Source organism: Novosphingobium guangzhouense (genome assembly GCF_002896965.1).
Classification (GTDB): Bacteria; Pseudomonadota; Alphaproteobacteria; order Sphingomonadales; family Sphingomonadaceae; genus Novosphingobium; species Novosphingobium guangzhouense.
The window spans coordinates 55,092-110,923 of sequence record NZ_LYMM01000003.1 but is presented as its reverse complement, the minus strand read 5'-3'; the positions used below and the strand labels follow the sequence as shown (position 1 = coordinate 110,923).

Genomic DNA, 55,832 nt, shown 5'->3' with positions numbered 1-55,832 from the left:
TGCTGCTCGCAATCGACGCCGGTAACACCAATGTCGTCTTCGCGTTGCTCGAAGGCCGGACGATAAGAGGGCGTTGGCGCATTGCCACCGACCCGCGCCGTACCGGTGACGAATATGCTGTCTGGCTGATGCAGCTTCTGGCCATCAGGGGCGTGGAGCCTGCGCAGGTCACCCAGATCATAATCTCGACTGTGGTGCCAAGAGCATTGCATAACCTTGAGATTCTGGCGCGACACTATTTCGATATCGAGCCCCTGATCGCCGGACAGGGCAAGGCCGATTATGCGATCGATATCGACGTGGAGCAGCCGAGTTCGCTAGGTGCGGACCGTGCGGTCAATGCCGTTGCGGCCCATGACAAGCACACCGGGGATCTCATCGTCGTTGATTTCGGGACGGCGACCACGTTCGACGTCATCGACTTCAACGGTGCCTACAAGGGCGGCATTATTGCGCCGGGCATAAATCTGTCGCTGGACGCCCTTGTGGGTAATACCGCGAAGCTTCCGCGCATTGCCATCGCCGCGCCGAAATCTGACAGCGTCGTCGGGCGGAACACCGAAGACCAGATGCTGATCGGCGTTTTTTGGGGCTACGTTGCAATGATGGAGGGCCTGATCGCGCGGATTCGTGCGGAAATTGGACGTCCCGCCAAGGTTATTGCAACGGGAGGGCTCGCGGTGCTGTTCGATGAGGCTACCAATATCTTCGACGCCGTCGATGCCGATCTGACGATCGACGGACTTGCAATCATTGCCGAAAGGGCAGCTTCTAAGTGATTCCCGGTAAGGAACTTCTGTTTTGTGCGCTCGGCGGTTCGGGCGAGATTGGCATGAACGTCAACCTGTACGGCTGTCAGGGCAAATGGCTGATGGTCGACCTGGGGATGACGTTCTCTGGTAACGAATATCCAGGGGTCGACCTTGTGTTCGCCGACCTTGAGTTTATCGAGAACGAGCGGGCGAACCTGCTTGGCATCGTGCTGACCCACGCGCACGAGGACCATATCGGTGCTGTGCCTTATTTTGCAGAGGAACTGGGCGTTCCGCTCTACGCAACGCCATTCACTGCAAAGCTGGTGGCCGCCAAGCTCGAAGAGGCCGGGATTCTGGACGACGTTGAACTGCACGTCGTGGACGACCTGGAGAACTTCCAGCTCGGGCCTTTCGGCATCCGTTATGTGCCGCTGGCGCATTCGATCGCCGAAGGCAATGCGCTGCTGATCGAAACGCCTTACGGGCGGATATTCCACACCGGGGACTGGAAACTCGACGACGAACCCCAGATCGGCACACCGGCTACTGCGGCTGAATTGACTGCCATCGGCGATGAAGGCGTGCTGGCGCTGGTCTGCGATTCCACCAATGTTTTCAATCCGGAGCCGTCAGGCTCGGAAGGGGATGTCTATCGCGGCCTGCTGGATGAAGTGAAGAAGCATAAGGGCCGCCGGGTTCTGGTGACGACTTTCGCGTCGAACGTAGCCCGTCTGCAAACGCTGGGCGACGTTGCGAAGAAGACCGGGCGACAACTTTGCGTCGCCGGACGTTCGCTGGATCGGATCATTCAGACCGGGCAATCTTGCGGTTACCTCAAGGATCTGCCCGAGCTTGTCGATCCGGATACCGCGATGGACCTGCCGCGTGGGGACGTGCTGATCGTGGCTACCGGCGGGCAGGGGGAGCCACGCGCGGCGCTGGCGCGGATTTCGGAGGGCAATCATCCGGTGAAGCTGGACAAGGGTGATGTCGTGCTGTTTTCCAGCCGCCAGATCCCCGGTAACGAGATACAGATTGGCCGCATCCAGAACCGCCTTGCCGAACAGGGCGTGGTCGTCGTTACGGATCGCCAGAGCCCCATTCACGTATCGGGCCATCCCGGCCGTCCGGAACTTGAAGCACTCTATTCCTGGATACGCCCGCAGATTCTGCTGCCCGTCCATGGCGAAATCCGCCATATGAAGGAGCAGGCGCGGCTCGGCATTGCCTCAGGTGTGCCCAAGGCGATCTTCCAGAAAAACGGCGATCTCGTCCGCCTTGCGCCCGATCATCCGGGCAAGTTCGGTGAGGTTCGTTCGGGCCGCCTTGTGCTGGACGGTGACATCATCGCTCCCGCCGATGGGGAGGCGATCATCATGCGACGGCGCATTGCCTTCAATGGTGTGGTGTCCGTGGCCGCGGATCGCAAGGGCCATGTCGAGGTGTCGGCCATCGGTTTGCCGCTGGATGAGGACTATGCGGATTTCGTAGAGGAAGCGAAGCGCGATGTCGCCGATGCGCTGAACCGGGCGAAAAAGGCGGATCGCGAATCGCGCTCTGAAGTGGCGCGGCTTGCCGCAAGGCGCGCCGCGACGCGCTGGTCGGGCAAGAAGCCTCAGGTTCAGGTGCTGCTGCTGGAGGACTGACGCAATGGCAATGAACTGGACCTCGATGGTGGCGATTTACGCGCTGTTCTGGGTGTTGAGCGCCTTCGTGGTTCTGCCGATCGGTTTGCGCACGCCCGATGAGGTCGAAGGCCATGTTGTCGAAAAGGGGCACGCGACCAGTGCACCGGTCAATTTTCGGCCGCGGCTCGTAGCTGTTCGTGCAAGCATTCTGGCCTTGGCGCTGTTCGGCCTGTTCTACGTCAATTACGTGGAGCAATGGATCACGGTGGCCGACATCAATATTCTTGGCAAACCGCCGGTTGATGATCTGGGCTACTGAAGCCGCATATTGAACAGCGGGTTTTGGCTTTGGGCGCTTTTGGCGCTAAAGGGCAAGCCATGGACCCGCTGGATACGACAGAGCCGCGCCTTTGCGTGGCTGCGCTTTACTGCTTCACCCGTTTTGACAGCCCGGCGTTGCTGAAGGCGCCGCTGGAGGCGTTGTGCCGCACGCATGGTATCCGCGGCACGCTGCTGCTGGCGGGAGAGGGGATCAACGGTACTATCGCAGGCGTGCCTGACGGAATTGACGCCGTTCTGGCCTATATCCGCCAAATTCCCGGTTGCGCCGATGTCGATGTGAAGTTTTCCGATGCGGCCGAAATGCCGTTCCATCGGATGAAAGTGCGCCTCAAGCGTGAGATTGTGACGATGGGGGAGCCGGATATCGATCCGCTGGCCAGTGTTGGCACTTACGTCGATCCGCAGGACTGGAACGCTCTGATTTCCGATCCCGGAACGATCGTGATCGACACTCGCAACGACTATGAAGTCGCTGTCGGGACGTTCGCCGGCGCAATCGATCCTGAAACGCAGACTTTCCGGGATTTTCCGGGATGGTTTCGCGCGGAGCGGGAGCGCTTGCTGGGTGCCGGCGCGCAGCCTCGCGTCGCCATGTTCTGCACTGGCGGCATCCGCTGTGAAAAATCGACTGCGTTTCTCAAGCAGGAAGGGGTCGATGAGGTCTATCACCTCAAGGGCGGGATTCTGAAGTACCTGGAGACGGTGCCGCAGGAAGAAAGCCTTTGGGAAGGCGAATGCTTCGTCTTCGACCAGCGCGTGACCATCGGGCATGGGCTTGTTCAAGGCAGTTTCGAACTGTGCCATGCCTGCCGTCGTCCGGTGAGCGAGGATGATCGCGCGTCCCCGTTCTACGAAGAAGGGGTGAGCTGCCCCGGTTGTCATGCTGAACGGACGGATGAACAGCGGGCAGCGTATCGGGAGCGTCAGCGGCAGGAGCAACTGGCTGCAGCACGCGGCGAAGCGCATGTCGGTGCGATCTATCGCCAGATCGACCGCACCGAAAGTTGAGGGCTAAGACCGAACGGGTTAGCCGCGAAGACGCTCGATGCCCTGTGCCAGCGCCACGTAAAGCTTGCCCATGTCTGATGACAGCAGGGTAACGCCCAGCGCATTGCCATCGCGCGTCGACAGGACCTGCCGCAAGATACCTTCGAAATCGTGGATGTAGCGGCTCACGTTTGCGCGAAACGCGTCGTCGCGCTCGAAGATCTGCTGTATCGCTTTCACTTCCCCGGCATCGAGCAGGCGCACCGCTCGGCGGGTAAAAATCCCTCGATCACCACGCAGATAGGCGGCCCAGGCGCTATCGGCGATTTCACCTGACAGCACGGTGGCGATATCTATCGCATTGGAATTAAGCGATTCGGTGATGAACGCCGCGCGCCGGGCAAAATCGTTGTCGACTTGCTCTTCTGCTTGCGCGCGCGCCTGCGTCACGCGGCCTTCCAGATTGCCGACCAGATCGTCGACTTTGGCGATCTGTTCACGCAATTGCGTGGTGGCTTCGCGCGTGACGCCGGAGGCGTGGGCGACTGCCTGCTCAAGCTGACCAGAGATTTCCGCCACTTTGCCGCGCATTGCCTTGTCGATGGCCGCTGCGCTTTCATCGCCAAGCGTATCCGCGATGCGGGTGATGCGTTCCGCGCTGTCTTCCTCGATGGCGGACACGGTTTCGTCCAGCGTTGTGCCCAAGGCAGCGAGCGCGCCGATCAGCGCGCCGCCGGCCTTGTCCGCGGCGGTTTGCGTGGCCGCGTCGATTTCGCCGAGAGTATCCTGCAAGCGGCTCAGAAGAGCCGCATGGTCGGCGCCGCGTGAGGCGATCTGCGATTGCGCCTGCGAAAGTCCGGCCAGAAGGGCATCAAGGTCACGGCCGGAGACGCCGATTTCCGCTGCCACATCCTCACCACCCTGAACTGCTTCACGAAGCTGCGTGAGCACGCCGCCGAGGGCGTCCTGGATACGACGCAAGCGATCTTCGGAAACCTCCAGAGCTTCAGGAAGGGCGCTGCCGGTCTGGCGCGCGCTTGCCTGGATGAGTTCGAGGAGGCGCACACTATCGTCGGTAAGCTTTTCGACTTCACCATCGGTAACGGCCAGCGTTGCCCGCGCTGCCGTGAGGCGATCGGTAAGCGCGGCAAGGCTGGATGCGATGCGTTCTTCCGCCTCGGCGGTCTGGCCGGCGATGGTTTCGAGGCGGGCTTCGAAACGTCCGAGCTCTGCCGTTACCGCCGCGGACCGTTCAGCCAGTGCTGCGGCCTGAATACGGTGTCGTTCAAGGCGTTCCGCAATAGAGGCATCGAGTTCGCCGAGCATGTGGTCGATGCGTGCAATCGCATGCCGCTCCTGTTCGACCTGCCGCGACTGGCGATCCTGCGCTTCCATCGCAAGCCGTTCGGCGCGCAGCCCGATCGACTCATCGACGTGGCGAGCTTCGGAACTGATGGCTTCCAGGCGGTCGTTAAGCGCCTCGATGGCACCCTGCTGTGCCTCCATGATGGCAGTGCCGGCGCTGGCCTGTTCTTCGGAAAGATCGGCAAGCGAGGCGCGCAGATGTTCGATCGCGCGTTCTTCTGCATGGCGCAGGGCGCGCGAAACCACATCGCTCTCGTCACGAAGGGCAACAAGGCGGGCACGAAGCGACGTGAGGCTTTCCGCCTCCTGGCGGTCCAACTGCTGGCGGCCTTCGTCAATCTCGTCGGTCAGCGCCTTTGCGCGCGCGCGGATTGCGGCCAGGGCGTCCGCCTCATGCTTGTCCAGCCGGGTGCGGAAATCCTCACCACGTTCGTCCAGAGCGATAAAGCGCCCTGCGACGGCCTGTTCAAGCTGCTCACACCGCGCATTGAAGCCGTCCAGCGTATCGTTGACCTGATCGCGCAACATGGAGACTTGCCGCGTGCTGGCCGACCCGAACTCGTTCAGACGATTGAAGCCATTGATCATGTCTTCCAACTGCGCGTGCGCGGAACGCCCGGCATTGGCGATGTTATTCGTTACGTCCTTTGCCGAACTGGCGATGACCGGCAACTGGCCGCGTAGTTTCTCCATGTTGTCGAGTGCAGCGGTGCTTACCGAACTGATGGAATCGATCCGGGAACCGTTGTCCTGAACAAGTTCCTGCAGACGCTCTGCATTTTGCGAGAGACGCTCCGTCGCGATGCGGCCCAGCGTTTCGAGATCGCGTGACTGTGAGGCGAGGAATTCACGGGCCAGGCTCAGTTCGCGATTCACCGTGGTCAGTCGGTGCTCAAGAATAGCGGATTCAGCCGAGAGCGAACGGGCTATGCGGCCAAATCGCCGACTTTCACGGGCGCTGTGGCGCATGACGACCAGCCATACCACTCCGACCAGCAGGACCGGCACGCTCCATTGCATGATGAGGGCAGGGACTTCGGAGAAAGGTATGCCGCTTTGTAGAATCGCAAGGCGTGCGAAAACGAAGACTGCGGTCCACGCGAGTACCACGGCCCCGGCAAAAACGACTGCCCCCCATTCCGGGCGGGAAGGGCGTTCGTCTTCGATTTCCAAGGGGGCAGGCGCTACCCACGCCTGATCCCAGGCTTCGGCAGCGTCAGCCTCAGACGCCGTCTCGACGGCGAGTTCCGGTGCCTGCGTTTCCGGTTTCTCGCCGGTGCCTGCGCCGAATGCGATGATCCTGTTTTCCCCAACCATTCCGTCAGAATACCACGTCGATCGCACTGATAAACCCCGGTTGGGCACTTGTAAGATTAAGCTGGGGAAATGGCGGACTAGCGGACGATCCAGGTGACGCGGATGGCATTGAACGCGGGGCCGATGAGTTCGACCGGTGCCATGTCAGCGGAGTTTTCCGGAATCCGATGCTCTGCTTTGGCTTGGCACATGGCGCGGACCTGCCTACATCCATCGCGGTGCTGGAGTTTCGAATTTGCGTATAGCATTGTTGGCCATGACGGAGGCTGCGGCGTCGGGGCAGCCGTTTCCGCGTGCTTTTCTGCGCGTGGCTGGCGCAAGCGTTGCGCAGCATCAGCTTGGAATGGCTCTGGCGCTCGAATGCCAGCGGGTCATTTGCATGGCCCGTGATACTTCTCCTGAATTGATCTCGCTTCAGCACGATGCCGAGGACGCCGGGCTGCAGTTTGCGATAGCGACGGGCGCCGGGCAGCTGGCAGGTCTGGTCACCGCCGGCGACGAACTCGTCGTCATATCCGAAGGGTTATTCTCCGATCCAACAGCGGCCGCAGCTCTACTTGAAGGTCGGGCGCCGGTTGTGCTGGTTCAACCGGTTGAGGGCGCGCTGGCAGCAGGCTTTGAACGGATCGATATCAATCGCGCCACGGCGGGACTGATGCGTGTGCCGGGCGCGCTGGTCGAGCGTCTGCATGAATTGCCTATGGACGTTGACGCCGTTTCGGCACTTACGCGCATCGCGCTTCAGTCGGGCATCGCCATGCGCGAAGTTCCCGCGACGACGCGCGCGGGATCGGGCTGGCGCATGGTGCGAAGCGAGGCCGAGGCCTATGCGCTGGAAGATGAGTGGATGCGCACGCGTTTCGCGCAGAGCGATGCCCGTACACCCGGGCGAACAGTGGCGCGGTTCGCGGTGCTCAGTTTCGGCTCATCCCTTCTGCATGCGGGTAATGCGAGCAACGTCGTTTCGGTCGCCGTGCTGGTGGCACTTGGCATCGCTGCGGGCGCCGGTTGGCTTGGGTTCCTGTGGTGTGCATTTGCATTGCTCGCCATCGCCTGGCTGCTTGTCGAGGCGAGCCGCCTGTTGCGGGCGGCCGAGCGCCATGCCCTGGGGCAGGTTTCGCCAGCCATTCCGCGTGCCGATGCGTTGGTCTGGTTGGTGGACGTTGTGTTTGCAGCACTTATCCTGCTGGACACGCCGCGTTTTCCGGGCGAACCTGTACTTGCGTGGCTCTGTACGCCTGCGATCCTCATGATGCTGCTGGTACTTTTGCCACGCATCGCTGCAGGCCGTTTCGCCCCCCTGTTTGCAGATCGCGCGCTGTTGGGGCTGGTACTGGCATTCGCTTCGGGATTTGGGCAGGTGCTTCTTGCAGTAAGGTTGCTTTCTGCCGGGATAGTCGTCGCGGCATTGGTTCTGCCGCGTCGGCGCGACGGATAACCTCGGATTAACCAGATGCCGGTTAGACGGGTCATATGATCGATCAGGCAGCTCTTCCGGCAGATTTGCAAGGCGCCGAAGCCGCGATCCGGCGTGACCTTGCACGTTCGGGCGCCGCAGCCGCTTCGACACTGCCGGTATTGCGCTATCTCGTTGCTGCTGAACCGGATAATTCGTTTGCCGAGGAAGTCCTTGCACGGGTGAAAGGCATTCTCAGGGATGTCGCGGCACAAGTGCTGGATGCGTTGATAGGGAGTATAGACCGGCGTGCTCACGCGCACGAGGAGGTGGCGGTCTTGAGCCGAGCCTTCCTTGATGACACGATTGTGTTGGCACATGCCCATGCCGTTGCGCTGGAATGGCAACTGACCGAGCGGTTGAGTACCCATCTGGGGCTCGACCCCGTCGTCTCGCCTTTTGTGCGGGCGCGGGTCGCCGCAGGTGATGCATTGATGCGTGAGTTCCTGACTGCGCAGGCACGCTGGGTCGATCGGCAACGACGCATGGCTCTTCCGTTGGTGGAGGTGCCTGCCCCTGTTCTTGATGCCGTGTTGGCCATCGTTCGCGCGCTGGTCGAAGCCGAACCTGCCCTTTCAAATCGCGTGGCAGCCGTCGAAGCCGAAGTTCGGCTCCGTCATGATGAAATTTCCAACCGGCTGATGGTGGCAGAGCGGGTCGTCGCCGACGACGCCTTTGAAGCAACAGCGCCGGTAAGTGCGTGCGGCGTAACGCTGTTTCTGACGGCATTTGCCGCGCGTTCCGGCCAACCGCGCGACGGGCTGGTCGCAGCGATGCAGCCGGGCCAGCAGACGCGGCTTGCATTGCTGCTGCTGGCTGCGGGAACTCCTGCGGCTCTTGTGGACGCGCAGATCCGTGAGATCCATGGCCGGACCGGGATGCCGGCTGTATTGGCCGGCATCGATGCAATGCGCGCGGCCGCCATTCTTGCTCAACCTGGCCGTGCAAAATGACAGTGGACGAAGGAACCATTGTTGCCCGCGCGATCTCCGACGGACAGGATCGTTTGCTAAGCGCTGATGAGCCCTTGGCCGCGTTGCAGTTGCGTTGCGGCGGGGATATCCCGGGTATGATCGCGGTGCCGGAATTGCTTGATCTTGTCGGAAGGGCGCGCCGAGCATGCGTCCGTATGACGCAGGCTATCAGCGCACAGGATGGAAACGATGCGATAACATTCTGGGTTGAGGCCGATCCTGAAGGCGAGGGCTGCGCGATCGTGGTGCGCAGCTGGCAGACGGCCGCTCTCATTTCCGAGGACGGTGCTGTTGCGGAAGAGCGCCGGGTAGCGATTGACAGGCAGATTGCCGAGCTGACGGCGTGGCTGGACAGTGGGCAGCGCCTGATTGCCGCGAATACCGATTGCTCTGAACTTGCGCCATTGGCCGATGCGATGGCCCAGGGCGTGGGGCGTTGCTGGACTGATTTTCTTCAGCCCGAGAATGTAACACACCAGCAGCCGCTCCATTGGCGCTTGCTGGACGGGGGGCCGGTTGTCTTTGCGGGGAGTAGCCGCCCATGGCGCGTTTCGCTGATTCCGCAAATTCGTCCAGGGTTTGAGCCGTCCGGCTTCGAATTGCTGCTGCTGTCGGATCAGGCTCCGTCGGACTGCGTTGCGATTCCACAAGCTGCAGCACCGGTTCCTCCACGGGGACTTGTCGGCCAGGATCTTGCGCCCGTGCTCAAGCAGCCGATTGCACGCATCGTCGCCAACGCCGAGACGATCCGTACCCGGTTGGCAGGCCCATTGCCTGATGCCTACGCGGAATATGCTGGCGAGATCGCGGGAGCCGGAAAGCTGCTCCTGGATTTGCTGGATGACATGGCCGATCTTGAGGTGGTCGAGGCAGATAGCTTTTCGACAACTGCCGACTACATCGACTTGTCAGACGTGGCGCGTCAGGCAGCAGGTATCCTGGGCGTCCGCGCGCGAGAGAAGGGCATCTCGATCACGACGCCCGCTCCTGCAGACAGTGCCCCGGCGCTGGCGGAATTTCGCAGGGTCCTGCAGGTTCTGCTGAACCTTATCGGAAACGCTATCCGCTATTCGCCCGAAGGCACCAGCGTTGATGTGCGAGTGGATGTGAATGGTGATCGGGCCCGAGCCATCGTCGCTGATGAAGGTCCGGGGCTCAGCCTTGAGGAGCAGGGCAGGGTATTCGAAAAATTCGAACGTCTGGGGCGCAGCGGGGACGGCGGTTCCGGGCTGGGGCTGTATATATCGCGGCGTCTTGCGCGCGCGATGAATGGGGAGCTTTCGATCGAGAGCGCACCGGGCCAAGGGGCCCGGTTCATTCTGGAAGTGCCGCTCGACCCTGAGGGCTGAATCTCAGCACCTGCGGCCCAGCCAGACGATGATTGCCCCCACTGCTGCGAATACCGCGCCGCGCACAGCCCAGGCGCGTTCGCCGATCATGGCGCTGCCGGCGGGCCATTTCAGTATGCCGGTGCCTTGCAGGGCCACGAATACGCCCGCTGCTATCGCAAGCAGGCCAACGATCATCGCCAATGTTCGAACGAAAATCATGCTCGCGTGCCCCTTTGTGAGACGCGAACGTGCGCGTTGGATGCGGCCGGATTATGGCGAAATGGTCCAAATGGGTCGCCATTTTCCTTAAGTAAAGGAACAAAAAAGGGCCCTCGCGGAAACGAGGACCCTTCTTTTGAGTAGCCGCGAACCTCGCGAAGACAGCTTAACGCTTGTCGAGCGGCACGTAGTCGCGCTGCGTCGGGCCGGTGTAGAGCTGGCGCGGGCGGCCGATCTTCTGGCCGGGATCCGAGATCATTTCGTTCCACTGCGCGACCCAGCCCACCGTGCGGGCAAGGGCGAAGAGCACGGTGAACATCGTGGTCGGGAAGCCGATCGCCGACAGGATGATGCCCGAATAGAAGTCCACGTTCGGGAACAGCTTCTTTTCTGCGAAGTACGGATCGCTGAGCGCGATCTCTTCGAGACGCAGCGCGGTTTCGAACAGCGGGTCATTGACCTTGAGCGCATCGAACACCTCACGCACGGTCGACTGCATAACGGTCGCGCGCGGGTCGTAGTTCTTGTAGACGCGGTGGCCGAAGCCCATCAGGCGGAACGGATCGTTCTTGTCCTTCGCGCGGTCGATGTAGTGCTGGATGCGATCGGGGGTGCCGATTTCCTTCAGCATGTTGAGCGCGGCTTCGTTCGCGCCGCCGTGGGCAGGGCCCCAGAGGCAGGCGATGCCGGCCGCAATACACGCGAACGGGTTGGCGCCCGAAGAACCGGCGAGGCGCACGGTCGAGGTCGAAGCGTTCTGCTCATGGTCGGCATGGAGGATGAAGATGCGGTCCATCGCCTTTTCGACGGCAGGGATCACTTCGTATTCTTCAGCCGGCACGCCGAAGGTCATGCGCAGGAAGTTGCCGGTGTAGCTCAGCTTGTTGTCGGGATAGACGAAGGGCTGGCCGACCGAATACTTGTACGCCATTGCCGCGATGGTCGGCATCTTGGCGATCAGACGGTGCGAGCTGATCTTGCGATGCTCGGGGTCGGAGATGTCGGTCGAATCGTGGTAGAACGCCGAAAGCGCGCCGACAACGCCGCACATGATGGCCATCGGGTGCGCGTCACGGCGAAAACCGCGGTAGAAGGTGGCCAGCTGCTCGTGCAGCATGGTGTGGCGCGTGATGGTGTTCTCGAACGAGGTCAGTTCGTCCTTGCTGGGCAGTTCGCCGTTCAGCAGCAGGTAGCTCGTTTCCATGAACGACGAGTTTTCAGCCAGCTGGCCGATCGGATAGCCGCGATGCAGCAGCACGCCTTCGTCGCCGTCGATGTAGGTCAGCGCGGATTCGCAGCTGGCCGTCGAGGTGAAGCCGGGATCGAACGTGAACTTGCCGGTCTGGGCATAGAGCTTGCGGATGTCGATCACATCCGGCCCGACGCTGCCCTTGAGCACCGCGTAGTCGTTTTCCGCGCCACCGACGCTCAGTTTAGCCTGATCACCCACCAATTATCTCCTTATGACTGCGACCCGGCGGGAACCTGCGCCTGCTCGCCAATGCGCGCGAGGCTCTCTTCCCGACCGAGCAATACCAGTACGTCGAATATCCCCGGCGAGGTCGTCTGACCCGTCAGGGCTGCCCGCAAGGGTTGCGCGAGCTTGCCGAGGCCCAATCCAAGGGTCTCGGCCATTGCCTTCAGGTTGGCTTCCAGTGCCTCTAAAGTCCAGTCGGCCTGGCCGGACAGGCGCTCGTGAATCATCGCAAGGCGCTCGCGCCCTTCGACGGTCAGGAGTGCCAGCGCCTTTTCGCTCATGGCAAGCGGGCGCTTGGCAAACAGGAAGGCAGAGCCTTCTGCAAGTTCGTTAAGATCCTTTGCGCGGACCTTGAGTACGGGCATCGCACGGACCAGAAGGTCGGAAGGTTCGTCACCCTCGACGCCTTCCAGGCGGGGTTGCACAAGACCGGCAAGGCGAACGTCGTCGGCCTCGCGGACATAATGCCCGTTGAGATTCTGAAGCTTGGCAAGGTCGAAGCGCGATGGGCTCTTGCCCACATCGACCATGTCGAACCATTCGATAGCTTGCTCGCGGCTGATGATTTCCTCATCGCCATGGCCCCAGCCGAGGCGGAGCAGGTAATTGAACACGGCCTCTGGCAGCAGGCCCATTTCATCGCGATAGGCATCGACGCCCAGCGCACCGTGGCGCTTGGAAAGCTTGGCGCCGTCCGATCCGTGGATCAGCGGGACGTGGCCGTAAGTCGGCACTTCCCAGCCCATGCCGTTGATGACCACCAGCTGGCGGAAGGCGTTGTTCAGATGATCGTCGCCACGCAGGACGTGGGTGACGCCCATGTCATTGTCGTCGACCACTACGGCCAGCATATATGTCGGCGTACCGTCGCCGCGCAGGATCACGAAGTCGTCGATTTCCTCGTTCTGGACCGTGACCGTACCCTGCACGAGATCCTCGATCGTGGTCGCGCCTTCGCGCGGCGCCTTGACGCGAACGACCCATGAACGGTCGGCCGGCCAGGTCGACGGATCGGCATCGCGCCATTCGCTGTCGATGCGGAACGGGCGGCGTTCCTCCTGCGCCTTCTGGCGGCGTGCGGCCAGTTCTTCCGGCGTCAGGTAGCAGCGATAGGCATGGCCGCTTTCCATGAGTTGCGCGGCCACTTCGGCATGTCGGTCCGAGCGGGCGAACTGGAATACCGGCGCCTCGTCACCATCGAGGCCCAGCCAGGACAGCCCGTCGAAGATGGCGTCGATCGCGGGTTCGGTGGAGCGCGCACGATCGGTATCCTCGATGCGCAGCAGGTACTTGCCGCCGTGACGGCGGGCGAAGAGCCAGTTGAAAAGCGCCGTGCGCGCGCCGCCGATGTGAAGGTAACCGGTGGGGGAGGGGGCAAAGCGCGTTACGACAGGGCGGAGCGCGGAAGCTTCCTTGCCAGTCGCCTCGCCCGATGCACTACCACTTGCCATCTACCCGACCTTCCTGTCCTATTGGCGACGATGGGGACCAGCGCCGCGATATCTGAAATTATGCGTCCAGGCGGCCTGGAAGCCGCTGCATTGCAGCATGGGCCATGGACCGCCAAGGGCCTCTTGTCGAGGGTTTTGGCAGTCGTCGAGCGATTTCTTTCGGGCGCAGGATTCGAACGTGGGCCTTGGCTCGCCGTAGCCTTCGCAACCGGCATAATTGCGTGGTTTTGGCTCCCTTCATGGCCATTCTGGGCTAGCTTTTCCGGTCTTTTTGTTGCAGTTTCTGCAATCGGTCATGCGTCCTTTCCCTTGCTGAGAAGTTCCCCGCACGTTGGTCGTGCACTGACCTTCGTGCCTTTGCTGATTGCTGCAGGCTGCCTTGTTGTATGGACACGCTCGGAAGTCGTCGGACAGCCCGGGATAGACCGGCCCCTGGCAGGAACATTTCACGGGCGAGTGCTTGGCATTGAGCCGCAGCCAGCACTTATGCGCGATCGGTTGCTGATCGCGATGCGTAATCCGCTGGATGGTAAGGCGATAAAGATCCGCCTGAATGTTCCCGGTAAGGGGGCGGCTTTGCATGTATCCATCGGCGATCTCGTCAGCTTCAGGGCGAGGCTGATGCCTCCTGCTCCGCCGATGCTGCCCGGAGCCTACAATTTCGCCCGTACCTCCTGGTTCACGGGCATCGCTGCAAGCGGGGCGGCGTTAGGCAAGATAGAAGTCGTGAACAAAGCTCCTGCGCGTGGAAATCACCTTGCACAAATCCGTCAGGCGCTGACCGATCATATTCGCGCAAGCGTCGGTGAAGAACGCGCCGGACTGGCTGCAGCGTTTGTGACCGGTGATCGCGGTGGAATTTTGGAAGAAGACGATCAGGCAATGCGGGACTCGGGGCTGGCGCACCTGCTCTCGATAAGCGGCTTGCACGTCAGCGCAATTGTGGCCGCAGTATACCTTTTGGTGGTTCGAATACTGGCGTTGGTGCCTTGGATCGCGCTCCGCGTCAGACTGCCGGTGGTGGGCTCGGCTGCAGGAGCGTTGATAGGCATTGCATATACTCTGCTTTCGGGGGCAGAGGTCCCCACAGTCCGGTCTTGCATTGGCGCCCTTCTGGTGTTGGCAGCAGTTGCACTTGGCAGAGAGCCGCTGTCCTTGCGTATGCTTGCCGTAGCTGCGTTTTGCGTTCTTCTGGTCTGGCCGGAAGCAGTTATGGGGCCGAGTTTTCAGATGAGCTTTGGCGCGGTGCTGGCGCTTATAGCTGTCAGTACCTCTGAATCAGTTCGGCACTTTCTTGGCCCTCGCGATGAAGGATTGCCGTTGAAGTGGCTGCGTCACCTGGCTCTCCTTCTGATGACAGGTGCCGTGATCGACCTTGTGTTGATGCCCATAGGTCTGCTTCATTTTCACCGGGCTGGGGTTTACGGGGCGCTCGCAAACGTCGTCGCCATTCCGCTGTCGACCTTCCTGATCATGCCATTGCTTGCGGCTGCGTTGTTGCTTGACCTGGTTGGGGCGGGCGGAGGCGTCTGGTGGTTGGCAGGCAAGGCAATCGATTTGCTTATGGCGCTGGCGCATTGGTTCGCTGCGCGACCAGGCGCCGTGAATTTGCTGCCCGGCAACGACGCTGGCGCGTTCCTCCTTTTCATCGTTGGGGGGCTTTGGCTTGGCTTATGGGCCGGACGTATTCGGTGGGTCGGGTTGCCCGTCGCACTGCTGGGCGGAGTGCTACTGGCGTCTGCTCCACCTGCTGATGTGCTCGTGTCGGGAGACGGGCATCATGTCGGGTTGGTAGGAGCCAGGGGTGAGCAACTATTTATGCTCCGAAATAGTGTGAAGGGATACGCCAGAGACAATTTAATGGAATTTGCCGGCATCGAGCTGCAGCCTCTTCCACTTGAACGCTCGCCTAATGCGCAATGCAACAGGGACCTGTGTGTGGTGGAAGTTGTCAAATCAAAACGAAATTGGCGAATATTAATATTTCGCGGTCATGATATTATCGCTGAGCGGTCGTTGGCGGCAGCATGCGAACGCAGTGACATTGTTATTTCAGAGCGCTGGCTTCCTCGAAGTTGCCGCCCCCGATGGTACAAGGCCGATAGGAAGTCGCTGGAGCGGACGGGAGGATTGGCGATAAATCTCGACAAGGAGCGTATCGAGACCGTGGCTAAAGCGCAGGGGATGCATGGCTGGTGGTCGCCCCGCAGCACTGCAAAACCCTCAAATAAACCCACATCATAATCAAGCTGTCCTCTCTGAGGTTCGTCGGCGAACGCGACCCGAAGATAGGGCATGTCATGGGGGCGTCTTCGCCTCGGTTCGCCGCGACAGCACATCGCGCTGACAGATTAGGCAGGTGCGGAGCTAAGACTGGCAGCCACACGCCAACGACTGATTACAATATCTGAAGTCGCGGTGAAGCATCGCTATGCATCCCCGTGGAAGAAGGAAGATCAGCACCCCGGAATGAATGCGATGTAAAGACGGTGAGCCATGCGCGCGCGGCCCTGTCCGCGAGGGCGATTGAATTCGGTGCAGTTGGCCTTCATCTCTCTCGTGGTCGTAGGCGTCGTCGGTGCAAATTTATTCGCGACGGCGTAGCATGTGGAATGACCTGCTCCATGCTGCGATATCTGGATCCTGGCAGCAGGCACCTCATTCGGCCGTTTGATTTAATGCCCGATCTAGCGCCTCTTCGACCCGCTTATCGTCAGACTGCGCGACGTTGAATCGCATAAAGGGCGCTGCAGACTGCGATACGCTAAACACGTTGCCAGGTGCCAGCACCACGCTAGCCTCCAGACAGCGCTTGGCCACATCTGCGGAATCAAGGCCGTCAGGTAGCCGGCACCACAGATAGAATCCGCCTCGCGGCATGATCCAGGGCGTGATGCCCAATTTCGCCAGACGTGCGGCGGTACGGTCGCGCGCCTGCGACAATCGCTGGCGAAGGTCGGCCATATGCTTTCGGTAGCTTCCGCCCGCCAGCACATCGGCGATCAATGCGGTTGCCACCGGACTAGGTCCGCCGAAGCTTGTCGCAACCTGCAAATCAATCAACCCCTCGATCCAGTCGCGCCGCGCCGCGATATAACCACAGCGCACGGATGCGGAGAGGGTCTTGGAGAAGCTCCCTATCCGGATAACCCGGTCGAGCCCGTCGAGGACGGCAAGGCGCGGAGACGGCGATGGTTCGAAATCGGCGAAGATGTCATCTTCAACGACCGTGAGGTCATGGGCGCCAGCCGCGCTCAGAAGCCGGTACGCGGTCTGATGCGAGATACTTGCTCCTGTCGGATTGTGGAGCGCGGAGTTCGTAATGTAGAGCCTCGGCTTGTGGGCAATCAGTGCGGCCTCAAATGCCGCTGTGTCGGGGCCAGCAGGCGTATATGGAATGCCAACCAGTTTCACGCGATGTGCCCGCAGCAGTGCCTGGAAATTGAAATAGCCGGGGTCGTCGACCAGCACGGTATCGCCGGGATGAAGCAAAAAGCGGCAAATCAGATCGATGGCCTGCGTGCCGGAACCGGTCAGCAGGAGTTGGTCAGCGCTCGCGTCTATTCCCTCTTCGGCGAAACGTCCGAGAAGCAGGCGGCGCAGCGTCAGCGAACCACGCGTGCTGCCATACTCAGTCAACAGCGCGTCTTCACTGCGTGCCAGCGATCGCAACGCCTTACGGAGCGCGGCGTTCGGCATCCAGTCGGTTGGAAGCCATCCACAGCCTGGCTTGAGTGAGGAAGTATCTGCGTCGAGCGATTGGCGGGAGATCCAGAACGGATCGACGGCCCGGTCGCGGCGCGGACCTATCTCGCTGACCGACATCGGCGGGATAATGCTTCCAGTTACATAGAAGCCCGAGCCTCGGCGCGCGCTGATAACGCCTTCCGCCGCCAGTCGATCATAGGCCTCGACAACGGTGGATGGAGACACCGACATCGTCTCGGCAAATCCTCGCACGGAGGGCAGCCGATCCCCCGGACCGATTGCGCGGCTTGCGATTTTCGCGCGGATTGCATCCATCAGGGCTGAGGTTCTGGTTCCGCTGCGCACCTGTCCGATCGCTTTGCATTTGAAATTGTGTGGCAGTTTTTAGCAATACACTTAATCAATTTTGTATTGCATCGTTCCTGTCTTGGCCAGACCTTTCCGAATAGGCAGATCGCGAAAGCGAGGAATCATGGAACGGACTACAGCCGGATGGGGCAGCGGCCTTCTGGGCGTCATCATCTTCAGCGGATCATTGCCGGCTACGCGACTGGCAGTCGCGGACTTGACGCCGTTGTTCGTGACATCGGGGCGTGCCGTCATCGCGGCGCTGCTCGGTGCGGCCTTTCTCATGGCACTCCGGCAAGCTCGGCCCGCGCGCTCGAACCTGATACCTCTCGCCATCGTCTCGGTCGGTGTGGTGGTCGGCTTTCCGCTTCTGACCGGACTTGCCCTTCAGCACATCACTGCGGCACACTCGGTTGTCTTCGTGGGACTGCTTCCGCTTTCTACCGCCATCTTCGGCGTCTTGCGGGGCGGCGAACGACCCAAAGCCGCCTTCTGGGTGTTCTCGACAATCGGGGCTGCTGTCGTTGCCGGCTTTGCTCTCTGCAATAGCGGAGGCGGTTCCTTGACCGGCGACGTGCTGATGGTAGCAGCCATCGTCCTTTGCGGGCTGGGCTATGCCGAAGGTGCGCTACTTTCACGACGCCTTGGCGGATGGCAGGTCATTAGCTGGGCGCTTCTGCTGTCGCTGCCGATCATGGTTGCCCTCACCATAGCGACTATGCCCGCAAACTTCACCGACGTCGGCTGGCACGCCTGGTCGGGCTTTGCCTATGTCTCGGTTTTTTCGATGATGCTGGGTTTCGTGTTCTGGTATCGCGGCCTTGCCGTCGGCGGCATCGCCGGCGTTGGGCAACTCCAGCTCCTTCAGCCCTTCTTTGGTCTGGTCCTCTCAGCTGTGGTTCTCGGAGAAACCGTCGCCTGGACGATGGTCGCGTCGACCGTGATCGTCATCCTCTGCGTGGCCGGTGCGAAGCGCTTGTCCTGATCCCCAACTGACATTCCCGTTCACGGGCCATCGCTATGATCGAAGAACTTTACAGCATGAGGAGCGTGGATCCCTACGTCATCGCGGAAACCAACGCGATGCAGGCGGCAGAACGTGCGGCGGGGGGCCAACCTAACGTCGGAGAAGGTGGACTTCTCCTTCTACGAGCGCCTCATGGCATGCGCGCAAGGTACGCTCGCGCATGTCATTGCCAATTTCGATCATCATCATCTTCCGCTCTATCGCCAAACGCGGCGACACAGCGCGGCAGCCCCCAAGACAGAGCCTATGCCGCCGGTTCGAAGTCAACGGTGGGCCGTAAAACATATGCTGGTTTGGGCAGTCACCGGTGGCTTGCGGCAACGTTGGGACAATCTTTACCCGAAAAATGCTGGGTGGCATTGCTATCTCAAGTTGCCTCCCTGCACCGATCGCATGATCTGAGGCGAGTTGGCCCCGGCCAATTCTGGCATGTTGCTCTCATCGCCAACCGATCGCTTCTGAGCCCTCCTTACGGCCTCATGCGCTTAGTTATATCTGCGCAACAGTCCTGCGAGCTTTCCTTGAACCTGAACGTCATTTGCGTCGTAAATTTGAGGTTCGTAAGCCGCGTTCGCAGGATCGAGCCGAACCATACCAGCTTCACGTCGAAGGTATTTGAGCGTTGCTTCCTCACCACGAACGAGTGCGACTACAATTTCGCCATCGCGCGCAGCGTTAGTGCGTTTAACAAGCGCGAAGTCTCCATCGAGGATGCCGGCTTCGATCATCGAATCGCCTGAAACTTCAAGCGCGTAATGTTCACCTGATCCAAGCAGGGCGGCCGGAACTGGTAAAGTCGATTGACCCTCAAGCGCTTCGATGGGGACGCCTGCGGCAATGCGGCCATGAAGGGGGATTTCGATGACGTCGTTCGCGGGCTCGGAAACCTTTCCGGGCTTGCGGAGGGCCGCGAGGTCACCGCTGGTGGCCGTGGTATCCTGGCCCTTGTTGTTGCTATCATCGGGCTGTCGCAGGACTTCCAGTGCACGGGCGCGGTTGGGCAGACGGCGAATAAATCCGCGTTCTTCCAGCGCTGAAATGAGCCTGTGAACGCCAGACTTGGATTTCAGGTCAAGCGCTTCTTTCATCTCTTCAAAGCTTGGAGAAATTCCGCTCTCTTCAAGCCGGGCCTGGATGAACCGGAGCAATTCGTGCTGCTTGCGCGTCAACATTGTCGCTGCCTTTTCTTGACCTCAGGGCCAGGAACAGCCCAGGCCGAATTTGTTCTGGTTAGTGAACATTGAGGGAACAATCAAGCAACCAAACGTCAATGTCAGGCGATGCCGCCATTTTGGAGAAGAAAGATGTCTACCTCGTCGCCTGTGCGCGCAGCCGGGGCCATTGCAGGGCGATCTATGAGCACATTGCTGGAGGCTAGCGATGACAGCGCACCACTATCTTGCAGTTTTGCGGCATTGACGGTTTTTCCATCCCACCAGCCGCGAAGGAACTCTCTGCGACGCCCACTTGGCGGAAGGGGCATGGAAAGGCGCGCGGACAGGGGCAGGGGCGATGCGCACAGCGCTCCTTGCATAGCTCTCAGAACGGGCAGCAAAAAATGGTACGCGGTCACATAACTTGAGACCGGATTCCCAGGTAAACCAAGGATGATCTGCTGTCGTCCTGCTTGGCTGCGCGTCGCCACAAGGATTGGTTTTCCAGGTTTTATGGCGACGCGCCAAAAGTCTATCCTGGCACCCCAACGTTCCAATGCCGGGCGAATAAGATCGTGGTCTCCTACCGAAGCCCCGCCGCTCGTTACGATGATATCGGCATCGTTCGCGGTATCGAGCGCAGATATGATCGCGTCGATGTTGTCGGGCACAGGGCCGATCCGCTGGGTGGCAGCGCAGAGCGAGTGGGCCATCGCAAGAAGCATCGGGCCATTGCTTGCGGGAGTGCAGTATGCGGCGCAGTCTGCAAGGTCAGTAGCAAGCTCATCACCGCTATCGATGACGGTCAGGCGCGGGGCGCGGTGCACCGGAACGTGACTGTGTCCTGCGGCGATCGCCAGCGCTATCCGGGCTGGCGTTAGCGGATTTCCTGCGGAGATGATTTCCGTATTCGTCGTGAAATCCATTCCGCGCGGCCTTATGTGCTTGCGCGGGGGCGATGGCGGGTCGCCAGAAAGTGATAACAATCCTGCATCCGCAGTGATGTCTTCTTGCAGGATTACCGCGAATGCGTCTTCGGGCAGGGCTGCACCAGTGGAAATTCTAATCGCTTGGCCTGGCGTAATGTGGCCGTGGTACGGATGCCCCGCGGCGCTTTCTCCGATGAGTTGCCAAGGTCCCTGCAAATCGCCTGCGGAGACTGCGTATCCGTCCATGGCTGAAAGATCAGCTGACGGCTGTGTTCGACGCGCAAGCAGCGGGCGTGCGACATAGCGATTTAGCGCAGCGAGGATTTCAACCTGTTCAGCCGGCAATGGCGTCACCAGCTCCAACAATTGGCGCTGTGCATCTTCAAGTTTAAGTGGCGGCGAGGCGGTCAACAATCAGTACCTTTGGCGATCCAGTGCCCGGATTTCCCGCCGACTTTTTCGATGAGGCTGATGTCTTGGATTGTCATTCCGTTGTCCAAGGCTTTGGCCATATCGTAGATTGTGACAAGTGCGATGGAAGTCGCTGTTATTGCCTCCATTTCCACACCGGTCTTACCCGTCAGATGCGCCTTTGCAATCACCCGGATTGCGCCGTCTTCGAACGAGAAGTCGATGTTTACGGCATCGATAGGCAGAGGGTGGCACAAAGGGATCAGATCGGCCGTGCGCTTCGCTGCCATGATTCCAGCTATGCGTGCTGTCCCCAGCACGTCGCCTTTCGGAGCATCCCCGTCACGTATAGCCGTGAGCGCTTTGCTGCTCATCGTGATGCGCCCGGAAGCAACTGCCATTCGGTAAGTGTCAGGCTTCTGCCCAACATCGACCATGCGTGCATTTCCGTCGGAATCGATGTGAGTAAGAGCTTTAGTCATAGCGGGGATCCGTGCGTCAGAATCCTGTGAGCAGCTTGCGAGCGGCCGTCTCGATATCGGCTTCGCGCATCAGGCTTTCTCCCACGAGGAAAGTGCGCGCGCCGCACGATGCCAGGCGGGTCAGATCATCATGAGTGTTGATGCCGCTTTCGCTCACCAGGAGCGTACCGTCCGGAGCATGGGGTGCGAGACGCTCTGTCGTGGCAATATCCGTAGAAAAACGACGAAGATCACGATTATTCACACCAATAATCCTGCTTTTTAAGCGGCTTGCGCGCTCCATTTCAGCTTCATTATGAACTTCCACCAGGCAGTCGATTTGACGTTCATGAGCAGCGGATTCGATCTCTGCCATCAAAACATCGTCGAGAGCGGCGACGATAATGAGAATGGCATCTGCACCGATGGCGCGCGCTTCAGCGACCTGCCAGGGATCGATCATGAAATCCTTGCGGATGACCGGCAGATTGCAGGCCGATCGCGCCTGGATCAGATAGTCCTCATGCCCTTGGAAATATTTTGCATCAGTGAGCACAGACAGGCACGCGGCACCGCCCTTTTCGTAGGCGATAGCATGCAAATCCGGTGTAAAATGGCTCCGGATCAATCCTTTGGAGGGAGATGCTTTCTTGATTTCTGCGATCAGGGCATAATCGGAAGCTGCCTTGGCGCGCAGAGCCGCTTCAAAGCCACGGGGCGGAGTTTGCTCAGTCGCGCGTGAATCCAGATCAGCGAGCGTGGCCGACGCCTTGCGGGCCGCCACTTCATCACGCTTGGTGTTGCAGATTTCGATGAGCTTGTCTGACATCAATTCCTCGTCAAGCGCGTGTGGCTGCGATCCAGCAATCGAGCAGAGCTTTGGCGAGGCCCTTATCGATAGTTTCCGCTGCCTCCTGAACGCCTTCGCTCCAGCTTTCAACCTCGCCCGCTACGAGTAGAGCGCCGGCGGCGTTCAGCAAGACCGCGTCACGATAGGCGCCTGGGGCGCCCATTAGAAGATCATGGAGCGCGCGGGCGTTGTAAGCAGGATCTCCGCCGCGGATTGCATCGACGGGAGCGAGTGGCAAGCCTGCATCTTGAGGGCTAACCCGACGCATGAAGAGTTCGCCGCCGCGAACTACCGCTACTTCGTTGCCCCCGGCGAGGCTCAGTTCGTCGAGCCCTTCGTCACCTGAAATCACCATCGAGTGGCTGGTCCCAAGGCGTTGCAGAGCCTCTGCATAGATGGGCACATAGGCCGGGCGGGCAATACCCACCAACTGGCGTGAAACCTGTGCGGGGTTGGCCAGCGGCCCCATCAGGTTGAAGATGGTGCGGCGGGCAAGGGACTTGCGCAGCGGCATCAGTCTGCCCATCGAGGGATGGTGGCGGCCCGCGAACAAAAAGCCGATGCCGATCTCCGCGAGAGTGGATTCCGCCGTTTCGACGGCACGGTCGAGGTTCAGGCCCAGAGCTTCAAGAGTATCGGCGGCGCCAGCCTTGGAACTTGCCGCGCGATTGCCGTGCTTGGCCACTGGAACGCCTGCTGCGGCCACAACCAGCGAAACCGCAGTCGAGACATTCAGCGTATGGTGGCCGTCACCGCCGGTGCCGCACACGTCGATGGCGTTTTCCGGTGCCTTTACGGGGATCATGCGCTCGCGCATGGCGCGGGCCGCACCGGCAATTTCACTGGCGGTTTCGCCGCGCTCCGAAAGGGCTACAAGGAAATCTGCGACTTCGCTGTCGGGGATTTCACCGTCCAGAATGGCCGCGAAAGCGGCCAGCGCCTCTTCTTCAGGGATCGGATGCTGAGGATCGGGCAGGATCATGCCTTCAGGCGCTCCGGGATTTTCGCCTCTATTCCGCAGGCTTTCAAGAAGTTGGCCAGCATGGCGTGACCATGTTCGGTCGCGATGCTTTCGGGATGGAACTGCACGCCATGGATAGGCAGCTTTGCATGACGAAAGCCCATGACATGCCCGTCGTCCGAACGTGCATTCACGACCAGTGCTTGCGGAATGTCTTCCACGATCAGGGAGTGATAGCGCGTCGCAACGAACGGAGAGGGCAGGCCGGCGAACACTCCGGTGCCGTCGTGCGTTACGGGCGAAGTCTTGCCGTGCATCAGCCCGCCGCGGACAACTTTGCCGCCAAAATACTGCCCGATTGACTGGTGGCCAAGGCATACGCCTAGCAACGGCATGCCTGCGTTGGCAGCAGCGCCGACCAGATCAACACTGATGCCGGCTTCGTTGGGGGTGCAGGGCCCGGGCGAGATGAGGAAGCCGCTGGCTCCGCTCTTGATAGCCTGCTCGGCGCTGAGTGCGTCGTTGCGCACGACTTCCACCTGGGCGCCCAACTCCATCACGTAATGGACGAGATTCCAGGTGAAACTGTCGTAATTGTCGATGACGAGGATCATTTCGACGCCTTTGCGCTTTTCTCGACGACGATCAAGGGGCCGAGGGGAGGGCCGCCATCGACGCGGCCGTGCTCAGGGTCCCAGAGCGAAGATACGCTGCCGTCAAGAAAAAGCGCATTGTCGCATTTCAAACCGTCCCGGAAATAGCGTGCGAGTTTGCCGAAAGATACCGGTTCATCGGAAATCACGAAGTGGGCGATCCCTCTTGCGTCAACGCCGACGCCGTTACGCAGCTTCAACGATTTTCCGTCTTCGTTGATACCGGGGTGCAATTTGCCTGAGATTACCAGCATGGGGCCGGATTGAGTGCCGAAGTCCGGCCGATCTGTTACAGATCGCTCGAACGCTTCCGTGGCGCTGACATGCCATTTTCCAGCTGCATCGCCGTAAAAGACACCGTTGGGCCTGAGGTGGAAATTTCCCCAGCCTTCGTTTGTGTTGAGGCTGTGATGCTTCTCGCCTTCCTCGACGTAGTAGCCGATCGGCCTGCCATCGGCGTCGAACATGCCGCCATTCATCGCGAAAGCGACTTCGTGACTTTTGGAGGGCCTATCCACGGCGAGTTGGGATAGGCTGCGGTAAGGCGCGCCACCCTTGGGGCCGAGGATGGTGTGAATGGTGTGCCGCCCGGGAGTGGCAACGCAGTGCGTGAAACTGGCACCGTCGAAGGTGGCGCTTTCGCATGGCGAAGGTGGAGCGGGCGTCGGCTTGGCGGAAGGTTCTGCGGATGAGCAGGCGGAGAGGATCACCGCAGCGGCGGCCATGCCTGCTCCAGCGACTGTCCTCATTGCCCGAACCCGGGTTCCCCGGCCACGCGGATTGCTTCGCGTGCAGCGGCGAACAGGGCGCCGCTTTTTGCTTCGCATTCGCGCTGTTCGTAGGCAGGGTCGCTGTCTGCGACGATGCCCGCGCCAGCCTGCACGTGAAGGATTCCGTCCTTGAGGAGTCCGGTGCGCAGAACGATACAACTGTCCACGGAGCCATCCGGCGCGAAGTAGCCAACGCCGCCAGCGTAAGGTCCGCGCGTTTCAGGCTCAAGCTCGGCGATGACCTCGCAGGCGCGGACTTTGGGCGCGCCTGAAACCGTGCCTGCAGGGAAGCCTGCAAACACCGCATCGATGGCATCGTGTCTGGCGGTGTCGAGGCGACCGACCACGTTCGATACGATATGCATCACGTGGCTGTAGCGTTCGATCGTGTAGCTGTCCGTGACCTCCACAGTCCCGGCGGCGGCGACGCGGCCGACATCGTTACGGCCAAGATCGAGAAGCATCAGATGCTCTGCGCGTTCCTTGGGGTCAGCAAGCAGGCTGGCCTCGTTAAGCTTGTCCTCGGCCGGGGTTGCTCCGCGCGGGCGGGTACCTGCGATCGGGCGGATGGTGACTTCGTCGTCACGAACGCGCACGAGGATTTCCGGGCTTGAGCCGACCAGCGCAAAGCCGGGAAGATCGAGGAAATAGAGGAACGGTGACGGGTTCACGCGGCGCAGGGAGCGGTAAAGCGCAAGGGGCGGCAGCGCGAACTCGCAGGTGAAGCGCTGTGCCAGCACGACCTGGAAGATATCGCCAGCCTCGATGTAGTCCTTCGCACGCAGGGCCATCGCCTTGTAATCTTCGGGCGCGACGACGGGTGTACGCACGGGTTCTGCGAGGTCGATGGCGGCGGCTGTAGCCGGAGCAGGGGCCGCAAGTCGACGAAGGGCTTCGTCGATACGCTCTGCGGCGTGGTCTACGGCCTGGGCCGCGTCTCCGGCACCTGACCAGACTGGTGCAACGCAAAACAGCTCATCAGACAACCGATCGAAGATCAGGATAAGCGAGGGCCGCACGAACAGCATGTCGGGCAATTCAAGCGGACTTTGCTGCGCGCGCGGCAGTTTTTCCACCAGACCGATCGTTTCGTAGCCAAAGTAGCCGACGAGACAGGCAAGCGCCTTTGGCAGTGCCGCCGGAACTTCGCAGCGGCAGGTTTCGACAAGGGCGCGCAGTTCGGCGAGAGTGTCTCCGTCGAGCGTGGAGAATGCCGCCCTGTCAGCCTGCCAGTCGCGGTTGATCTCGCAGGAATGACCTTTTGCGCGGAACACGAGGTCTGGATCGAGCCCTAGCAGGCTGTACCGGCCGCGTGTCTCTCCGCCCTCCACCGATTCGAGGAGGAAATCGCCGCGACCGTCCTTGATCAGCTTCGAGGCGGCGCCAACCGGTGTCTCGGTATCGGCTACCAGCTTGCGCCAGACAAGTGCGGACTTGCCCTGCGCCAATTGCTCAAGCGTGGCTGTGCGATCGTACTCGCGCTCCATTGCGGCCCCCTTGCCTCCGGCTCAGTTCGCTGCGGCGTTGCCGGCGAGCTGATCGCGCACGGCGGTGATCGCGGCATCGTGGCGTGTCACGCCAACGTCCTTGCGCATCGCTGAACCAAGTGCAGACGCGTAGCTCTGGCCAAGCTGCTGACCAAGCTCGGTCTGAGCGCGACGGATCATCTCGGGCGAGTCGATTTTCGCAGGCACGATGTCCTTGAGCTGGACGACGAACCAACCGCGTTCACCTGCTGCCGATTGCACTTTCACAGTGCCCTTCGCCATGTGGAACATGAGCGAGACCGGCGGCGGCACCTGGCGGCCGGACTGCAACGCAGCGGCAAGCGTCGGGCGCGACATGGAAACCTGCTGGGGGGCAGGGAGCTGCTTGCCTGATGCAGCCATGACCTGCTCGATCGACTGGCCCTTGCGGATTGCGGCCTGCATCTTGAGCGCTGCGGCTTTGGCGGCCTTCGAACCGGCATCGACGGCCCAGGCGACCTTCACGTCGTCCTTGATCTGCGCCAACGGGGCAGGGGCCGAGGCTTCGATGTCGGTTACGTCATAGATCGCGAAGGACTTGCCCTTTTCGATCTCGGCGACCTGAGGTTGCTCCTGATCCATTTCGAAAGCGGTCTTCAGCAGCGGCCGCAGTTCGGCGGATATCGTCTCGCCGGGCTTCATGTAGACTTGGCCATCCGCAGTGAGCGACTGGGTCTGCTTGACTTCGGCGCCAAGCGCCTTTGCGACTTCCGCGAGGTTCGAACCGCCTGAAAGCTGCTCGTCGATCTTGGAAAAAGCGTCGCCGTAGGATTTGCGTGCCTTCTCTTCAGCGATCTGCGTGGTGAGTTCGGCTTTTACTTCGCCAAGCGTCTTGGCCGGGGTCTTCACCTCTTCGTCGACGCGGATTACGTGCCAGCCCAGCACGCTCTTCTGCGGTGCGGCCAGCTTGCCAACGGGGGCGGAGAAGACCGCCTGAGCGACGCTGGCGGAGAACTGGCGCGAAAGGTCCGCGCGGCTGAAGGATTCTAGCTTGGCTGCGGAAAGCCCCTTTGCTGTCGCGGCGGCTTCAAGGGACTTACCCTTTTCTACTTCCGCGACGATAGCCTTGGCTGCTGCTTCGGTAGGAACGATCAATTGCGTGATGCGGCGATCGTCCTTTGCGGCGTAAGTTGCCTTGTTTGCATCGAAGCGCGCAGTGATCTCTGCATCGGTCGGAGCCGCCGGAGCGGGGAGCTTATCGGTGCTGACGATAGCGTAGCGGATCGTGCGACGCTCGGGGCGGACGAACTGGGCCGTGTGGGTCTTGTAAAACGCGGTCAGTTCCGCATCAGTCGGCTGCTTTGCCGGGGCGAACAGCAGCGATGGCAGGGCGATCACGGTGCCGTTACGCGTTTCGCTAAGGAGCGAAGCGTAGCGCTTGGCAGCATATTCGGACATGACCGAACCGATTTGTGCGGGAACGACAAGTTCCTGAGCGACCATGTTCTTGCGGATGTCGTCGCGCAGGGCCTGCTCTGACAGTTGCTGCTGGGCGAGGGCCTGGCGGAACACATTCTGGTCGAATTTTCCATCGACGCCCTGGAATGCGGGAATCTGGGTCAGTTCGCTGTCGACCAGGCGGTCGCTGAGCACAACGCCGTGCTTTTCTCCGTATACGGTGAAGGCAAGGCCGTCGATCAGGCTGTCGAGCACCTGCTGAAGACCACCTTCGGCAATCAGCTGCTTCATCGTCGCGGTGGGGCTCTGCTGTTTGACTCGCTCAAGGCCGCGCTTGGCGCCCTGTGCGAGTTCGTCGGTAGTCACCTTCTCGCCGCCGACGGTCGCGACGGCGGTTCCCGGTGCCGCGCCGCCGGAGCCGCGCAGGCCTGCGATATCGCCGCTGGCGAACGCCAGGGCGATGAGACCAAGAACGACCAGACCGACGATCGCGCCGATCTTGGACTTCAGGAAGGAGCGGAAGAAATGGAGCATGAGCCTTGCCGATCAGCAGAATATTGACGCGAAACCCCAAGGCTCCGCTTGTAAACGCGCTGGCTTTAGGGGGGCTTCGCGCATCCTGCAATGCCGCTTGCGCACCCTTGGGGTAAAAGCTGTGAGGTGGCATTGTTACGACAGCGATGCGCAATTCGGCTGCTTAACCGGCGATGAATTTTGACAAGCAGAGCCGTCCTGCCCTAGCTGCCCAGCAATAGCGACGACCTGATTCCCGGTTCCGCTCAGCGCGATTGCCGGAAATCTTCGAGGGGACCCGCGGGGGAGTTCTCCAAGGCTCGCCGAGATCGATCAAGGGATTGAAATGGCTGGATTGCCTTATATCGTCGGGAATTGGAAAATGAACGGCACGCGCGCCATGCTTAACGAGGCACGCGCCATTGATCGTGCAGCGCAACGTTTCCCCAAGGTGCAGGTAGCTCTTGCCCCTCCCACGACCTTGATCCACCGCATGCGCGAGGCTGTCGAGCTTATCGGCGTCGGCGGTCAGGATAGCCACTCGCTGGAGAACGGCGCCTATACCGGCGATGTAAGTGCGGTGATGCTGAAAGACGCCGGATCGGATTTCACGATCATCGGCCATTCGGAGCGTCGTGAGTATCATGCGGAAAACGACGCCCACGTGAAGGCAAAGGCTCAAGCTGCGCTTTCGGCCGGGCTGGCGGTGATCCTGTGCGTCGGTGAGACCGAGGCGCAGCGCGATGCGGGTGACGCTGAAGGCGTGGTTACCGCGCAACTCGAAGGTTCCTGCCCGATCGGCGATGGGGCGCCGGAAAAGCTCTCGGTTGCTTATGAGCCTGTATGGGCAATCGGAACCGGTCGCGTGCCTTCCGTTGATGACGTGGCGGCCATGCACAAGGCGATTCGCGCCAAGCTCATCTCCATTTACGGTGAAGCAGGTGCCGAAGTGCGCATCCTTTACGGCGGTTCGGTAAAGGCGGAAAATGCCGCTGAACTGCTCGCCGTCCCCGATGTGGGGGGCGCGCTGGTGGGTGGTGCAAGCCTTACTGCGGAGAGCTTTCTTGCGATCGTCGGCGCGGCGGCATCGCTTGCTGATTGACTTGGATGATGCGTCGTTTCCCTGATCGGCGCAGGTAATAAAGTTGCCGGGTTGCGCGCTTGCCCGCTAGCGCCTATCTGCCCGGCGAAGAAAGCGGGGTATGTCCCCGTCACAAGGCTGAGACGAAGATGTTCCTTTTCCTGACGGTCGTACAGGCTCTGGTTGCTGCCATGCTGGTCGGCGTGATCCTGGTGCAGAAATCTGAAGGCGGCGGCCTCGGGGTTGGCGGCAGTCCTTCAGGTCTGATGTCGGCACGTGGCGCAGCGAACTTCCTCACCCGTGCCACCGGCGTGCTGGCGACCGTCTTCGTAATCCTGAGCATCGCCCTTGCGGCCCTTGCCGTCAACGAGACGACAGGCCGTGACATCGATACCTCGCTGCAGCGCAATACTGCGCCTGCCGCCCCTGCGCAGCCCGCCGACCCCCTCGGTGGCGCCGCAAACCCTGCCGCCCCGGCTTCTTCCCAGCAGGGCGCTCCCGCAGGCGAATCGGTCCCGGCCGATCCTCTTGGCGGTGCGGCAAAGCAGTAACCCTTTCGAGCGCCTCCTGGGCGCTTTACCGCAACCGGAATGCCGTCTGGCGCTGTCAGGCGGCATTTCCATGTGTTTGATCTGTGGAATGAGGCTCCGGGCGCTTGCCTGAGGGCCCCCATGCAATTTAAGGCCCGACTCCCATGGCGCGGCACATTTTTATCACCGGCGGCGTGGTCTCCTCGCTGGGCAAGGGTCTCATGGCGGCAAGCCTCGCGGCTTTGCTCCAAGCGCGTGGCTACAAGGTCCGCATTCGCAAGTTCGACCCTTATCTGAACGTCGATCCGGGCACGATGAGCCCGTATCAGCATGGCGAGGTTTTCGTGACCGACGATGGCGCGGAAACGGACCTGGATCTCGGCCACTACGAACGCTTCACGGGTGTCTCCGGCCGAAAGGCCGATAACATTACGTCCGGGCGAATCTATCAGGACATCATCGCCAAGGAGCGCCGTGGCGACTACCTCGGCGCGACCGTGCAGGTAATTCCGCACGTGACCGACGCGATCAAGGATTTCGCTCTTACCGAGACGGAAGACCTGGACTTCGTGCTTTGCGAAATCGGCGGCACCGTAGGCGATATCGAAGGTCTTCCTTTCGTCGAAGCCATGCGCCAGCTGCGCAACGAACTTGGCCGCGAGCAGACCTGCTTCGTTCACGTCACGCTCGTTCCGTATATCGCGGCTGCCGGCGAATTGAAGACGAAGCCGACACAGCATTCCGTGCGCGAATTGACCGGGCTTGGCATTCAGCCGGATATCCTGCTGTGCCGTGCCGATCGCGAACTGCCGGAAAGCGAACGCCGCAAGATCGCGCTGTTCTGCAACGTGCGGCCGCAAGCGGTGATCCAGGCACTCGACGCGCCGAATATTTACGCCGTGCCGCTGCAGTATCACCACGAAGGTCTGGATGCCGAAGTGCTTCACCACTTCGGTATGCTTGAATCTGCCAACCCGCCGGAACTGTCGCGCTGGGATGACATCACCGACCGCTATCAGAACCCTGAAGGTGAAGTGACTATCGGCGTTGTGGGCAAGTATGTCGGCCTGCAGGACGCTTATAAGTCACTGAACGAGGCCCTTGTTCACGGCGGTATGGCCAATCGCGTGAAGGTGAATGTGCGCTGGATCGATGCCGAAGTCTTCGAAAAGGAAGACTCCGAGATCGCGGCAGCCCTGGAGCCTATGCACGGGATCTTGGTGCCCGGCGGCTTCGGCGAGCGGGGCACGGAGGGCAAGATCGCGTCGGTCCGTTTCGCCCGTGAACGCCAGGTTCCTTTCTTCGGAATCTGCCTCGGTATGCAGATGGCATGTATCGAAGGCGCGCGTTCGGCAGGCATCGAGAAGGCCAGTTCCACTGAATTCGGTCCGACCGAAGAGCCGGTGGTCGGGATCATCACTGAATGGATGACCGAGGATGGCCTTCAGACCCGTGCTGAAGGTGGCGACCTTGGGGGCACGATGCGTCTTGGCGCATACACGGCTGCTCTTTCGCCCAACAGCCAGGTTGCAGCGATTTACGGCTCAACGGAGATCAGCGAGCGCCATCGGCATCGCTACGAGGTCAACGGGAAGTATCGTGAGGCACTGGAAGGCAATGGACTGATCTTCGCCGGAATGTCGCCCGATGGGCTGCTTCCCGAGATTGTCGAACGCCCGGATCACCCGTGGTTCGTTGGAGTGCAGTTCCACCCTGAACTCAAATCGCGTCCGTTCGAACCGCACCCGTTGTTTGCCGGTTTTATCGCTGCCGCGCTGCGGCAGGCGCGCCTTGTCTGATGCAGTGATCGACCTCTTTGACCTGCAGGGGGAAGAGAGGTCGATTTTCAATTCAGGTTTTCTCATCGTCGAGACCTCCGTAACGGAGCAAGTTCGACTGGCGTGAGGGCGCTACTAGAAGGCATCCGTATTGCTTAGCGAAAAGCTGATGCGGAGCTGCGGATGTCCACGATTGTTCTCGAATTTAATGAGCTGTCGCCGACCTTGCTCGACCGTTTCATTGCCGGGGGGCATCTCCCGAATTTTCAGCGCTTGCATGACGCTGCCTTGGTTGCGGTTACTGATGCTGAAGAAGAAGCACCCAATCTTGAACCGTGGATACAGTGGATAACGGTCCATACCGGTTTGTCCTACGCCGAGCATGGCTGCTTCAAACTGAACGATGGCGGCGCGCTGGTCGCGCCGCGCATATGGGATCTGGTGAGCCGTCAAGGTAAGACCAACTGGATTTGCGGCAGTATGAATGCTGCAGCGCAGTCAGGTTTCCGCGGGCACTTTCTGCCTGATGCATGGGCTACAACGCCCATGGCATTGCCCCACGGGCATTTCGACGACTACATCCGCCTCGTAAGAAGCTACGTTCAGGAACATAGCGCAAAACCGGAAGTATCCGGAGCAGACTTTGTCCGTTTCGGGCGTTTCATGCTGGCTCATGGACTTTCTGCCCGGTCCGTATGGGCAACGATGCGGCAACTGGGGCAGGAACTGGCTGGCAATGTCAAATGGCGGCGGGCGATGATACTCGATCGCTTGCAGTGGGATCTCTTCCGCTCAATCTATCGGGCCGAACGACCACATTTTTCGACATTCTTTCTGAATAGCACTGCCCACTTTCAGCATTTCCATTGGCGAGAGTTCGAGCCGGAACTGTTCAAGGTACAGTCCTCGGCCGAGGAGCAGGCCGCCTATGGCGCATGTATTCTTGACGGCTATCGCAACATGGACCGGATTGTCGGCCAGGCTCTGGAATTGACGGGCGAAGGGGACAACCTCGTCCTGCTTTCGGCGCTCAGCCAGCAGCCAATGCTGTCGCATGAGGATGATGGTGGACGCCAGATTTTCCGACACCGGGATATCGCGCGTCTACTGGCTTTTGCCGGCGTGAAGGAAGGTTGGACTTATGCGCCTGTCATGTCGCAGCAATTCTTGTTGCACTTCGAGACGGAGGCAGATGCTGCCGCTGCTGCCCTTCGCATGGAATCCTTGCGTTTGACTGACGGCCGGCAGGTGATGTGGGCAAGGCAGCAAGGGACCACCCTTGACGCAGGCTGCATGATCGAACGGCTTGCGACTTCGGAAGTGCTGGTCACTTCACCGGAGACAAATCAGCCTTTGCCCTTTGCAGAACTGTTCTACCCTCTGGCCGCGTTGCGTAGTGGCAAGCATCATCCGGATGGTATCTTCTGGATTAAAGGTCCTGGAATTCGGGCACAGCGTATGGACGAAAGGGTTTCGCTCAGGTGTGTGGCGCCGACCTTGGCCGAGCTTGCCGAAGTGCAGGGGCGTTTTTCGTTTCCATCGATAATTGAGCACGATCGAATTGGGGTCGCGGCCTGAATTGTCCGGTGCCTAGGGATAAAGGCAGGGGCGTTACCGGACGATGGATCTTATCGATTCGATAGGCGGATCTTAGCTGATTGCGCTGATGTATGCCGATACTGAGACTACCGAAAGTACCGTCGATATAAGGATGACCCGCGCGGTGACCCCGGCCTCGCGGCGATAAAATTCCGCCAGCATGAAGGGGCCGGTCCCGGTAGGCAGCATCGCCAGAAGCACTGCTGCGTGACGGGTGGGGGCATCCAGCGGAAACACCGTGATGGCAAGCAACCAGGTGAGCAAGGGGTGAACTGCCAGCTTGAGGGCGACTAGCACCGAAGTCAAAATGCCGGCGTCTTTGGCAGCGGGGCGACGCTCTCCAAGAAAAAGGCCCAGACCCACCAGAGCGGCGGGTGAAGCTGCTCCCCCTAGCAGCTTGAGAAAAACCTCTACGGGTTGAGGCACTGCGGCACCGGTGGAAGGGAAAACACAAGCAATTACAGGCGCTACTATGAGCGGGTTTGTCGCAAGGGATTTGCCCACTTTCATCGCGACGCGGGCGGGGTGGCTGCCGGCGTGTAGTCGCACTTCGATCATCACGATGGCGCCTGCGAACAGAACACATGCGACGATGATCGTAGATATCAGTGTGAGCGTGTTGCTCCATGCGCCGAGCGCGCCAAGCAGCAGGGGAAAGCCAAGGAAGCCGGTATTCGGGTAGCTGGCTGCCAACCCGAGAACCGGGCCGTCCGGCTGGAAGCCAAAGCGGCCGCCATGGACTGCGACAGTGAGGATGAAGACCGCCATAGTGCTCAAAGTGAACACTGCGACGAAGTTGGGCTGCCATAATTCGTGCCAGCTCGACCGCGCTACAATATCGAACAACAGGGCAGGTAAGGCGAGATAGACGACGAACCGGTTGAGTTCGCTGGTAGCATGTGGGCCCATGACGCCGATGCGGCGCACGAGCCAGCCGGCGAAAATCAGGGAAAAGATGGGCAGGACGATCCCGAGAATCGACGTCACGAACAAAATATCCACAGCATGGGCGTGGCGCTAACGTCAGAAGTGCGGCTGTGCGAGGGTAAACAGCCTTGAAGCTGCATGCGTTGTATACAACTGGGAATGCAAAAGGGGCGGTCCGATAACCGAACCGCCCCTCTGGGCCATTCTACGGGCATCGCGCAAAGGGACGGAACACAAATGCCCGCAGAGGCGATTATGCTGCGGCAGTCGAATCCTGATCCTTGTCGACGACCGTCAACTTATTGCCACCAATTGCGACCTTTTTCGGCTTCATGGCTTCCGGCACCTCGCGGACGAGGTCGATTACAAGAAGCCCGTCGGCAAGGTCTGCGGCATCAACCCGCACATAGTCGGCAAGTTCGAAGCGCCGCTCAAAACCGCGCTGGGCAATGCCGACGTGCAGCATCTCGCCATCGGTGGATTCGTCGGGCTTGTTTCCCTTTACCACCAGCAGGTTGGCCTGCGCGGTGATGTCGATATCAGCAGGCTTGAAACCGGCGATCGCAAGGGTGATGCGATAGGCATCCTGCCCACGGCGTTCTATGTTGAACGGAGGATACTTGTCGCCAGAGTTCGCTCGAGCCTGGTTTTCGATCATGTCGAACAGCCGGTCGAAGCCGACCATCGTGCGGCGATAGGGGGAAAAATCGATGCGGTTCATGACAAAAATTCTCCAATGAGCAATCTTCGTGTGGGTGAGGCCCGCAACACGGCGCCTCTCTCTGCAAGCCATCCCCTTGGCGGGCCATGACTTGCATTCCTAGATATGCTAGCCGCCAGCCCTTTCAAGGGGCGCACATGGAGTTTGGCATGAGCCAGCTGAAGATCGAAATCTACACCAAGTGGGGCTGCCCTTATTGCGTGGCCGCCAAGTCGTTGCTCGACAAGAAGGGCGTCTCTTATGAAGAGTACGACCTGACGATGGGCGGACCAAAGCGCGCGGAAATGCTGCAGAGGGTGCCGGGCGCGACCACGGTTCCGCAGATCCTGATCGACGATCGGGCTTACGGCGGCTTCGACGATATCAATGCCCTGGATCGTGAGGGCAAGCTCGACCCGATTCTGGGTCTCTGACACATGACACGCGCCGCATTGTTCCAGATGACGACCGGCATCGATCCAAAGGAAAACGCCGCAGCCATCGTCGCCGCCTTGGCCGAGGCGCGTGCCGACGGCGCGGCGATGATGTTCACGCCTGAGATGTCCGGTTTGCTGGATCGGAAAAGGGACCGCGCTCGTGGGATGATCCGGGGCGAAGATCAGGATATCGTCCTTTCAGCCGTTCGCGACGCGGCTTGTCGGGAAGGAATCTGGGTTCACATTGGCTCGCTGGCGATTGAGCGGTCCGATGGGAAGTGGGCGAACCGTGCATTCGTGATCGACAGTTCGGGCGAGATTCGCGCGCGCTACGACAAGCTGCACATGTTCGACGTCGACCTGAAGACCGGCGAAAGCTGGCGAGAATCGAACGCTTACACGGCGGGCGATCAGGTGGTCGCCGTAGAGACGCCCCTGGGGCGCCTGGGGCTGGCTATCTGCTATGACGTTCGTTTTCCGGCATTATTCGAAGCGCTGGGGCGCGAGGGATGTGATGCCATAGCCATTCCCGCTGCGTTCACTGTACCCACGGGGCAGGCGCACTGGCATCTGATGCAGCGTGCCCGTGCTGTCGAGGCGAGTGCATACGTCCTGTCTGCAGCACAGGTTGGCAAACATGAGGATGGCCGAGAGACTTACGGGCATTCCTTGGCTGTCGACCCTTGGGGGCAGGTGCTGCTGGACATGGGCGGCGCGGATGATGGCGGCGTGGCCGGACTGGGCTTCGTCGATATCGATCTCGACAGGGTAGCCGAAGTGCGCCAGCAGCTTCCCAGCCTGGCCAACCGCCGCACTTTTGCCAAACAGGCCCCCCAATGATTGTCTATGATCTGGAATGCCATCCGGCGCAGCACCGTTTCGAAGGGTGGTTCAAGTCGTCCAGCGACTTCGCGCAGCAGCAAGGGCGCGGACTGGTAACCTGTCCACATTGCGGATCTGGGGAGGTCAACAAGGCGGTACAGGCGCCGCGTCTGGCGCGAAAGGGCAATCAACTACCTGAGGTCAAACGCCCTTCTGAGGTCAAGGCGGCGGTGGCCGACGTGCCGGTCGCCAACGTGCCGTCGCCGCAGCAGGTCGTCGAATTGGTGCAGGCGTTGGCGTCGATGCAGGCCGAAGCGCTCAAAACTTCGCGTTACGTCGGGGAGGACTTTGCCAAGGACGCGCGCGCCATGCATTACGGTGAGCGTGATGCCGAAGTGATCCATGGGCAGGCTACGGCGACTGAGGCGAAGGAACTGCTGGAGGAAGGCATTGAACTGATGCCCTTGCCATTCCCGGTAATACCTCCCGAAAAGGCAAATTGAGGGGGCATCAGGCGCGAGGGCAGTGATGGAACTGCGTTCGGCCCACACGAATCTTCTCCGGCACGTTTTGAGAGGTTGAGCCGGACGGCGACCGCGGCTAAAGGCTCAAGCGGGAGCCCGTAACTCAGCTGGATAGAGTGCCAAATTCCTAATTTGGAAGCCGTGGGTTCGAATCCCGCCGGGCTCGCCACGAACCCCGCAGTACACTGCGGGGTTCTTTTTTGGTGATCGCGAATTGGCCGACGACGGCCATCATGTGAATGCCGTCGGCCCTGTTGTTATGCTGCCTGCAGCGTGGCGCTGTCGATGACGAAGCGATAGCGCACGTCACTGCGCTCCATGCGTTCGTAAGCCTCTTCGATCTGCTTGATGTCGATCATCTCTACGTCCGAAACGATGCCGTGCTTGGCGCAGAAATCCAGCATCTCCTGTGTTTCGGCGATTCCGCCGATCAAAGACCCAGCGATGGTCTTACGGCCGAAAATAAGGCCGCCGACGTTGGGCGAGGGGTGGGGGTGCTCAGGCACGCCCAGCATGACAAGTGCGCCGTCGCGCTTCAACAGGCCGACATAGGTGTCGAGGTCGTGACTGGCGGCAACGGTGTCGATGATGAGATCGAACGAGCCGGTATGCGCGGCCATTTCCGCAGGTTCGCGGCTGACCACCGCACTGTCGGCGCCAAGGTCGATCGCGTCCTTTCGCTTGGCCGGGGTCGAGGTGAAGGCAATCACCTGGGCACCCATGGCATGGGCGATCTTGATCGCCATGTGACCAAGACCGCCAATGCCGACCACGCCCACCTTCTTGCCAGGGCCGGCATTCCAGTGGCGCAGCGGGGAATAGGTTGTGATGCCTGCGCAAAGCAGCGGTGCGACTGCCGCAAGCTGTTCAGCCGGATGGCTGATCGAAAGCACGAAGCCCTCGTTCACGACGATGGCGCTTGAATATCCCCCCATGGTGTGGCCCGGAGCGTCGGGGGTTGGGCCGTTGTAAGTGCCGACGAAGCCGCTTTCGCAATACTGCTCAAGGTCGTCGTGACAGGAGCCGCAGTGCCCGCAGCTATCGACCATGCAGCCAACGCCGACAATATCGCCGACTTTGAAGCGGCTGACTTCGTCACCGACCGCGCTGACCGTGCCGACGATTTCGTGGCCTGGCACGCAGGGAAACAGCGTGCCGCCCCATTGGCTGCGGACGGTATGAAGGTCCGAATGGCATACGCCACAATAGGTGATGTCGATCGCCACGTCCCTTGGGCCGGGCGCGCGCCGTTCGATGGTGATGGCTTCGAGGGGCCGTTCGGCGGACTGCGCACCATAAGCATTGACGAGCATGGGTATCCTTCCTTGTAGAAGGTGAGGGAGAAAAAGGCAGCAATGCTGCGAACGCGAGATAGGGGTTATCGCGTTCGGCGATTACCACGAGCGTACTTCACGTAGCGATGAACGATGCTCACCGTTTCGGCAGTTGCCGATTTCGCCAGCTCCGTTGTCACGTTTTTCGTCCTCTCACACTTTGCGAATGGGCTATGTCGCGGATAGCGAATGACAGTCGAATGTTCAGGGTAAATATTAGCGTTCGTTGGCTCGGCTCATCCATCGACGGGATCTGCTTCGGACTACCTGTCTTGCAGGATTGTGACAGCCTCACGCGTAACTTGATCGCAATGTGCAGGATCGTTAGCCGAGCCCTCCGCAAGCCAGGCAAACGACTTCAGGGAGTGTATCTCATGCGCCTACGTACTGTGCGCAAAGGAATTTTTCGAACTCGTCTGCCTGGTCTCGGGGAATGTGCGCGTGTCGATATGAGCGCGGGCGATGCCGCGCCTTTTCTTGAGCGGGACATGTATATTCTGCTCGGTTTCGAGCCGAGTTTCGATCAACTGCCCGAGCAGCACGCGGGCTCCGGGTCTGTGTCCCACCCCTTATGGGCAAGCCGGTTTTAGCTGCCGCGGCAGGACGAATCGTCGCGGAAGTGAAATTGGGGCGCGCAAATTGACGCGCTTTAGTCTATGGGCCGCCCAACAGGTGCGCCCGAGGGCGACCACGCAGCCCTCCTTACGCTCTTTCAAAGCCGCACAAACGCGGCAGGATTCGTTGATTCTATATGACTTTTCCTCAGATTCCCCAGCTTCTAGCCGACGCGCTGACCGCGCATGGGTATGAGACGCTGACCCCGGTGCAGGCCGCTGTCACCGAATCGGAGGCCCATGGCCGCGATCTCGTCGTTTCGGCGCAGACCGGGTCGGGCAAGACCGTCGCTTTCGGCCTTGCGATGGCAGACGAATTGCTTGCGGATGATGAAATTGCCTTCGCGTCGACCCCGCTTGCTCTCGCCATCGCGCCGACCCGCGAACTGGCGCAACAGGTCAGCCGGGAACTGGAATGGCTCTACGCCAAGACCCATGCACGCATCGTGACATGTGTGGGCGGCATGGACCCGGTAAAGGAGCGCAAGCAGCTTGAGCGCGGTGCGGCGATCGTTGTCGGCACCCCCGGGCGTCTGCGTGACCATCTGGAGCGTGGCAAGCTTGACCTTTCGGCGCTGCGTGCCGTCGTGCTCGACGAAGCCGACGAGATGCTCGACATGGGCTTCCGCGAGGATCTCGAAGAACTGCTCGATGCCACTCCGGAAGGACGTCGCACGTTGTTGTTTTCGGCCACGATGCCGCGTCCGATTGAAGCACTCGCCCAGCGTTATCAGAAGGATGCGCTGCGTATCTCGACCATTGGCGAGAATCGCGGCCATGGCGATATCTCGTATCAGGCAGTGACAGTCGCGCCGTCGGACATCGAGCATGCCGTGGTGAACCTGCTGCGCTTTCATGAAGCGGAAACGGCGATCCTGTTCTGTGCGACCCGCGACAACGTGAAGCATCTGCATGCAACGCTGGTCGAGCGCGGCTTTTCTGCCGTGGCGCTCTCTGGCGAGCATTCGCAGAATGAGCGCAACAATGCGCTGCAGGCTTTGCGTGATCGCCGGGCCCGTGTCTGCGTGGCGACAGATGTTGCCGCTCGCGGCATCGACCTTCCTTCGCTCAGCCTTGTCATTCACGTCGAAATTCCGCGCGATGCGGAAACGCTGCAGCACCGCTCGGGCCGCACCGGCCGCGCAGGCAAGAAGGGTACTGCAGTGCTCCTCGTGCCTTATCCGCGCCGCCGCCGCGTCGAGATGATGCTGCGCGGTGCCCGCATCGAAGCAGAGTGGGGTGACGCACCGACGCCTGAGGCGATCCGGGCGCAGGATCGTGACCGTCTGCTTGAAAAGCTTCTGGCGCCGGTAGAAGTCGAGGACGATGATCGCGAACTGGCGAAGGTCGTACTGGAATCGATGAGCGCCGAAGATGTCGCGGCGGCACTGGTTCGTGCCCATCGTGCCGCCATGCCGCAGCCCGAAGAGTTGCTTGGAAATTCGCCGGAAGCACGCCAGAAGCGCGAGCGTCCGGGCTTCGACAATGTCGTATGGTTCCGCATGGACGTTGGCCGTGATCAGCGGGCAGAAGCGCGTTGGATCCTGCCGGTGCTGTGTCGCCGTGGTCATGTGACCCGCGATGCAGTCGGGCAGATTCGCATCAACGCCGATCAGACCTACTTCCAGATTCCCGCCGCGCAGGCAGAGCAGTTCGAACGCGCCGTGTCGCGCACCGCCCGCGAAGACGGTGAGTACGAAGCGACGATCCGCATCGAACGGGCTCCGGATACCCCGCGCGATGCCGCCCGTCACCGCAGCCGGGACCGTGAGGGTCCGCAGGGGCGCGGCCGTCGTCCGCACGGTAATGGCGGCGGTCAGCGCTTCGAAGGGCAGCAGGGTGGTGAAGGTTCCGCGCCGTATCGCGCGCGTCCCACGGGCCCGCGTCAGGACCGTCCGGGCGGCGGAAAGCCTTTTCACAAGAAACCGAAGAAGAGCTGGTAACTCACTGAAAAAATAGCGCCCCGGTGAAAATCCGGGGGGGCATAAGGAAAACCCCGGCGGCTCCAAGGAGCGCCGGGGTTTTCTTTTGCTTTGCGAAAAAAGTGGGGAGGGGGATCAGCCCTCCATCCATTCCTTGAAGAACGCTTCGTGCGCTGCGCGCAGCGTCGCGATTTCGACACCGACGACCTGAGTGCCGCCTACGGAACCGATCTTCACGGCCTCCGGCAATACGGTGCCGGCGGGCGCGGTGACGATGTAGCGCGACTGGTCCTCACCGAACGCCTGCACGGTGGTGAGTTCCTCGTCCAGCACACAGCCGAGGCCGCTGGCAAGCGCCATTTCGGCGATCGCAACGATCAGGCCGCCATCGCTGACGTCATGGACCGCAGTGACCTTGCCTTCGCCGATCCAACTGCGGATCACGCCGCCGTTGTGGGCTTCAAGCTTGAGGTCAACCCTGGGCGCATCGCCTGCTTCCTGACTGCCGATTTCCTTGAGCCACAGCGACTGGCCAAGGTGCGTGCCTTCTCCGCCAAGCAGGAAGATGTCTTCGCCTTCGGCCTTGAAGGCAATGGTCGCCATCTTGTCGTGGTCTGCCAGCAGGCCAACGCCACCGATCGCCGGGGTGGGCAGGATCGCCGAACCGCCCCCGGTAGCCTTGGATTCGTTATAGAGCGATACGTTGCCCGAAACGATGGGGTAGTCGAGGCCACGGCACGCATCACCCATGCCGTTCAGACAGCCGACGATCTGCGCCATGATCTCGGGACGCTGAGGGTTGGCGAAATTGAGGCAGTTGGTGATTGCCAGCGGCAGGCCGCCCACCGCGCTGATGTTGCGGTAGGTTTCGGCCACCGCCTGCTTGCCGCCCTCATACGGGTCTGCGTAGCAGTAGCGGGGTGAGCAGTCGGTGCTGATTGCCAGCGCTTTCTGCGTGCCGTGGATGCGCACCACGGCAGCGTCGCCGCCCGACTTCTGCATGGTATCCGCGCCGACCTGGCTGTCGTACTGTTCCCAGATCCACTTGCGCGAGGCAAGGTCTGCACCGCCCATCAGCTTGAGCAGGTCCGCGCCGACGTCTGTGCTGGCCGGGACATCGCCCATGGCGGGGACTGCGGCCCAGCTCTTGTATTCCTCGGCCGTGACATAGGGGCGCTGGTATTCCGGGGCGTCGTCGGCAAGCGGGCCGAGCGGAATGTCGCAGACCACTTCGCCGTTGAATTCCAGCACCATATGGCCGGTATCGGTCACTTCGCCAATCACCGCGAAGTCCAGCTCCCACTTGCGGAAAATGGCTTCAGCCATGGCTTCCTTGCCGGGCTTGAGCACCATGAGCATGCGCTCCTGGCTTTCGCTCAGCATCATTTCGTAAGGTGTCATCGCGTCTTCGCGGCACGGCACCTTGTTCATGTTCAGGCGAATGCCCGCGCCGCCCTTGCTGGCCATTTCGACCGACGACGAGGTCAGGCCCGCCGCGCCCATATCCTGAATCGCGACGATCGCGTCGGTCGCCATCAGTTCTAGACATGCCTCGATCAGCAGCTTCTCGACGAAGGGATCGCCGACCTGCACGGTGGGGCGCTTTTCGTCGATGTCGTCGCCGAAATCGGCCGATGCCATGGTGGCGCCGTGAATGCCGTCGCGGCCGGTCTTGGAGCCGACATAGACGATGGGGTTACCGAGGCCGGTTGCGGCGCAATAGAAGATCTTGTTCGTATCGGCTACGCCGACGGTCATCGCGTTGACGAGGATGTTTCCGTCGTAAGCCTTGTGGAAGTTCGTTTCGCCGCCCACGGTCGGCACGCCCACGCAGTTTCCGTAGCCGCCGATCCCGGCGACCACGCCCTTGACCAGATGCTTCATCTTGGGGTGTTCAGGACGGCCGAAGCGCAGGGCGTTCATGTTGGCAACAGGGCGCGCGCCCATCGTGAAGACGTCGCGCAGGATGCCGCCCACGCCGGTCGCAGCGCCTTGATAAGGCTCGATATAGCTGGGGTGGTTGTGGCTTTCCATCTTGAAGATGGCGGCCTGACCATCGCCGATATCAATGACACCGGCGTTTTCGCCGGGGCCGCAAATCACCCAAGGTGCCTCGGTTGGGAGCTTCTTGAGGTGGAAGCGGCTCGACTTGTACGAGCAGTGCTCCGACCACATCACCGAGAAAATGCCGAGTTCCACGAGATTCGGCTCGCGACCCAGCGCATTCAGGACGCGCTCGTATTCTTCGGGATTGAGGCCATGCGCCTCGACGACGTCAGGGGTGATTCCGCTCATGCGACGCGCCTTAGCCCCGTCTTTCCGGCTGCGCCAGAGCGTATGGGCATAACGGCACCCAACGGCACTGAAAGTGCACCAAGCGATACCATGGACGCTGTATGATACGCTGTGACGGGTAATTCCCGCCGCGACCTTGACCGTTACACCGACGAGCGCCATTGCTTGCCCATGGAATCCGAAACTTCGACCATCGACACGCTCAGCTTCGAGGATGCATTGCGCGCACTGGAAACCATCGTGCGGCAGCTTGAAAGCGGTGATGTGCCTCTGGAAGATTCGATTTCGCTCTACGAAAAGGGCGAGAAGCTGCGTCAACATTGCCAGAAGCGCCTTGATGCCGCTCAGGCGCGTATCGAGCGTATCGTCGCCGGGCCTGACGGGCAGGCGGCGGGCACTCAGCCTTTCGACCTGTGACGCAAGTGGCCGCGCCCGATTCGCTGCTGGCCGAGGGCCTTGCGCGGATCGCCGAGGAAATCGACGGCGCCTTTGACGCGCTACTTGCCGTTCCAGACGATGCGCGTGCACGTCTGGTGGAGGCGATGCGCTATGCGGCGATCGGCGGCGGCAAGCGGCTACGCCCGCTGCTGCTGGCCAGCGTCGCGGAAATGTACGGCGTTCAGCGCGAGGCGGCGATCCGAGCGGGCATCGCCATCGAATCGATCCATGTCTATTCGCTGATCCACGATGATTTGCCCTGCATGGATGACGATGCCGTGCGCCACGGCAAGCCGACCCTTCATCTTGCTTTCGATGAGGCGACCGCGGTGCTGGCGGGCGATTCGCTTCATGCCTTCGCCTTCGAGGTGCTGTCCGATCCGGCGACCAGCGCTGACCCCTTCACCCGCATCGAACTGGTGCGCACGCTTGGCCATGCCAGCGGCGCGCAGGGGATGGCCGGGGGGCAGATGATGGACCTCGTCGCCGAAACCAGCGAGTTCGATCTGCAGACCGTTACCCGACTGCAACAGCTCAAGACTGGCGCATTGCTGGGCGCGGCGGTGGAGATGGGTGCGATCCTGGGCCGTATTCCGCCCGAGGGCAGGACGCACTTGCGCGGCTATGCCCGCGACATCGGGCTTGCTTTCCAGATCGCCGATGACCTCATCGACCATGAAGGCGACGCCGCAGTCGCCGGCAAGGCCGTGGGCAAGGACGCGGCGGCGGGCAAGGAAACGTTCGTTTCCCTGCTTGGGCCGGATCGCGCGCGTGAGCAGGCGCGCATGCTGGTCGAGCAGGCCGTGGGACACCTTGCCCAGCATGGCCGGGAAGCGGACCTTCTTCGCGCCGTGGCGCGCTACATCATCGAGAGGGATCACTGATGGGAGAACGCATCGGCGTCTACCCCGGCACTTTCGACCCGATCACGTTGGGCCACGCCGATATCATCCGGCGCGGCGCCAAGCTGGTCGACCGGCTGATCATCGGTGTCACGACCAATCCATCGAAGAATCCGCTGTTCACACCCGAAGAGCGCATGGCCATGGTTGAGCGTGAAGTGGCCGCGATGGGGATCGATAATGTCAGCGTGGTGGGCTTCAACGCGCTGCTTATGAAGTTCGCGCAAGTGCAGGGGGCCAGCGTGATCGTGCGTGGCCTGCGCGCGGTGGCGGACTTTGAGTACGAATACCAGATGGCCGGAATGAACCAGCAGCTCAATTCCGCCATCGAGACGGTGTTCCTGATGGCGGACGTAAGCCTGCAGCCGATTGCGTCCAAGCTGGTCAAGGAAATCGCGATGTTCGGGGGCGATATCGCGAAGTTCGTCAGTCCGGCGGTCCGCGACGATGTCGTCGCGCGGATCGCGCAGAACGGGTTATTGGGGGACTACTGAGCTTGCGCGGATGGGCGGGTCCGCGTGAAAATCATTCATTGTGCCGACAGCGGGGGCGCTTTATCGCGTCCGATACGCGGCTCGGCCGTTCATTGCCCAGGTGACAGATACATGAAGTTTCGCCTTCCCCTGACCGCGCTTATGCTTGGCGCCGCGCTTGTCGCGGCTCCTGCGTTTGCGAAGGACAAGGACAAAAAGGATGAGGCCGCCGCGACGCCGACGCCTCCTCCCCTGCCGACCGCGATCGACACCGATATCACGCATGAGCCGGAAAACGTGCTTCTGCTCGATCTGTCGGACGGTGGCCGCGTTGCCATTCGTTTGATGCCGCAGTGGGCACCGCACCATGTTGAGCGGATCAAGACGCTGGCCGGGCAGGGTTTCTACAACGGCCAGATTTTCCATCGCGTGATCGACGGCTTCATGGCGCAGACCGGCGACCCCACCGGCACGGGGCAGGGTGGTTCGCAACTCCCAGACCTGCAGGCGGAGTTCAACTCGATGCCGCACTTGCGCGGCACGGTGTCCATGGCGCGCACCAACGACCCGAACAGCGCCAACAGCCAGTTCTTCATTGTCTTCTACCCCCGCTTCGCGCTGGACAAGAAGTACACGGTGTTCGGTCGCGTGATTTCCGGCATGCAGTACGTCGATGCGATCCATCGCGGCGAGCCGCCGGAGGATCCCACAAAGATCGTTCAGGCATCGCTGGCGTCTGAAAACAAGCCGGCCCCGGCAGCGCCGGTGGCTCCGGCCGCACCTGCGCTGAAGGCGCCGTCGGTTTCGGACCTCAACAACTCGCAGTCGAACTGACACGACCTCCGTCGTCGCGGCTTCGACAAGCTTAGCCTGAGCGGGAGGAGAGGGCGCACAGTCTTGCCCCGCCTCCCGCTCTGGTCTAGCGCGCGGCCATGCGCGTAGACCTTTTCGACTTCGACCTCCCGCCCGAGAGCATCGCCCTTCGTCCCGCGCGTCCGCGCGATGCGGCGAAAATGCTGGTCGTGGCTGGCGACGCGCCTTTCGAGGATCATCACGTTCGCGATCTGCCTTCACAATTGCGTGCCGGCGATGTGCTGGTGTTCAACGATACCCGCGTCATTCCCGCCCAGCTTGAAGGCATGCGCGGAGAGGCTCGCATAGGCGCCACGCTGCACAAGCGGATAGATCTGCGCCGCTGGCAGGCGTTCGTGCGCAACGCCAAGCGCCTGCGCGAAGGGGACCGCATCTCCTTCCCGGCTGATGTGACCGCGATTGCCGAGAGCCGTCTGCCCGATGGCAGCTGGACCCTCGCCTTCGAGGGTGACGAGCCGGTGGAAGTGCTGCTGGAACGGGCAGGTCGGATGCCTCTGCCCCCCTACATCGCCGGAAAACGCCCGACCGACGAGGCGGATGCCAGCGATTACCAGACGATGTTCGCGCGCGAAAAGGGCGCCGTCGCCGCGCCGACTGCGGCTTTGCATTTCACCCCCGAACTGGTCGAGGCGCTCGACGCGGCAGGCGTGGCGCGCGAAACGTTGACGCTCCATGTCGGTGCCGGGACGTTCCTGCCAGTCAAGGCTGACGACACCGTGGACCACCAGATGCACGCCGAGTTCGGCCGTATCGACCAAGCCACCGCTGACCGCCTCAACGCAGCGCGCGCTGCCGGTGGGCGGGTGATCGCGGTAGGCACGACCTCGCTGCGGCTGCTGGAAAGTGCGACGGGAGAGGATGGTGTGATCCGTCCGTTCGAGGGTGACACGGCAATCTTCATCACCCCCGGCTATCGCTTCCGTGCGATAGACGGGCTGATGACCAACTTCCATCTGCCCAAGTCCACCCTGATGATGCTTGTCAGCGCCCTGATGGGTCTGGAGCGGATGCAGGCGGTCTATGCCTACGCCATCGCAAACGGCTATCGCTTTTACAGCTATGGGGATTCCTCGCTGCTGCTTCCTTAAGGGAAGGTTGGCGCTCAACGCCGCATTGCAAAAGATACTGCGTCGGGGGGCTTGGAACCGGGACGTTTCGGCCCCATCCATGCAGCTATGCAGCCCATTCTCGAAATCAGCGGCCTGACGAAGACTTACTCAGGCGGTTTCACGGCGCTCAAGGGCGTCGACCTGACCATCAACAAGGGTGAGATTTTCGCCCTGCTAGGACCGAACGGTGCCGGAAAGACGACGCTGATCGGCGCGGTCTGCGGCATGGTCCGGCCGACTTCGGGCACGATTACCGCGTTCGGCGAGGACATGGGGCGTCACTGGCGCACCTTGCGCAAGCGTGTAGGGCTGGTCCCACAGGAACTGGCGACCGACATGTTCGAGCCGGTGCTGCGCTCGGTCAACCATTCGCGCGGGCTCTTCGGGCTCGCCCCCAATCCGGCGCTGGTCGAGGAAATCCTCAAGGCTCTCAGCCTCTGGGAGAAACGCGACGAGCAGATCCGCAATCTTTCGGGCGGCATGAAGCGCCGCGTGCTGATCGCCAAGGCGCTGGCGCACGAACCCGAGTTGCTGTTCCTTGATGAACCCACGGCGGGCGTCGATGTTGAGCTGCGCCGCGACATGTGGAAGCAGATCGCCCTCCTGCGCGAACGCGGCACGACCGTGATCCTCACCACTCACTACATTGAGGAAGCCGAGGAAATGGCCGACCGCGTCGGCATCATCCGCAAGGGCGAAATCCTGATGGTGGATGAAAAGGCGGCCATGATGGAACGCCTTGGTCGCACCGAAGCGCTGATCACGCTGGACCAGCCGCTGGCGCAAGTGCCCACCGAGGTCGCCGCATTCCCGGTGACGCTGGCGGAGGATGGGCGCACGCTCGTTTACCGTGGCGGCGGCGGGGAAGGCGCATCTGCGGGCACTGCCGAAGTAGCCGAACTCACCAAAGCGCTGACCCGTGCCGGGATTGACTACACCGCGATCGATATTCACGAATCCAGCCTGGAGGACATCTTCGTGAACCTGCTTGAAGGCCCCGATGCACCGGTGCAGGAGACGGCGGTATGAGCCTGTTCAATGCCCGCTCCGCGTGGACTATCTACAAGCAGGAACTGATGCGGGCCTTCCGCACGGCGATGCAGTCGATCCTGGCGCCGGTCTTGACCACGACGCTCTATTTCGTCGTCTTCGGCGCCGCGATCGGCGGCCAGATGAAGAGCGGCGTGGACGGGCTCAACTATGGCGCTTTCATCGTGCCCGGCCTGCTGCTGCTGACGATCCTGGGCGAAAGCGTGTCCAATGCCAGCTTCGGCATCTACATGCCGCGCTTTACCGGCGCGATCTACGAACTGCTGTCCGCGCCAGTGGGCGTTGCCGAAACCCTTGTCGGCTTTGTGGGGGCAGCTGCGAGCAAGTCGTTGATCCTTGCCGCGATCATCCTCTTCACCGCCAGTTTCTTCGTCGATTACACGATAGCGCATCCGGTCTACGCGTTCTTCTTCGTATTGCTGGTCTCGGCCAGTTTCTCGCTCTTCGGCTTCATCCTCGGCATCTGGGCGGACAGCTTCGAGAAGCTGACGATCGTGCCGCTGCTGATCCTTACCCCGCTGACGTTCCTGGGGGGCACCTTCTATTCGATCGACATGCTGCCCGAGCCCTGGCGGCAGGTGGCGATGGCCAACCCGGTGGTGTACCTCGTCAACGGCCTGCGCTGGACGTTCTACGGCAGCTCGGACGTGCCCATCGCACTGTCGCTCGGGCTGACGCTGCTGTTCCTCGTGTTGTGCATCGGATTTATCACATGGATCTTCAAGAGCGGGTGGCGTTTGCGCACGTGACGCGTTAGCGTTTGCAGCATGACGATGCTCCGACCGGTCCTTTCCGGCCTTCCCGTTCTGCTGCTTGCCGTTCCCGTACACGCGCAGGAATTCCAGTTCGACGAGCCGCTCGTACTGGTTCCGCTTCCGCCGCCGCCTCTCCAACTGGACCTGCCGGATTACCCGGAATTCGTGCCTTATGTGAAGGCGGATCGACCGCGCCTGGCGCCGGCCGTGCGGGCCATGCTGGAAGCGGCGATGAAGACCGACGACAGCGCATCCGTCGCCGCGCTGGTCAAGTTCGCGCAGCAAACCCAGCCTTACGACAAGGACGAGATTCGCGACATGCAGCGGGCCTTCAACGACCGCCGCGCCAAGGAGATCGCCGCCAAGACCGAGGCCGACCTTGCCCGCATCCGTGCGTCCGGGGTGCTTGAACTGTGGAAGGGCCAGATCGAGGTTGGTGCCTTCCGCTCCACCGGCAACACCGACAACTTCGGGTATACGGCGGCGCTCAAGTTCAACCGCAAGGGCATCAAGTGGGAGCACATTATCCAGGCGAATGCCGATTATCAGGAAGATCGCGGCACGATCACGCGTGAACAGTATTCGGCCAGCTACCAGCCGCGCTATACGCTGAACGAGGGCTTCTTCACCTATGGACGCACCCAATACGAACGGGACCGCATTCAAGGCTTCGAGGATCGCTATACCCTCTCGGGCGGCCTTGGTTATCGCGTACTCAATCGCCCCGGCATGATGCTGGCGCTGGAAGCTGGTCCGGCGTTTCGTGCCACGAACTATGTCGATGATATCAACCAGACGACGTGGTCGGTGCTGACATCGCTGGATTTCGACTGGACGATCAACCCGACGATCAAGCTGACGCAGGACGCCAGCAGCTACATCGGGTCTGACAACAACACTTTCACCTCGATGACCGCGATCGAGGCCGGGATGATGAAAGGCTTGAAGGCCAAGCTTTCCTATTCGATCGAGCATGAAACGCGCCCGCCCAGCGGATCGCTGAAGACCGACACGATCTCTCGCTTCTCACTGGTCTACGGGTTCTGATCGCTGTAACGGGCAGGGCATGAACCCCCGTTTCCAGTTTTCGATCCACGCCACGGACGGCAAGGCCCGCACCGGCACCATCCAGATGCGTCGCGGAGAAATCCGCACGCCTGCGTTCATGCCAGTGGGCACCGCCGCCACCGTCAAGGCGATGAAGCCGCAGGACGTGCGCGCAACCGGCGCCGACATCCTGCTTGGCAATACCTATCACCTGATGCTGCGCCCCGGTGCAGAGCGCGTCGCGCGCCTTGGCGGACTGCACAAGTTCATGAACTGGGACCGCCCGATCCTGACCGACAGCGGCGGCTATCAGGTGATGAGTCTGTCAGAACTGCGCAAGATTACCGAAGAGGGCGTGACTTTTGCCAGCCATATCGACGGTTCGCGCCACATGCTCAGTCCCGAACGCTCTATGGAGATCCAGCGCCTGCTCGGCTCCGACATCGTCATGTGTTTCGATGAATGCCCCAAGATCGATCAGCCACGCGACGTGATCGCACGCTCCATGGAAATGTCGATGCGTTGGGCAAAGCGCAGCCGCGCCGCGTTCGATGCAGGTGGTGAACATGCCGCCAACTCGGCACTGTTCGGAATCCAGCAAGGTGCGCTCGACGAATCCCTGCGCAAGACCAGCGCCGATGCCCTGACCGAGATCGGTTTCGACGGCTATGCCATCGGCGGCCTTGCTGTGGGCGAGGGGCAGGAGGCGATGTTCGCGACGCTGGAATTCGCACCGGGCCAGCTTCCGGCCGATCGCCCGCGCTACCTGATGGGTGTGGGCAAGCCGGACGATCTCGTCGGCGCGGTGGAGCGTGGGGTCGACATGTTCGATTGCGTGCTGCCCACCCGTTCGGGCCGCAATGGGCAGGCGTTCACCTGGAACGGCCCGCTCAATATGCGCAACGCCCGTCACGCCGAAGATACCGGCCCGATCGACGAGCGCTGTAAGTGCCCGACCTGCGGCACCTACACGCGCGCGTACCTGCATCATCTTATCAAGGCCGGCGAGATGCTGGGCGCCATGCTGCTGACCGAGCACAACCTCTCGTTCTACCAGCAACTGATGCAAGGCATGCGCGACGCGATCGCGGAGCAGCGCTTCAGTACCTTCGCTGCGGATTTCCGACGGGACTATTTCCGCAAGGAATGAGGGGCCGGGGCGGCGGCATGACAGATGATGTTCAGACCTTTGTACGCGACAGGGCGCTGACGCGGGCTGATTTCGAACGGTTGCCGTCTTCGGTGCGGCAGGTGATCGGCTGCGATCTGGATGAGGCCCAACTTGGCGGCCTCGACTTTTGGGGCTGGACATTTCAGGACTGCAGCCTGCGGCGCGCGGACTTTAGCAATGCCAAGCTTGACGGTACGACGTGGAAGTCCTGCCGGGCCGCGTTCATAGATTTCACGGGTAGCGATCTCGACGGCGCCAGCTTTCACGCCAGCGACTTCAATAATGCCTCGTTCCGGCGCACCTCGCTGGCTTCAGCTCGAATCATTCGCTGCAAGCTGACAGGAGCAGACCTGTCGGATGCGTCCCTGCTGGATGTCACGCTGGAAGAAACGCTGCTCGTCAGTGCGCGCTTGCCGGGGCATTCTTTCAGGGGAGCTACATTGCGGCAGGTCGATTTCTCGCAGGCGGATCTTGCGCGATGCGACTTCCGGCGCGCGCTGTTGCTGGATTGCAGCTTGCGCGATGCGGATCTTTCCAGAGCCCGATTCGATGGGGCAGACCTGCGTGGCGCCGACCTTGGCGGCCTGCGTCTCGTCGATGCCGCTCTGTTTCGCGGTGCGATCATCTCGCGCGCTCAGGCGGGGCAAATTCTTGGCGAGTTGGGGATCACTGTTCGCTGAACGGCCGGGAGCCTGCTTGCCAGGTATATCGATCAGGCGAGAGCGGGCTCTGCGATCTCCTCATCGCCGTGCATGACTTCCAGCATCGTTTCCACGTAAGCCACGAAGCGGCCGGTCATCTCATCGAGGAAGCCGGCGCCGATTTCACAGGCGTGGCGCTGGGCCGTCCTGAGGTCGTTGTACCATTTACCGGTGCGGTGCGGAGTGACGAAGCGGTAGCGAGTCATGATGTACGGGCTAATGCCCGATCTCGGCGGCAGTTCCCTTACAAGTGCTGCAAATCGTGTAATTTTCAGTGTCGTTTGAATACTTTGACACGCATAAGAAAAGGGCGGCCCCGAAGGACCGCCCTTTCTTGTTTCCGTTGCCGGAGAACCGGATCAGCGCGAGTAGAACTCGACGACCAGATTCGGTTCCATCTTCACCGGGTAGGGCACTTCGTCGAGCGTCGGAACGCGAACGAAGGTCACCTTGTCGGTGCCGTCCTGTGCGACATAGTCGGGCACTTCGCGTTCGGGCAGGTTCTGCGCTTCGAGTACGAGAGCCATTTCCTTGGCCTTGTTGCCCAGGCTGATGACGTCACCGACCTTCACGCGACGCGAAGCGATGTTGCACTTCACGCCGTTGACGCGAATGTGGCCGTGCGAAACGATCTGGCGAGCCGAGAAGATGGTCGGCGCGAACTTGGCGCGGTACACGACCATGTCCAGGCGCTGCTCCAGCAGACCGATCAGGTTCTGGCTGGTGTCGCCCTTCATCGACGACGCTTCCTGGTAGGTGCGCTTGAACTGCTTTTCAGTCACGTCGCCGTAGTAGCCCTTGAGCTTCTGCTTGGCGCGCAGCTGAATGCCGTAGTCCGACAGCTTGCCCTTGCGGCGCTGACCGTGCTGGCCGGGGCCGTAGCTGCGGCGGTTGACCGAGCTCTTGGGGCGACCCCAGATGTTCTCGCCCATGCGGCGGTCGAGTTTGTACTTGGCGCTCTGGCGCTTCGACATAAGTCGTCCTTCAATCTGCTTGCCGCGCTGCCACCGTGGCTGCGCGATCCATTTGTTCTCCCGGGGCGCACCATCCGACCTATCGTGCCGGATGCGGCCGCCGCTTCACCGGGAGTGCGGGGCCGAATGGACAAACCTGCGAACGGCAGGCGCCACGTGAAGGGGTGGCCCATACCGGTTGGGCCGGGAAAGTCAAGAAGCGTGTGCTGCGACGATTACTGCCCAGAGCTTACTGGCCACAGCTTAATGGCCACAGTTTACTGGGCAGTCCCGCCTGGACCGCCCATAGTGTTGGCGCGACCAACCATCTGGCCGGCTTGTGTGGTTCCCGCCGAATCGATCAGCTTCCATTCGGCAGCGGTATGGCAGACCCGCTTACGCATGATGGAGCCGGTCGGAGCTTCGAAACGGCACACCTTCTTGTCCGGATCAACGACTTGCGTGTCCTTGTCCTTGGCCAGCGCAGGCGAAATAGCGGCTGCGGCGACGGCGGCTGCCGCAATAAATCGAAGCATTGTCATGTAATTCCCCAAATTGTAGCCCGAGAACGTTTTACGCCTGGGCAACAGTTGGGCAACTCAAATCCTTCAACCTACGCTTCGGTGTTCTTGGGCCGCCGGTTGCCGCCAAGGGCGCTGAGCACGCCACGCATCGTGCGCACTTCAAGGCTGTTCCAGCCGGGCTTGGTCAGCATGTTGCGCAAGGTGCGCCGGGTGGCGGCGGCGCGGCTCTCGGGGTAGAAGTACCTGGTCGGTTCCAACACCTTCTCGAACTGGCTGATCATGCCCTCAAGTTCGTCCTGCGGGGCAGGGGGCAACAGATCCTCGACCGTGGGCTGCGCAAGGTTGGCGCCTTTCGACCATTCGTAGGCGCACAGGATAACCGCCTGCGCCAGATTGAGCGAGGCGAATTCCGGGTTGATCGGCACTGTCAGGATCGCGCGGGCGAGTGCCACGTCATCGGTTTCCAGCCCCGAACGCTCCGGCCCGAACACGTAGGCGGAGCGCGCGCCGGTATTCTGGGCCGTAGCATAGACTTCGCGGGCAGCTTCTTCCGGCGTCACCACCGGTTTTGTCACCCCGCGCTTGCGCACTGTGGTGGCGTAGACGTTGGCGCAATCGTGGACGGCTTCAGCCAGCGTCTCGAAGACCTCAGCGTTTTCCAGCACGTCGTCCGCACCCGCAGCTGCTGGCCCGGCCGAAGGGTTCGGCCAGCCGTCGCGCGGGGAAACCAGGCGCATTTCGGTAAGTCCGAAGTTGAGCATTGCGCGCGCGGCCTTGCCGATGTTCTCGCCAAGCTGCGGTCGGACCAGCACAATAACCGGCTGCTTCATTTCAATTGACGCCGACATCGCGCACGGTCCCTGCAAATTCTTCGAAATCCTTCGCCTCGTTGAAGGCGCGGTAGACGCTGGCGAAGCGGATATAGGCCACCGAATCGAGCTGACGCAGCCCTTCCATCACCAGTTCGCCGATAGTACGCGAAGGCACCTCGTTTTCGCCGATGGTTTCGACCTGACGCTGGACACCGGAAACCAGTCGCTCGATCTTCTCGCGATCGATCCCGCGCTTGCGGCAGGCAAGGGTGACCGACTGCTCGATCTTGGCGCGGTCGAACGGCTCGCGGCGTTCATGGCCATCGGCATCGTTACTCTTGACCACCACGATCTCGCGCAGTTGCACGCGCTCGAACGTCGTGAAGCGGGCGCCGCAGCTGGAACACTGGCGACGGCGACGGATCGCGGTGGCATCCTCGGTCGGGCGGCTGTCCTTGACCTGGGAATCGTCGTGGGCGCAAAAAGGACAGCGCATTCAGATAGATACTTTCAATAGTTCAGTCTCAGTCGGGGCGAACGCGCTTGTAGAACTTATACCCTGCGCCTGCCGCCAACCCAAGGCCGATGGAAACAAAGGGCAAAAATGCGCCCGCAACCGCGCCCGCAGCGCCCCATATCAGTACCGGCTTGGTCGAGGGATGATCCATCCCGTCTGCAAGCATTCCGGCAAGTTCCTGACGCGCATCGGTCACGAAATCACCGGTCTGGTTGGGGCGCTGCGGGTCGGTCATAGACTTAGTCCTCGTAGATGGGGAAACGATCACACAGCGCTTCAACGCGCGTGCGAACGTTCTGCTCCACCTGAGCGTCTCCTGCTTCACCGCACTTGGCAAGGCCGTCTAGGACGTCGGCGACCATGTTGCCGATTTCGCGGAACTCCTCCGGGCCGAATCCGCGGGTGGTGCCGGCGGGCGAACCGACGCGGATGCCGCTGGTCTTCATCGGCGGCAGGGGGTCGAACGGGATGCCGTTCTTGTTGCAGGTGATGCCCGCACGCTCCAGCGCTTCATCGGCGTCCTTGCCGGTGACGCCAAGCGGCGAGAGGTCGACGAGCGCGAGGTGGGTGTCGGTACCGCCCGAAACGATCGCTGCGCCACGCGCCTTGAGGGTGTCGGCCAGAACCTTGGCATTCTCGATCACGCGCGCAGCGTATTCCTTGAATTCAGGGCGCAGCGCTTCACCGAAGGCGACCGCTTTTGCGGCAACGACGTGCATCAGCGGGCCACCCTGAAGGCCGGGGAACACTGCCGAGTTGATCTTCTTGGCCAGCGCTTCGTCATTGGTCAGGATCATGCCGCCACGCGGCCCGCGCAGAGTCTTGTGGGTGGTGGTGGTGGCGATGTGTGCATGCGGGAAAGGCGAGGGGTGCAGGCCGGCCGCGACGAGGCCAGCAAAGTGCGCCATGTCGACCTGGAAGATGGCGCCGACGGCATCCGCGATCTCGCGCATGCGCTTGAAGTCGATCACGCGCGGATAGGCAGAGCCGCCCGCGATGATCAGCTTGGGGTTATGTTCGCGGGCCAGTGCCTCGACCTGATCGTAGTCGATCAGGTGCGTGTCCTTGGTTACGCCGTATTGTACAGCGTTGAACCACTTGCCCGAGAGCGCGGCCTTGGCGCCGTGCGTAAGGTGCCCACCGGCATCGAGGCTCATGCCCATGACGGTATCGCCGGGCTTGACGGTCGCCAGCAGCACCGCGCCGTTGGCCTGTGCGCCAGAGTGGGGCTGGACGTTCGCGAAGCCACAGTCGAACAGCTGCTTGGCGCGTTCGATTGCAAGGGTTTCGACTTCGTCCGAAGGTTCGCAGCCCTGATAGTAGCGCTTGCCGGGATAGCCTTCGGCGTACTTGTTGGTCAGCACTGAGCCCTGCGCTTCAAGCACGGCCTTGGAGACGATGTTTTCGGAAGCGATCAGTTCGATCTGCTTGCGCTCACGCTTCAGTTCGTGGCCGATGGCCTTTGCGACGTCCGGGTCGCTCTGCGCGATGCTGTCGGTGAAGAAGCCGGGGGAACGGATGGCGGTTTCTACGGTCATGTTCACTGGCTCCTTCAGAACGACGGATTGGAGAGCTTGTCGACGCGGCCTGCATGGCGGCCGCCGCCGAACTCGGTGGAAAGGAAGGCATCGAGGCAGGCCTTGGCCATGTCTTCTCCGGTCAGGCGCGCGCCCATGGCGATGACGTTGGCGTTATTGTGTTCGCGTGCGAGGGCTGCCGAAAGCGGTTCGCTCACCAGCGCACAGCGGCATGCGGGGTCCCGGTTGACCGCGATCGAGATGCCGATGCCCGATCCGCAAAGGGCGACGCCGAACTGCACGGTGCCGTCCGCGACGACCGAGGCCAGCTTGTAGCCGTAATCGGGATAGTCCACCCGGTCAGCCGTCTCAGGGCCGAGGTCGGCGACTTCGTGCCCAGCTTCGATGAGGTATTC

General features: G+C 61.3%; 55 protein-coding genes and 1 tRNA gene (2 of these 56 cut by a window edge). 29 read left to right on the top strand and 27 right to left on the bottom strand.

Features of this window, described 5'->3' with window-relative positions; genetic code table 11:
* The 4 genes in view from A8V01_RS03930 to trhO are tightly spaced (at most 59 nt apart) and all read left to right on the top strand, a layout consistent with a single transcriptional unit that may run on beyond the window.
* Nucleotides 1–779: the 3' portion of a type III pantothenate kinase gene (locus A8V01_RS03930; protein WP_103094653.1), read on the top strand. Its footprint begins 1 nt before the window's first position; only the last 779 of its 780 coding nucleotides appear in the window; only part of the start codon is in view: it crosses the left edge, with 2 bases visible at nt 1–2; the stop codon is at nt 777–779.
* Complete coding sequence (locus tag A8V01_RS03925) at nt 776–2,401, top strand: ribonuclease J (RefSeq protein WP_103094652.1); 1,626 nt, start codon at nt 776–778, stop codon at nt 2,399–2,401. The genes A8V01_RS03930 and A8V01_RS03925 overlap by 4 nt, the downstream gene beginning before the upstream one ends.
* Before the next feature lie 10 nt (nt 2,402–2,411).
* The gene (locus A8V01_RS03920) at nt 2,412–2,702 is read left to right on the top strand and encodes a DUF1467 family protein (protein WP_103094651.1); all 291 of its coding nucleotides are present in this window, start codon (nt 2,412–2,414) and stop codon (nt 2,700–2,702) included.
* 59 nt (nt 2,703–2,761) lie between these two features.
* Nucleotides 2,762–3,733 carry an oxygen-dependent tRNA uridine(34) hydroxylase TrhO gene (gene trhO, locus A8V01_RS03915; protein WP_103094650.1) on the top strand — a complete coding sequence of 324 codons (972 nt, stop codon included), beginning with the start codon at nt 2,762–2,764 and terminating at the stop codon, nt 3,731–3,733.
* 18 nt (nt 3,734–3,751) lie between these two features.
* Here trhO and A8V01_RS03910 read toward each other — a convergent pair whose 3' ends face one another.
* Entirely contained in the window at nt 3,752–6,394 is a 2,643-nt protein-coding gene (locus A8V01_RS03910) for a coiled-coil domain-containing protein (protein WP_103094649.1), read from the bottom strand.
* Between the two features lie 379 nt (nt 6,395–6,773).
* Here A8V01_RS03910 and A8V01_RS03905 point away from each other — a divergent pair, with 379 nt between their 5' ends.
* Complete coding sequence (locus A8V01_RS03905) at nt 6,774–7,832, top strand: hypothetical protein (RefSeq protein ID WP_245892314.1); 1,059 nt, start codon at nt 6,774–6,776, stop codon at nt 7,830–7,832.
* Between the two features lie 35 nt (nt 7,833–7,867).
* Nucleotides 7,868–8,803, top strand: coding sequence for a hypothetical protein (locus A8V01_RS03900; protein WP_103094647.1), 936 nt, complete (start codon nt 7,868–7,870; stop codon nt 8,801–8,803).
* Between the two features lie 56 nt (nt 8,804–8,859).
* On the opposite strand, the gene A8V01_RS29625 is transcribed toward A8V01_RS03900, so the two are convergent.
* On the bottom strand, nt 8,860–9,315 hold the full coding sequence (locus A8V01_RS29625; protein ID WP_342747336.1) for a hypothetical protein: 456 nt from the start codon (nt 9,313–9,315) through the stop codon (nt 8,860–8,862).
* Between the two features lie 210 nt (nt 9,316–9,525).
* On the opposite strand from A8V01_RS29625, the gene A8V01_RS29620 reads away from it, so the two are divergent.
* Entirely contained in the window at nt 9,526–10,173 is a 648-nt protein-coding gene (locus tag A8V01_RS29620) for a sensor histidine kinase (RefSeq protein ID WP_342747335.1), read from the top strand.
* Between the two features lie 3 nt (nt 10,174–10,176).
* Here the strand turns inward: A8V01_RS29620 and A8V01_RS03890 are convergent, their stop codons facing one another.
* The 3 genes from A8V01_RS03890 to gltX all read right to left on the bottom strand — a co-directional run bounded on the left by A8V01_RS03890 (nt 10,177) and on the right by gltX (nt 13,302).
* Entirely contained in the window at nt 10,177–10,374 is a 198-nt protein-coding gene (locus A8V01_RS03890) for a hypothetical protein (protein ID WP_103094645.1), read from the bottom strand.
* A 166-nt stretch (nt 10,375–10,540) separates the two neighbouring features.
* Nucleotides 10,541–11,824, bottom strand: coding sequence for a citrate synthase (locus tag A8V01_RS03885; RefSeq protein ID WP_103094697.1), 1,284 nt, complete (start codon nt 11,822–11,824; stop codon nt 10,541–10,543).
* 11 nt (nt 11,825–11,835) lie between these two features.
* On the bottom strand, nt 11,836–13,302 hold the full coding sequence (gltX, locus tag A8V01_RS03880) for a glutamate--tRNA ligase (protein WP_103094644.1): 1,467 nt from the start codon (nt 13,300–13,302) through the stop codon (nt 11,836–11,838).
* A 30-nt stretch (nt 13,303–13,332) separates the two neighbouring features.
* On the opposite strand from gltX, the gene A8V01_RS03875 reads away from it, so the two are divergent.
* Entirely contained in the window at nt 13,333–15,546 is a 2,214-nt protein-coding gene (locus A8V01_RS03875; protein ID WP_103094643.1) for a ComEC/Rec2 family competence protein, read from the top strand.
* A 414-nt stretch (nt 15,547–15,960) separates the two neighbouring features.
* Here the strand turns inward: A8V01_RS03875 and A8V01_RS03865 are convergent, their stop codons facing one another.
* Complete coding sequence (locus A8V01_RS03865) at nt 15,961–17,325, bottom strand: aminotransferase-like domain-containing protein (RefSeq protein WP_103094642.1); 1,365 nt, start codon at nt 17,323–17,325, stop codon at nt 15,961–15,963.
* Nucleotides 17,326–17,482: 157 nt separating this feature from the next.
* Between A8V01_RS03865 and A8V01_RS03860 the strand changes: the two genes are divergently transcribed.
* Complete coding sequence (locus A8V01_RS03860) at nt 17,483–18,343, top strand: DMT family transporter (RefSeq protein WP_103094641.1); 861 nt, start codon at nt 17,483–17,485, stop codon at nt 18,341–18,343.
* A gap of 527 nt (nt 18,344–18,870) precedes the next feature.
* On the opposite strand, the gene lexA is transcribed toward A8V01_RS03860, so the two are convergent.
* From lexA to A8V01_RS03815, 9 genes are all read right to left on the bottom strand, one after another.
* Nucleotides 18,871–19,557, bottom strand: coding sequence for a transcriptional repressor LexA (lexA, locus tag A8V01_RS03855; RefSeq protein ID WP_103094640.1), 687 nt, complete (start codon nt 19,555–19,557; stop codon nt 18,871–18,873).
* A 101-nt stretch (nt 19,558–19,658) separates the two neighbouring features.
* Nucleotides 19,659–20,879 (bottom strand): molybdopterin molybdotransferase MoeA, encoded by a 1,221-nt coding sequence (locus A8V01_RS03850; RefSeq protein WP_103094639.1) that lies wholly within the window; start codon nt 20,877–20,879, stop codon nt 19,659–19,661.
* Nucleotides 20,876–21,361 (bottom strand): cyclic pyranopterin monophosphate synthase MoaC, encoded by a 486-nt coding sequence (gene moaC / locus A8V01_RS03845; protein ID WP_103094638.1) that lies wholly within the window; start codon nt 21,359–21,361, stop codon nt 20,876–20,878. Before moaC ends, A8V01_RS03850 begins: the two co-directional genes overlap by 4 nt.
* 16 nt (nt 21,362–21,377) lie before the next feature.
* Nucleotides 21,378–22,169, bottom strand: a complete 792-nt coding sequence (gene trpC / locus A8V01_RS03840) for an indole-3-glycerol phosphate synthase TrpC (RefSeq protein WP_103094637.1) — start codon at nt 22,167–22,169, stop codon at nt 21,378–21,380.
* Nucleotides 22,170–22,179: 10 nt separating this feature from the next.
* Nucleotides 22,180–23,172, bottom strand: coding sequence for an anthranilate phosphoribosyltransferase (gene trpD / locus A8V01_RS03835; RefSeq protein ID WP_103094636.1), 993 nt, complete (start codon nt 23,170–23,172; stop codon nt 22,180–22,182).
* Complete coding sequence (locus A8V01_RS03830) at nt 23,169–23,765, bottom strand: anthranilate synthase component II (RefSeq protein WP_103094635.1); 597 nt, start codon at nt 23,763–23,765, stop codon at nt 23,169–23,171. Before A8V01_RS03830 ends, trpD begins: the two co-directional genes overlap by 4 nt.
* A complete protein-coding gene (locus A8V01_RS03825; RefSeq protein ID WP_245892313.1) occupies nt 23,762–24,529 on the bottom strand; it encodes a phosphodiester glycosidase family protein in 768 nt (255 codons plus the stop codon). Before A8V01_RS03825 ends, A8V01_RS03830 begins: the two co-directional genes overlap by 4 nt.
* Nucleotides 24,530–24,549: 20 nt before the next feature.
* Nucleotides 24,550–26,061, bottom strand: coding sequence for an anthranilate synthase component I (trpE, locus tag A8V01_RS03820; RefSeq protein WP_103094633.1), 1,512 nt, complete (start codon nt 26,059–26,061; stop codon nt 24,550–24,552).
* Between the two features lie 21 nt (nt 26,062–26,082).
* Nucleotides 26,083–28,032: a peptidylprolyl isomerase gene (locus A8V01_RS03815; RefSeq protein WP_103094632.1), complete on the bottom strand. Its 1,950-nt coding sequence runs from the start codon at nt 28,030–28,032 to the stop codon at nt 26,083–26,085.
* Here A8V01_RS03815 and A8V01_RS28045 point away from each other — a divergent pair.
* The 5 genes from A8V01_RS28045 to A8V01_RS28040 all read left to right on the top strand — a co-directional run bounded on the left by A8V01_RS28045 (nt 28,031) and on the right by A8V01_RS28040 (nt 32,978).
* The gene (locus A8V01_RS28045) at nt 28,031–28,216 is read left to right on the top strand and encodes a hypothetical protein (protein ID WP_146037172.1); all 186 of its coding nucleotides are present in this window, start codon (nt 28,031–28,033) and stop codon (nt 28,214–28,216) included. The two genes, A8V01_RS03815 and A8V01_RS28045, sit on opposite strands and share 2 nt — an antisense overlap.
* Nucleotides 28,217–28,357: 141 nt before the next feature.
* Nucleotides 28,358–29,113, top strand: a complete 756-nt coding sequence (gene tpiA, locus A8V01_RS03810) for a triose-phosphate isomerase (protein ID WP_103094631.1) — start codon at nt 28,358–28,360, stop codon at nt 29,111–29,113.
* A 128-nt stretch (nt 29,114–29,241) separates the two neighbouring features.
* Complete coding sequence (gene secG, locus A8V01_RS03805; RefSeq protein ID WP_103094630.1) at nt 29,242–29,643, top strand: preprotein translocase subunit SecG; 402 nt, start codon at nt 29,242–29,244, stop codon at nt 29,641–29,643.
* A 143-nt stretch (nt 29,644–29,786) separates the two neighbouring features.
* Complete coding sequence (locus tag A8V01_RS03800; RefSeq protein WP_103094629.1) at nt 29,787–31,421, top strand: CTP synthase; 1,635 nt, start codon at nt 29,787–29,789, stop codon at nt 31,419–31,421.
* A gap of 162 nt (nt 31,422–31,583) precedes the next feature.
* A complete protein-coding gene (locus tag A8V01_RS28040) occupies nt 31,584–32,978 on the top strand; it encodes an alkaline phosphatase family protein (protein ID WP_146037171.1) in 1,395 nt (464 codons plus the stop codon).
* A gap of 72 nt (nt 32,979–33,050) precedes the next feature.
* Here A8V01_RS28040 and A8V01_RS03785 read toward each other — a convergent pair whose 3' ends face one another.
* Entirely contained in the window at nt 33,051–34,001 is a 951-nt protein-coding gene (locus A8V01_RS03785; RefSeq protein WP_245892312.1) for an AEC family transporter, read from the bottom strand.
* A gap of 178 nt (nt 34,002–34,179) precedes the next feature.
* Nucleotides 34,180–34,647, bottom strand: a complete 468-nt coding sequence (locus A8V01_RS03780) for an Hsp20 family protein (RefSeq protein ID WP_103094626.1) — start codon at nt 34,645–34,647, stop codon at nt 34,180–34,182.
* 149 nt (nt 34,648–34,796) lie between these two features.
* Here A8V01_RS03780 and grxC point away from each other — a divergent pair, with 149 nt between their 5' ends.
* The 4 genes from grxC to A8V01_RS03760 all read left to right on the top strand — a co-directional run bounded on the left by grxC (nt 34,797) and on the right by A8V01_RS03760 (nt 36,578).
* The gene (grxC, locus tag A8V01_RS03775; protein WP_103094695.1) at nt 34,797–35,060 is read left to right on the top strand and encodes a glutaredoxin 3; all 264 of its coding nucleotides are present in this window, start codon (nt 34,797–34,799) and stop codon (nt 35,058–35,060) included.
* Between the two features lie 3 nt (nt 35,061–35,063).
* Nucleotides 35,064–35,903 (top strand): carbon-nitrogen hydrolase family protein, encoded by an 840-nt coding sequence (locus A8V01_RS03770; protein WP_103094625.1) that lies wholly within the window; start codon nt 35,064–35,066, stop codon nt 35,901–35,903.
* Nucleotides 35,900–36,388: a DUF1178 family protein gene (locus A8V01_RS03765; protein WP_103094624.1), complete on the top strand. Its 489-nt coding sequence runs from the start codon at nt 35,900–35,902 to the stop codon at nt 36,386–36,388. The genes A8V01_RS03770 and A8V01_RS03765 overlap by 4 nt, the downstream gene beginning before the upstream one ends.
* A 113-nt stretch (nt 36,389–36,501) precedes the next feature.
* A tRNA-Arg gene (locus A8V01_RS03760) sits at nt 36,502–36,578 on the top strand.
* Nucleotides 36,579–36,666: 88 nt separating this feature from the next.
* Here A8V01_RS03760 and A8V01_RS03755 read toward each other — a convergent pair.
* The gene (locus A8V01_RS03755) at nt 36,667–37,722 is read right to left on the bottom strand and encodes an NAD(P)-dependent alcohol dehydrogenase (RefSeq protein ID WP_103094623.1); all 1,056 of its coding nucleotides are present in this window, start codon (nt 37,720–37,722) and stop codon (nt 36,667–36,669) included.
* Nucleotides 37,723–38,494: 772 nt separating this feature from the next.
* Here A8V01_RS03755 and A8V01_RS03745 point away from each other — a divergent pair.
* Nucleotides 38,495–40,300, top strand: a complete 1,806-nt coding sequence (locus tag A8V01_RS03745) for a DEAD/DEAH box helicase (protein ID WP_103094622.1) — start codon at nt 38,495–38,497, stop codon at nt 40,298–40,300.
* A 114-nt stretch (nt 40,301–40,414) separates the two neighbouring features.
* Here A8V01_RS03745 and purL read toward each other — a convergent pair whose 3' ends face one another.
* Complete coding sequence (gene purL / locus A8V01_RS03740) at nt 40,415–42,574, bottom strand: phosphoribosylformylglycinamidine synthase subunit PurL (RefSeq protein ID WP_103094621.1); 2,160 nt, start codon at nt 42,572–42,574, stop codon at nt 40,415–40,417.
* A gap of 171 nt (nt 42,575–42,745) precedes the next feature.
* Here purL and A8V01_RS03735 point away from each other — a divergent pair, with 171 nt between their 5' ends.
* From A8V01_RS03735 to A8V01_RS03690, 10 genes are all read left to right on the top strand, one after another.
* Nucleotides 42,746–42,991 (top strand): exodeoxyribonuclease VII small subunit, encoded by a 246-nt coding sequence (locus A8V01_RS03735; RefSeq protein ID WP_103094620.1) that lies wholly within the window; start codon nt 42,746–42,748, stop codon nt 42,989–42,991.
* Nucleotides 42,988–43,896 carry a polyprenyl synthetase family protein gene (locus A8V01_RS03730; protein ID WP_103094619.1) on the top strand — a complete coding sequence of 303 codons (909 nt, stop codon included), beginning with the start codon at nt 42,988–42,990 and terminating at the stop codon, nt 43,894–43,896. The genes A8V01_RS03735 and A8V01_RS03730 overlap by 4 nt, the downstream gene beginning before the upstream one ends.
* Nucleotides 43,896–44,408 (top strand): pantetheine-phosphate adenylyltransferase, encoded by a 513-nt coding sequence (coaD, locus tag A8V01_RS03725; RefSeq protein WP_103094618.1) that lies wholly within the window; start codon nt 43,896–43,898, stop codon nt 44,406–44,408. The genes A8V01_RS03730 and coaD overlap by 1 nt, the downstream gene beginning before the upstream one ends.
* Before the next feature lie 111 nt (nt 44,409–44,519).
* The gene (locus tag A8V01_RS03720) at nt 44,520–45,221 is read left to right on the top strand and encodes a peptidylprolyl isomerase (RefSeq protein ID WP_103094617.1); all 702 of its coding nucleotides are present in this window, start codon (nt 44,520–44,522) and stop codon (nt 45,219–45,221) included.
* 98 nt (nt 45,222–45,319) lie between these two features.
* Nucleotides 45,320–46,348: a tRNA preQ1(34) S-adenosylmethionine ribosyltransferase-isomerase QueA gene (queA, locus tag A8V01_RS03715; RefSeq protein ID WP_103094616.1), complete on the top strand. Its 1,029-nt coding sequence runs from the start codon at nt 45,320–45,322 to the stop codon at nt 46,346–46,348.
* An 87-nt stretch (nt 46,349–46,435) separates the two neighbouring features.
* Entirely contained in the window at nt 46,436–47,398 is a 963-nt protein-coding gene (locus tag A8V01_RS03710) for an ABC transporter ATP-binding protein (RefSeq protein ID WP_103094693.1), read from the top strand.
* Nucleotides 47,395–48,168: an ABC transporter permease gene (locus A8V01_RS03705; protein ID WP_103094615.1), complete on the top strand. Its 774-nt coding sequence runs from the start codon at nt 47,395–47,397 to the stop codon at nt 48,166–48,168. Before A8V01_RS03710 ends, A8V01_RS03705 begins: the two co-directional genes overlap by 4 nt.
* 18 nt (nt 48,169–48,186) lie before the next feature.
* Nucleotides 48,187–49,221 carry a DUF481 domain-containing protein gene (locus tag A8V01_RS03700; protein ID WP_103094614.1) on the top strand — a complete coding sequence of 345 codons (1,035 nt, stop codon included), beginning with the start codon at nt 48,187–48,189 and terminating at the stop codon, nt 49,219–49,221.
* Nucleotides 49,222–49,240: 19 nt separating this feature from the next.
* The gene (gene tgt, locus A8V01_RS03695; protein WP_103094613.1) at nt 49,241–50,371 is read left to right on the top strand and encodes a tRNA guanosine(34) transglycosylase Tgt; all 1,131 of its coding nucleotides are present in this window, start codon (nt 49,241–49,243) and stop codon (nt 50,369–50,371) included.
* 17 nt (nt 50,372–50,388) lie between these two features.
* Nucleotides 50,389–51,072, top strand: coding sequence for a pentapeptide repeat-containing protein (locus A8V01_RS03690; RefSeq protein ID WP_103094692.1), 684 nt, complete (start codon nt 50,389–50,391; stop codon nt 51,070–51,072).
* A 32-nt stretch (nt 51,073–51,104) separates the two neighbouring features.
* On the opposite strand, the gene A8V01_RS03685 is transcribed toward A8V01_RS03690, so the two are convergent.
* The 8 genes from A8V01_RS03685 to rpiB all read right to left on the bottom strand — a co-directional run.
* Nucleotides 51,105–51,299, bottom strand: a complete 195-nt coding sequence (locus A8V01_RS03685; protein ID WP_103094612.1) for a hypothetical protein — start codon at nt 51,297–51,299, stop codon at nt 51,105–51,107.
* A 153-nt stretch (nt 51,300–51,452) separates the two neighbouring features.
* Nucleotides 51,453–52,067 (bottom strand): 30S ribosomal protein S4, encoded by a 615-nt coding sequence (gene rpsD, locus A8V01_RS03680; RefSeq protein ID WP_103094611.1) that lies wholly within the window; start codon nt 52,065–52,067, stop codon nt 51,453–51,455.
* A gap of 257 nt (nt 52,068–52,324) precedes the next feature.
* Nucleotides 52,325–52,588: a hypothetical protein gene (locus A8V01_RS03675; protein WP_146037170.1), complete on the bottom strand. Its 264-nt coding sequence runs from the start codon at nt 52,586–52,588 to the stop codon at nt 52,325–52,327.
* Between the two features lie 71 nt (nt 52,589–52,659).
* Nucleotides 52,660–53,418: an RNA methyltransferase gene (locus A8V01_RS03670; protein ID WP_211294951.1), complete on the bottom strand. Its 759-nt coding sequence runs from the start codon at nt 53,416–53,418 to the stop codon at nt 52,660–52,662.
* Entirely contained in the window at nt 53,402–53,878 is a 477-nt protein-coding gene (nrdR, locus tag A8V01_RS03665; protein ID WP_103094609.1) for a transcriptional regulator NrdR, read from the bottom strand. The genes A8V01_RS03670 and nrdR overlap by 17 nt, the downstream gene beginning before the upstream one ends.
* Nucleotides 53,879–53,906: 28 nt before the next feature.
* The gene (locus A8V01_RS03660) at nt 53,907–54,134 is read right to left on the bottom strand and encodes a hypothetical protein (protein WP_103094608.1); all 228 of its coding nucleotides are present in this window, start codon (nt 54,132–54,134) and stop codon (nt 53,907–53,909) included.
* 4 nt (nt 54,135–54,138) lie between these two features.
* Nucleotides 54,139–55,437 carry a serine hydroxymethyltransferase gene (gene glyA / locus A8V01_RS03655; RefSeq protein ID WP_103094607.1) on the bottom strand — a complete coding sequence of 433 codons (1,299 nt, stop codon included), beginning with the start codon at nt 55,435–55,437 and terminating at the stop codon, nt 54,139–54,141.
* Between the two features lie 14 nt (nt 55,438–55,451).
* Nucleotides 55,452–55,832, bottom strand: the 3' portion of a protein-coding gene (gene rpiB / locus A8V01_RS03650) for a ribose 5-phosphate isomerase B (RefSeq protein WP_103094606.1). Its footprint extends 57 nt past the window's final position; 381 of the gene's 438 nt are visible here — the last part of the coding sequence; the start codon falls outside the window, past its right edge; the stop codon is at nt 55,452–55,454.

Excerpts from the sequence above, each read along its gene's own strand:
- A8V01_RS03920 (WP_103094651.1), top strand. The coding sequence starts at position 2,412 with ATGAACTGGACCTCGATGGTGGCGATTTACGCGCTGTTCTGGGTGTTG.
- trhO (WP_103094650.1), top strand. The coding sequence starts at position 2,762 with ATGGACCCGCTGGATACGACAGAGCCGCGCCTTTGCGTGGCTGCGCTT.
- A8V01_RS03910 (WP_103094649.1), bottom strand. The coding sequence starts at position 6,394 with ATGGTTGGGGAAAACAGGATCATCGCATTCGGCGCAGGCACCGGCGAG.
- A8V01_RS03905 (WP_245892314.1), top strand. The coding sequence starts at position 6,774 with ATGGCCCGTGATACTTCTCCTGAATTGATCTCGCTTCAGCACGATGCC.
- A8V01_RS03900 (WP_103094647.1), top strand. The coding sequence starts at position 7,868 with ATGATCGATCAGGCAGCTCTTCCGGCAGATTTGCAAGGCGCCGAAGCC.
- A8V01_RS29625 (WP_342747336.1), bottom strand. The coding sequence starts at position 9,315 with ATGGAGCGGCTGCTGGTGTGTTACATTCTCGGGCTGAAGAAAATCAGT.
- A8V01_RS03890 (WP_103094645.1), bottom strand. The coding sequence starts at position 10,374 with ATGATTTTCGTTCGAACATTGGCGATGATCGTTGGCCTGCTTGCGATA.
- gltX (WP_103094644.1), bottom strand. The coding sequence starts at position 13,302 with ATGGCAAGTGGTAGTGCATCGGGCGAGGCGACTGGCAAGGAAGCTTCC.
- A8V01_RS03875 (WP_103094643.1), top strand. The coding sequence starts at position 13,333 with ATGGGGACCAGCGCCGCGATATCTGAAATTATGCGTCCAGGCGGCCTG.
- A8V01_RS03865 (WP_103094642.1), bottom strand. The coding sequence starts at position 17,325 with ATGGATGCAATCCGCGCGAAAATCGCAAGCCGCGCAATCGGTCCGGGG.
- A8V01_RS03860 (WP_103094641.1), top strand. The coding sequence starts at position 17,483 with ATGGAACGGACTACAGCCGGATGGGGCAGCGGCCTTCTGGGCGTCATC.
- lexA (WP_103094640.1), bottom strand. The coding sequence starts at position 19,557 with ATGTTGACGCGCAAGCAGCACGAATTGCTCCGGTTCATCCAGGCCCGG.
- moaC (WP_103094638.1), bottom strand. The coding sequence starts at position 21,361 with ATGACTAAAGCTCTTACTCACATCGATTCCGACGGAAATGCACGCATG.
- trpC (WP_103094637.1), bottom strand. The coding sequence starts at position 22,169 with ATGTCAGACAAGCTCATCGAAATCTGCAACACCAAGCGTGATGAAGTG.
- trpD (WP_103094636.1), bottom strand. The coding sequence starts at position 23,172 with ATGATCCTGCCCGATCCTCAGCATCCGATCCCTGAAGAAGAGGCGCTG.
- A8V01_RS03830 (WP_103094635.1), bottom strand. The coding sequence starts at position 23,765 with ATGATCCTCGTCATCGACAATTACGACAGTTTCACCTGGAATCTCGTC.
- A8V01_RS03825 (WP_245892313.1), bottom strand. The coding sequence starts at position 24,529 with ATGGCCGCCGCTGCGGTGATCCTCTCCGCCTGCTCATCCGCAGAACCT.
- trpE (WP_103094633.1), bottom strand. The coding sequence starts at position 26,061 with ATGGAGCGCGAGTACGATCGCACAGCCACGCTTGAGCAATTGGCGCAG.
- A8V01_RS28045 (WP_146037172.1), top strand. The coding sequence starts at position 28,031 with ATGAGCCTTGCCGATCAGCAGAATATTGACGCGAAACCCCAAGGCTCC.
- A8V01_RS03815 (WP_103094632.1), bottom strand. The coding sequence starts at position 28,032 with ATGCTCCATTTCTTCCGCTCCTTCCTGAAGTCCAAGATCGGCGCGATC.
- tpiA (WP_103094631.1), top strand. The coding sequence starts at position 28,358 with ATGGCTGGATTGCCTTATATCGTCGGGAATTGGAAAATGAACGGCACG.
- secG (WP_103094630.1), top strand. The coding sequence starts at position 29,242 with ATGTTCCTTTTCCTGACGGTCGTACAGGCTCTGGTTGCTGCCATGCTG.
- A8V01_RS03800 (WP_103094629.1), top strand. The coding sequence starts at position 29,787 with ATGGCGCGGCACATTTTTATCACCGGCGGCGTGGTCTCCTCGCTGGGC.
- A8V01_RS28040 (WP_146037171.1), top strand. The coding sequence starts at position 31,584 with ATGTCCACGATTGTTCTCGAATTTAATGAGCTGTCGCCGACCTTGCTC.
- A8V01_RS03780 (WP_103094626.1), bottom strand. The coding sequence starts at position 34,647 with ATGAACCGCATCGATTTTTCCCCCTATCGCCGCACGATGGTCGGCTTC.
- grxC (WP_103094695.1), top strand. The coding sequence starts at position 34,797 with ATGAGCCAGCTGAAGATCGAAATCTACACCAAGTGGGGCTGCCCTTAT.
- A8V01_RS03770 (WP_103094625.1), top strand. The coding sequence starts at position 35,064 with ATGACACGCGCCGCATTGTTCCAGATGACGACCGGCATCGATCCAAAG.
- A8V01_RS03765 (WP_103094624.1), top strand. The coding sequence starts at position 35,900 with ATGATTGTCTATGATCTGGAATGCCATCCGGCGCAGCACCGTTTCGAA.
- A8V01_RS03755 (WP_103094623.1), bottom strand. The coding sequence starts at position 37,722 with ATGCTCGTCAATGCTTATGGTGCGCAGTCCGCCGAACGGCCCCTCGAA.
- A8V01_RS03745 (WP_103094622.1), top strand. The coding sequence starts at position 38,495 with ATGACTTTTCCTCAGATTCCCCAGCTTCTAGCCGACGCGCTGACCGCG.
- purL (WP_103094621.1), bottom strand. The coding sequence starts at position 42,574 with ATGAGCGGAATCACCCCTGACGTCGTCGAGGCGCATGGCCTCAATCCC.
- A8V01_RS03735 (WP_103094620.1), top strand. The coding sequence starts at position 42,746 with ATGGAATCCGAAACTTCGACCATCGACACGCTCAGCTTCGAGGATGCA.
- coaD (WP_103094618.1), top strand. The coding sequence starts at position 43,896 with ATGGGAGAACGCATCGGCGTCTACCCCGGCACTTTCGACCCGATCACG.
- A8V01_RS03720 (WP_103094617.1), top strand. The coding sequence starts at position 44,520 with ATGAAGTTTCGCCTTCCCCTGACCGCGCTTATGCTTGGCGCCGCGCTT.
- queA (WP_103094616.1), top strand. The coding sequence starts at position 45,320 with ATGCGCGTAGACCTTTTCGACTTCGACCTCCCGCCCGAGAGCATCGCC.
- A8V01_RS03710 (WP_103094693.1), top strand. The coding sequence starts at position 46,436 with ATGCAGCCCATTCTCGAAATCAGCGGCCTGACGAAGACTTACTCAGGC.
- A8V01_RS03705 (WP_103094615.1), top strand. The coding sequence starts at position 47,395 with ATGAGCCTGTTCAATGCCCGCTCCGCGTGGACTATCTACAAGCAGGAA.
- A8V01_RS03700 (WP_103094614.1), top strand. The coding sequence starts at position 48,187 with ATGACGATGCTCCGACCGGTCCTTTCCGGCCTTCCCGTTCTGCTGCTT.
- tgt (WP_103094613.1), top strand. The coding sequence starts at position 49,241 with ATGAACCCCCGTTTCCAGTTTTCGATCCACGCCACGGACGGCAAGGCC.
- A8V01_RS03690 (WP_103094692.1), top strand. The coding sequence starts at position 50,389 with ATGACAGATGATGTTCAGACCTTTGTACGCGACAGGGCGCTGACGCGG.
- A8V01_RS03685 (WP_103094612.1), bottom strand. The coding sequence starts at position 51,299 with ATGACTCGCTACCGCTTCGTCACTCCGCACCGCACCGGTAAATGGTAC.
- rpsD (WP_103094611.1), bottom strand. The coding sequence starts at position 52,067 with ATGTCGAAGCGCCAGAGCGCCAAGTACAAACTCGACCGCCGCATGGGC.
- A8V01_RS03675 (WP_146037170.1), bottom strand. The coding sequence starts at position 52,588 with ATGACAATGCTTCGATTTATTGCGGCAGCCGCCGTCGCCGCAGCCGCT.
- A8V01_RS03670 (WP_211294951.1), bottom strand. The coding sequence starts at position 53,418 with ATGTCGGCGTCAATTGAAATGAAGCAGCCGGTTATTGTGCTGGTCCGA.
- nrdR (WP_103094609.1), bottom strand. The coding sequence starts at position 53,878 with ATGCGCTGTCCTTTTTGCGCCCACGACGATTCCCAGGTCAAGGACAGC.
- A8V01_RS03660 (WP_103094608.1), bottom strand. The coding sequence starts at position 54,134 with ATGACCGACCCGCAGCGCCCCAACCAGACCGGTGATTTCGTGACCGAT.
- glyA (WP_103094607.1), bottom strand. The coding sequence starts at position 55,437 with ATGACCGTAGAAACCGCCATCCGTTCCCCCGGCTTCTTCACCGACAGC.